This window comes from Pseudarthrobacter sp. NIBRBAC000502770 (assembly GCF_006517815.1).
GTDB classification, from domain to species: Bacteria; Actinomycetota; Actinomycetes; order Actinomycetales; family Micrococcaceae; genus Arthrobacter; species Arthrobacter niigatensis.
Genome location: NZ_CP041198.1, coordinates 2,899,621 through 2,954,099, shown reverse-complemented (window position 1 = coordinate 2,954,099; position 54,479 = coordinate 2,899,621). Strand labels below are relative to the sequence as shown.

Below are 54,479 nucleotides of genomic sequence, written 5' to 3'. Positions count from 1 at the left end.
GAAGTAGGACGTGTAGCCCAGCCGGATGACGGGGGATTCATAGTCCGAGCCGCCCACGCCGGCGGTGTAAAGCTCCTCATCGAAAGCCGGTTCCACGGGCTCCTGCTGGGCGGGCGTGCCCAGGCCGGCCAGTCCCATCACCTGCACCCGCTCGATGGTGTCCTTGCGGATGGACACCACCAGGTGCGTGGCGGTGACGCCGGCGCCGTTGACGCGCACGTCGTCGGAATGCCCGACGACGGTCTGCCAGGTCTGTTCGGCCAGCGGCTTTTCCAGCTCGGCCGGGTCCGCCAGCGAGACCATGGAGTTGATGGCACCGCGGTTGTGCGTGAGCAGTATGCGTTCCTGCCCGTCGAGCAGGAAGGGTTCGGCCTCATACAGGACGCGCTCGTTGCGGGAAATGACCGTGGTGATGGCGCCGGCGGGATCGTCGAAGCGCAGCAGCCTGGTTTCGCTGTACTCCGAGCATCCGATCCCCAGTACCAGATGGCGCCGGTCCGCGGAGAGTTCGAAGCCCAGCCACATGGCCGCGTCGTCCTCCTGGTACACCACCAGGTCCTCCGACACGGGGGTGCCAAGGACGTGCGCCTTCACCTGGTAGGGGCGCCAGGACTCGTCCACCACGGTGTAGAAGAGACGGGTGCCGTCCGGGGAGAATGCCACCCCGTAGAAGATGTTTTCAATGACGTCCGGCAGCAGTTCGCCTGTGCGCAGGTCCTTGATCCGCAGCGTGAAGCGTTCGTCGCCGGCATTGTCCACCGCGTAGGCGTACAGGTTGCCATCCACGGTGACCGCTGTACCGCCCACGGAGAAGAACGGCTTGCCTTCGGCCTCCACATTGCCGTCCAGCAGGATCTCCTCGCCCGGGATCTCCACCCCGGCCTCTACAGCCGGAGGCGTCCAGTCGGCCACCTTGTCTCCGGAGTCCTGTGCCTTTACCCGGCAGTGGATGCCGTACTCCTTGCCCTCCGCGGAGCGGCTGAAGTACCACCAGCCGTCCTTGCGGTGCGGGACGGACAGGTCGGTTTCCTGGGTGCGGCCTTTGATCTCCTGGAAAATGGCCTCCCGGAGCGGTTCCTGGTGCGCCGTGACGGCTTCCTGGTAGGCGTTTTCGGCCCGCAGGTGCTCCACCACCTCCGCCGACTCCTTGTCCCGCAGCCACTCGTAGTTGTCCACGAAGGTCTCCCCGTGGTGGGTGCGCTCGGTGGGGATCTTTTTGGCGGCCGGGGGAGCCGGGACCGCAGTACCGGCGGAATCCTGCAGGGAAGTGGAGGTCATGGATTCAATATATCCACCACCCCCGCGGGCCAGGGGGCCGTTCGCTGTCGGGGGAGACGCCCTTGGCGGGAAGAGGGCGAAAGACTCTGGCAGCCTGCCCGGTCCGGGACTAACGGATCCGCACGTTGGCAACCCCCCCCGCCGTCGTGATGCTCCATCACCTATAGCTCCTAAAACCGGCGTTTAGGGACCAAAACTGATGGAGCAACCGGGGAGAAGAGGGTGGTTGCAGGCGGACCGCAAGCGTAGGCTGGGCAGTCCAAGGCACATCCGCCCAGCGTGAGAAGGGAAGTTCATGACCATCCCGCCAGTGCACGAACCTGAGCCGTTCCCGCCGGAACCGGGCCCGGAGCCCACCTCCCCGGACCCCACCCAGCCGCACCCTCCCGGCCCGCCATCCCCGAATCCGTTCCCCGCACCGGCGCCTCCGGGACCGCTTCCCGTCCCGGATCCCGGCCCGGCGCCGCTCCGCCCGGACCCCACCCGGGACTGACCGCCAACCTCAAAGGGCCCTTCCACTGCCTGCTCCGTGCACGGCTGGGAGGGCCCTTTTCCATGCCCGCGGTGGCCCTAAAATTCTCCGGAATCCGCTGCTGGAAACCCTTGCGGACTTGGTTCTCCAGTGCTAAAAAATCTATATCAGCCACCATAGATCGGCTGATACGGGAATGATGTTGGACCATCTCTTACGAGGAGGGAAGCCATGTTGATGCGAACCGATCCGTTCCGCGAGCTGGACAGGCTGGCCCAGCAGGTCCTCGGCACGGCTGCACGCCCGGCGGCGATGCCGATGGATGCATGGCGAGAGGACCAGGAATTCGTCGTGGCCTTTGATTTGCCCGGTGTCTCGGTGGACTCGGTGGACCTGGATGTTGAACGGAATGTCCTGACGGTGCGGGCCGAACGCCCGGACCCCGTGGGCAAGGACACCGAATTGGTCGCCTCTGAACGGCCGCGCGGCGTCTTCAGCCGCCAACTGATCCTCGGCGACACGCTGGACACTGACCACATCAAGGCCAGCTATGACGCCGGCGTCCTGACGCTGCGGATCCCGGTTGCCGAAAAGGCCAAGCCGCGCAAGATCGAGATCGAAACGAAGGGGGCAAAGCAGGAAATCGCCGCTTAGTTTCACCACAGGACCGGGAGGCGGGCACATCTGTTGACTGCCTTTTTGGGGCGAATCGCCATTCTGTGCACGCCACAGCGCCAGACAGCGCATCGGCAGCGTAAGCCTTACCCTCCCGCCACGGTGGCCCCCGGTTTCGGCCGGGGGCCATCCATGTCCCAGGACTCCCGCTGCGGGCGTGCTGCGGCTAGGCGTTCAGACGCTGAGTTCCAGCATCAGCGCGGGCAGTTCATCCGCCAGCTCGCGGGCCAGGAATCCCAAGGGACCCATCCTGCTGGCCAGCCGGTCCGCCGCGGCTGCGTGCAGGTGCGTACCCCAGCAGGCTGCCTGTGCGCAGGTCGTGCCTCGCGCCCGGAGCCCGGCAATCGCCCCCGCCAGCACGTCGCCGCTGCCGGACGTTCCCAAACCGCCGTACCCGGTGGTGATCTTCCACAGGCCGGAGCCGTCCGCATCGGGCCCCGTTGGCTTGCTGACCAGCCCCTGGCAGCTGACCACGGCACCAAACCGTTCAGAGATCCCGGCGACGTCCCGCTCGAGGTCCGCCACATCCCGTCCCAGCAGGATGGCCGCTTCCGTGGGATTGGGTGTGAGAATCAACCGGCCGCGCCAAGGGTCAAGCTGGTCCTCCAGATGCACCAAGGCGGCCAGTGCGTAGGCATCGAGGACGACGGCGGGGCCTCCTTGGCTGCCGTCGGAAGCGCCGGACCTGCCGTCCCCGCCACGGCCTGCCTCGCGGCTCAGCAGGGCCTGCAGCAGTTCGCCGGCAAGGTCAGGGTCGTCCAGGCCGGGCCCGACCAGCACGGTGTCTGCCCGGTCAAGGTAGGAGGAGATGCCGTCGAGTTCGGCCTTGACCGAGCCGCCGGACGTTTCCGGCATGGCAATGGCCCCGCATTCCGGTACCGCCACCCCAAGTTGCACGGCCACCGACCCCGCCACTGCCAGCGTAAGTTTTCCCGCTCCCGCACGCAGCGCTGAAACGCCCGCCAGCAGGGCCGCGCCAGGGGTGGAGCGGGCGCCGCCCACCACCAGCACCGAGCCGCGGGAATACTTGTCAGCTCCCGGTGCCGGCAACCGCCAGTCCCGCAGGAGCGAGGGCGTAACGGGGACGGGAGAGGAGTCACTGCGGCCGGACACTGGTGTCTCCTGCATGCTCGGTAACCGCGATGCCCTGCTCGGCCAGGTGGTCCGCGACATTAAAGCTCTCCAGTGTCCACGGGCCGGCGCCGGACGGGCGGACGAACCGGGTCACGGACGCATTGAGGATGGCCTCCCTGGCGGCCAGGTCCAGCAGCTCCTTTTCACTGAGCCCCTCCAGCACGTACCGGAACAGCATGATGACGGCGTCGTGGCACACCAGCATCACCCGGTGTCCGGTGCCCAGGTTGTTCAACTCCGCCAGGACGGACCGGAGCCGCAGCGCCACGTCGGCCCAGGATTCCCCTCCGGGCGGCCGGTAGTACAGCTTGCCGAGCCAGTCCCGGCGCTCGGATTCCTCCGGGTAGCGGCTCTCCACGCCCAGCCGGGTGAGCCGGTCCAGGATGCCCAGCTCACGGTCCCGCAGCCGCTCGTCCGTGCGCACCTGCACCGGCCAGCCTGCGGTTTCCACCGCGATCTCCGCCGTCTGCCGGGCCCGAGCGTAGGGGGAGGACACCACAGCGTCCGGCCGAAACTCCGCCGCGGTCCGGCCCAGGGCGGTACCCAGGGCTTTGGCCTGGTCCCGTCCCGTCCCGGACAGGTTCACGTCCGCATCGCGGGCGGGAACCTCGATGACTTCCACCCCGGCTTCCCGCGCCTCGGTGGCCGCAACGTTGCCTTCGCTCTCCCCATGCCGGATCAACAGCAGCTCCACAGCCCCGGCCTCCTGGACCGCCTGGGTCAGGCCGTCGTCGTCCGCCGCAGCACCCGCCACCCGCTCATCCTTCACAACACCACCCCGTCCGCTCGCCGTGCCAAATGCAGGAACATTACCCACGGCGTACCCACGGGGCGGCGGAAAATAACGGAAGGCCTACCGCTCGGGGGTCAGGACTTTCGAGAATACGGTGGCTCCGTTGGCGTTGCGGAGGCTGACGGTGAAGCTGTTGTCCTCGCCCAGCTGGACGTGCCCGAAGAACTGGTTTTCGCCGTCGCGCGGGGACTCACCGGCGAAGCGTCCCGTCTTGGAGAACACCACTTCGGGACCAAAGGTGCCGTCCATCGCGTTCGGACCGAAGGATCCCGCAGCGATGGGCCCGGCCACGAACTCCCAGAACGGATCGAAGTCGGTGAAGGCCGCCCGCTCGGGGGAGTAGTGGTGGGCGGCGCAGTAGTGGACGTCGGCGGTGAGCCAGACGGTGTTCTTGACGCCGTTGCGTTTGAACGCGCTGAGCACCCCGGCGATTTCCAGCTCACGGCCCAAGGGGGCGCCGGCGTCGCGATTGGACACGCTCTCCTCATTCACCGGGCCGTCCGGCACCACCACCCCCAGCGGCAGGTCGTTGGCGATCACCTTCCAGGTGGCCTTGGACTTGCTGACCTCGCTGACCAGCCAGTCCACCTGCTCCTGGCCCAAAATGGCGGTGGCGTAGGGTTCCTTGCCGTCCGTGTTGGGGGACTTATAGGTGCGCATGTCCAGGCAGAAGATCTCCAGCTGCGGGCCACGGGAAATCTTCCGGTAGATTCGCGCCGGCTGGTAAGTGCCGGCGTCGTCGAATGTTCCCGGGCGCCAAATGGCCGAACTGTCCGCGATGGGCATGTTCTCCTGCCAGGCCTGCCGGCCGCGGGCGGCGAGGGTGTTGACGTCCCGCACGGTGTAGCGGGAGTCGTCAAGGATCTGGCCGGGGTACCAGTTGTTGTGCGTCTCGTGGTCGTCCCACTGGGCGATCACCGGGACGTCCGCGAACAGGGCCCGCATGTTGGCGTCCATGGAGTTGTAGCGGTGCCGGCCGCGGAATTCGGTGAGGGTCTCGGCCACCTTGGACACCTCTTCGGTGACCAGGTTCTTCCACACCTGCCCGTCCTTTTCGGTGACGGTCTCCGAAATGGGGCCATCGGCGTAGATGGTGTCGCCTGAGTGGATAAAGAAGTCCGGCCGGGTCTGGTGCATGGCCCGGTAGCCGCGCATCCCGCCGATCTCCTCGTTGATGCCCCACCCCTGGCCGGCCGTGTCGCCCGTCCACACAAAGCTTTGCGCGGACGACGCCGGGACGTCGCCTCCGTTGCCCGTCCCACCGGTGCGGCCCTTGCCGTTGACCGTCCCCGTGTCCGGAGCCGTGCGGAAGCCGCCGCGGAGCGTCTCGCCCGCCGCGCCGCCGTCGTCCTCGAAACTGATCTCCAGCGAGAACCGGGTGTTGGAGGGCAGGTTCCCCGCGTGGATCTTGGCAGTAAAGTCGGACGCCTGGGTGGCGCGGGGTCCGCGGAGGACCCGCTCGAAAGCGCCGCGCCCGCTGAGCACCTGGCCGGCGTCGTCCACGGCGCGCAGTACGGCCGTCATGCGCCCGGCGCCCGAGGCACGCGACCAGAGGACGGCTGAATCCGAGGTGACGTCGCCGGTGGCGATGCCGCTGGGCAGGGTCAGCCTGTTGCGGACCAGTGCTACGCCGCCGGGAGACTGGGTGGCGGCCGTTGCGTTCGCGGCGGGGACGGAGGCCAGCGCGGCGGCGAGGACGGAACTCTTGACGATGGTGCGGCGGGAAACCCCGGCCTGGGAAGTCTCAGTCATGTCCTCAGGGTTTCCCGGGCGGGCACACGGATTCTGGCGATGGGGTGAACCCGGGGTGTACGACGCGCAAATTCACCTGGGACGCGCAGGTTCCCTGGAGCCCCCGGGATGTGGGCCGCGGAAAGGAATATCAGCCGCGGCAACGTGTATGCGCGTCGCTGCGTGGCCATGCCGCAGCGCGCCGCCCGGACTATGGCTTTGCGAAGTCGCCGATCCGGCCCTCCCGCAAGGCCGCACCCACCGCCGCAATGCCGGCGTAATCGGGAAACAGCACGGACTGCCCGGCCACAAAGCCGGAGCCCAACGTGGGAAGGGTCATGGTTCCGATGGCGTTCACGTCCAGGTTGCGCAGGCTGTACGCCAGGATCGCAGCCTGGACGGGGTCAAAGGCCCTGTCCACCGTGAGGCAGCAGGAGGCGAAATCGACCAGCGACCGCACCGCTGTCACGTCGTTCAGGGCACCTCCCCCTGTGAGCCGGGCCAGGATTGCCCGGAGCATGATCTGCTGGTCGCGGACCCGCTGGAAGTCCCCGTCGGAGAAGGCATAGCGCTCGCGGGAGAATTCCAGGGCGGCCTGGCCATCGAGGTGGTTCACGCCCGCGCTGAAGACGTGCTGGGTTTCGATGCTGGACTGGAAGGCCATGGGCACGTTGACGTCGATGCCGCCCAGGCCGTCCACCAGGAGTTTGAAACCGCCAAAGTCAAGCATCAGGGTGTGGTCGATGGTGATGCCCAGCAGTTGCTGCACGGCGGCGGTCTGCATGTCGATGCCCCCATACTGCAGCCCGGCATTGATCTTGGCGCTGCCGAATCCGGGGATGTCCACCCAGTTGTCCCGGTTGATCGAGATGAGGTAGAGGTTCCGCCGGTCGGCAGGGACGTGGACCACCATGAGGGTATCGGCCCGCTGGTCCTGGGGTTCGCCGGTGGCGGCGGTGTGGGCCGCAGCGTCGCGGGCGGGGGTGTCACGGATGTCGCTGCCGATGACGAGGATGTTCATTGGGGCCGCAGGCAGGTCCGGAATGGGCGCAGGTGGCGGCGGTGGGGCAGGGGCCGGCGGAGGAGTTTCAGAGGGCGTGGGCGTGGGCGTCGGGCTGGGTGACTGGGTCTGGGTGGCTGCCGGCTGCGCTTCCTGGCCTGCCCGGTTCAGGCTGAAGACCGCGACGCCGGCGGCCACCACCAGCACCAACGCCACCAGCGCGGCGATCCAGCGGCGCCGCCCCAGGGCAAGCATCCAGGCAGGCCGGGGGAACTGCTTGGGCCCGGTTGCCGGGAGCCTGGATTTCCGGCGCCGGATGGATCAGGACCGCCTGGAACGCTCATGACGCCTCCACCTCATTGTGACTGGTGGGATCAGTGTCCGTCCCGAAGGGCCCTATTGGCTACAGGAGTATCCAAACTGTCACCTGGCAGGCCTGCCCCTCCCGTGAACTGCGGCAACGCACTTCAGCTACGGGGCAGCGTCCCCATGGACCGGAGAGTTGAGCCGTGCGTGGCGCAGGATGGAGACGATCGCAGGGGCCAGCTGGTCCTCCATCTCCCGGTAAACCTCCGGAGCGCGGCGGTAGGGGTCCACGATGTCGTTGTCCGCGGAATCGGCCGGCAGCGAGAGGTGCCGTACTCCGGCGGCCCGCGCCGGCAGCCCCCGCCACAAGGCGGCGTTGGCAGCGAGGCCGCCTTCGACGTCGGAACCGGCGTCCTGCGAAGGTACGACGGCGGAGGGCTGGCTGTCCGCGCCGGCCCTCCGCTGGCGGTCCTCCCGTTGATCGAGGACATCGAGCATGCGGGCGAACTCGCGGATGGTGAACGTCCGCTTGAGCAGGGAAGCGTCAAGCTGGAGGACCTCTCCGCGGTGGCCGGAAGTCATGGTGAGCACCAGGTCCACGCCGCGCAGGATCTTCGGCGTCAGCTGCCGCGCCGCGAACCCTTCCGGGTCCCCGCCGAAGGTCCGTACGATCTCTGCGGAGAGAGGCTGCATCGGCTCGCCCACCAGGGCCCGGGTGCCGGCGCTGGACACCTGGAAGCCGCCCGGCACCGCCTGGTCCAATCCTGCCTGCAGCAGCCGTTCGGCCACCGGCGACCGGCAGATGTTCCCGGTGCAGACGGTCAGGATCCGTACTGGTGTGGAAGTGTCCAAGGAGATGTTCTCTTTTCCCAGCTGGTGCCGGACCCGCTCAGGCCCGTGCCTTTCAACTTAACACGCGGCTGCCCGGCGGCGGCCTCCCGAACCGGGGTGCCGCCGCCGCGCCGCGCGCATTCGCGGGTCCGCCTGCTACAGTGCGGCCAGCAGCTGCTTCATCTGGGTGATTTCCGCCTGCTGGGCAGCCACGATGTCATGGCCCAGCTTGACCGCGTCCGGGAATTTGCCGGCGCTGATTTCCTGCTGGGCCATGTCGATGGCGCCCTCGTGATGGCCGATCATCTGCTGGAGGAACAGCCGGGCAGCCTCGGTACCCGAAGCGGACTTGAGCTTGTTGATCCCGTCGTCGTCCACCACGCCTGCCATGCCGTGCCCGGAATGGTCACTCATCATGGTGGGCACGTTCCAGCCGGTGAGCCACCCGGTCATCTGCTTGATCTCCGGTGCCTGGGCCGCCTTGATCTTGGTGGCAAGCGCGGTGACGTCGGCCGGCATGCCTGCTTTGGCCAGGATGATGTCGCTCATTTCCACGGCCTGGGAGTGGTGCGGAATCATCATCTGGGCAAACATGATGTCCGCCTGGTTGTGGTCGGCGCCGGCGTTGGGCGTGCTGCCCGCGCTCGGCATGGTGCTGGACATGGCGCCGGAGCTGCCGTGGTCCATGGGCATGCTGCTACCCGCACCGGCATTGGCGGCACACCCGGCGAGGCCGAGCGAGGCGGCCAGGGCGGCAGCGATGGAAAGGGTCTTGAAAGTGGGGTTCATGGTTGTCCTTCAGCGAGTAATGGAACTGGGCCGTGATGGGTGGCGCAGTCCGGTTTACGTCCGGCTGATGGACAGCTCGCAGGGCGTGGGGCCCGGCGGCAGGTAGCCGTAGGTGGGCCCGGGATTGCCATAGGCCGGCTGCAGCGGCAGGACGGCCAGGGTTGCCTGCGGCGGGGAAATGGTAAGGGGACCGCTGGGAGCGGAGGGGACGCAGGGCGCCCCCGATTCCTTTACCCCCGGGCAGGAGCCGCCATAGGCGGCCCATGCCAGGTCCGGTGTGTCCACGGCAGCTGCGGCCGGCGCGTGGGCAGGCTGCGGAGCAGCGCTGGGCGAAGCAGCTGCGTTGGGCAATTTGCCATGCGAAGGAGTGCTGGGCGAAGCAGTGCTGTGCGAAGCACCGCCCTGGGACATGGCCCCGGGCGAAGCGTGCCCGGAGGTCAGCACATGCATGCCCAGCAGTCCCGCGATGACGGCCAGGGCAGCGGCGAACAGCCATGCCCTGCGAAGGAGGGCCGGCACGGCGCGGGTGGTCATGGCGGTCCCTCCTTCCGTTCGGTGTGCAGTGATCAACGTACCTCTGACGGGTTCAGTTTCAGGCGCCGGAGGAGCTGGGCGTTCAGTGCCACCACCACGGTGGACGCGGACATCAGCACGGCACCCGCCGCGGGGGAGAGGACCACCCCGGCGAAGGCCAGGACGCCGGCGGCCAGCGGCACGGACAGGATGTTGTAGCCGGTGGCCCACACCAGGTTCTGCCACATTTTCCGGTAGCTGGCGCGGGACAGGTCCACCATGGACAGGACTGCCCGGGGATCGTTCCCGGCCAGCACCACGCCGGCGGACTCCACGGCGACGTCGGTTCCCGCGCCGATGGCGATGCCCACCTCGGCCCGTGCCAGGGCAGGGGAGTCGTTGACGCCGTCGCCTACCATGGCCACCTTCATCCCGCGGCCCTGCAGCTCGGCGACTTTCTTGTCCTTGTCTGCCGGCAGGACCTCGGCGAAGACCTCGTCGATGCCCAGGTCGGCCGCCACCGCCTGCGCCACCTGGTGGGCGTCGCCGGTAACCATGGCCACCTTGACGCCGCGCCGCTGCAGGGCCTGCACGGCCTGCCGCGACTCCGGCCGCACGGCATCCTCCATGCTGACGGCACCCAGGACCCTGCCGTCGTCGACCACGTGCAGCACGGCGGCGCCCCGGTCCATCCACGTGCGCGTACTGGCCGCCAAAGAGTCAGGCTCGACGACGCCGAGTTCGCGCAGCAGCGCCGGCCCGCCCACGTGCACCGTACGTCCGTCCACGCCGGCCCTTACGCCGCGGCCCGTCAGTGCGGTGAAGCCGGTGGCAGCCGGGAGCGTTAGATTCCGTTCCCTGGCGGCCCGCACGATGGCGCGCGCCACCGGATGTTCGCTGTCTGACTCCACCGCGGCGGCCAGTGCCAGCACTGCGTCGGGATCCGCGCCGTCCGCAACGGCAACGTCCTTCAGTTCCGGTTCGCCGGTGGTCAGGGTGCCGGTTTTGTCGAACAGGACAACGTCGATGGTGCGCATACGCTCCAGTGCCATCCGGTTCTTGATCAGTACACCGGCGCGGGCGGCCTGTTCGGTGGAGATGGCAATCACCAGCGGGATGGCCAGCCCCAGGGCGTGCGGGCAGGCGATGACCAATACGGTGACGGTTCGCGTGACAGCGTCCGGGACGCTGCCGAGCAATGTCCACGCGATGAAGGTCAGGAGGCCGGCGCCGGCGGCGAAGTAGAAGAGGAACGCCGCGGTGCGGTCCGCCAGCGCCTGCGCGCGGGATGATGAGGCCTGCGCTTCCTCCACCAGCCGCTGGATCCCGGCCAGTGCGGTCTGGTCCCCAACGGCCGTTACCCGGACCCGGACGCTGCTGTCGGTGGCCACGGTTCCGGCTACCACCGCGTCCCCGGCGCCGCGGGCCACGGTCCTGGACTCCCCGGTGATCATGGACTCGTCGAACTCGGCCTGCCCGTCCACCACGCTGCCGTCAGCCGGCATGCGGGCGCCGGGCCGGACCAGGACCAAGTCCCCGGGGCTTAGCTCAGACACCGGGACAGTCTCGGTGCCGGCGTCCGTAATGCGTTCGGCCTCGTCCGGCAGCAGGGCCGCCAAGGCATCCAGCGCGCCCTGCGCGGACCCGAGGGCGCGCATCTCGATCCAGTGGCCCAGCAGCATGATGGCCACCAGTAACGCCAGCTCCCACCAGAAGTCGAGCTCGAACCCGCCGATCCCCAGGCTGGTGACCCAGGACGCGGCGAAGGCTACGGAAATGGCCATGCCAATCAGCAGCATCATCCCCGGCGAACGGTCTTTGAGCTCCTGCAGGCCGCCCTTGAGGAACGGCTGGCCACCATAGAGGAAGATTACCGTCCCCAGCACCGGCGGGATCCAGGCGGCGCCTGGGAATTCCGGCGGCATGTAGCCCAGGAGATGGCCCATCATGGGGCTGAAAAAGACCACGGGGACGGCGAGGGCCAGGGTCAGCCAGAACCTGTTCTTGAACATGGCGGTGCTGTGCCCGGCGTGCTGGCCGTGGGTGTGGACGGTGTGGTCGTCGTCGCCGTGGGCAGCTTGGCCATTATGGTGTGCGTGCCCTGCGCCGTGTGCCGGTGCCTGGGTAAGCGTCCCGCTGGGTGGCTGGTGGTGCTCCGGGGAACTGCCTTGATGGTGCATGTGGTGATTGTCCTGCATTCTTCCTCCTGGGAGGCAGTCGCCGCCCGGACCTGGTCCGGGGCTGCGGAATCTTGGGCGTGTCTGTGATGCTGCGCGGCTCAGAAGTCGCGCTGCGGTGCCGCATCGGCGTCGGACGGTACGACGGCGGCGGGAGAGGCGTGCGCGGAAGGTTCAGGGAGGGCGGCGCCCGGCCGGGCGGCCTGGGCAGGGCCGCAGCAGCTGCAGGCGGCGGAAGCGAGGGGGAGTTGGGGGCGGTTCCCGGTGTTCATGTCAGTTCCAATCCGTTGAGGGAATCAAGGGGTGCTGGGGTTGAACGGCTGTGAAGGCCGGTGGGCACCAGCCGGGACATACCACTTCACTGACAACACCGCCACCATACCCCCTGGGGGTATGGTGGTCAAGTGTGCTAGGGCATTTTCCGGAGGACGTCCATAGGGCCTCCCGCACTACCTTCCCTCCGCCGGGGCGGCCATACTGGAAAGAGCGAGGACAGAACCGGCCCGCTGGGGGCCGGCGCACGCCGGGAGGTGGACCTGTGACGGAGCTCAGCGGCCTGTACACATACTCGAGTGCCCTCGGGGACAGCGAAAGCGATGCTGGAACCTTCAGGGTGGACATCGAGCCGGCAGGTCCAACCTTCCACTGGTCCGACGGTACCTACCGGCTGCACGGATACCGCCGCGGCGAAGTTGTCCCCACCATGGAGCTGGTCTTCGCCCACAAGCATCCCGATGACCGCGACCGGTGCGAGGAGATCGTGGCGCAGGTCTGCAACACCGGCGGCTTCTTCTGCCTGTACCACCGGCTGGTCGATGCCCAGGGCAGGACCCGGCGGGTGCTGACAGCAGGCGAGGCTATCCTCGGCCCGGACGGTGCAGTCACGGCACTCGAGGGCGTGATGGTGGATCTGAGCCGGACGCTGCAGCGTGAAACCGAGCAAACCGCCCGCGAGGCCGTGGCCGGCGCTACGGCAACCCGCACCGTAATTGACCAGGCGCGGGGGATCCTCATGGGCCAGCTCAAGATTGGCTCTGATGACGCCTTCCAACTGCTGGTGACCACCAGCAGCCACCGGAACGTCAAACTCGTGGCGGTGGCTGCGGAACTTGTGCAGCTGGCCAATTCACCGGAGGCGCGGACCTACCTGGACCGGGCCGTGCGGGCCATCGAGCTGCATGGCCGTCCGGACTCCGCCGGGGGCCGCCGCGCGGGCTGAAGCCTGTTGCCCGTAGGATTGGAGCAGGTGCGCCGGGAAGTCTGGTCGGCATGGATTTGTCGAACCCGGATTTAAGGACGCCCCATGAACTCCACGCCGCCCACCCCGCGCCGGAACACCTTTCCCGGTTCCACCGTCTTTTCCCGCGGCAGTTACTCCGAGGCGCTGCGGATCGGCGAGATCCTCCGCAAGGAGACAGTGGGCGGGGCCCTCCTGGTCGCAGCCGCCGTCATCGCGCTGATCTGGGCCAACTCGCCGGCGTCGGAGAGCTACTTTGCCCTCCGCGACTTCAAGGTGGGCTACGAACCGTGGCACCTTGACCTCAGCCTGGGGGCCTGGGCGGCGGACGGCCTGCTGGCCATCTTCTTCTTCCTGGTGGGCCTGGAACTCAAGCGGGAATTCGTGGCCGGTGACCTGCGCCAGCTCAACAAGTCGATCGTGCCCGTGGCGGCCGCCGTGGGAGGGGTGGCTGTCCCGGCGGTGATTTACGCCGTCGTCAATTTTTCCAGCCCTGGCACGCTCCGCGGCTGGGCCATCCCCACAGCCACGGACATTGCGTTCGCCGTTGCCGTGCTGGCGATCATCGGCTCACACCTGCCCAGCGCCCTGCGGATCTTCCTGCTCACGCTGGCCGTGGTGGACGACCTGATCGCCATCACCATCATCGCGTTCTTCTACTCCAGCGACATCCAGGTGGCCCCGCTGCTGCTGGCGCTCATCCCGCTGGCCATCTATGCCTTCCTCGCGCAGGCATACCGTCGTTTCTTCGGCCGCCATGCGGCCGCCGCCTGGCTGATCCTGCTGCCACTGGGTGCCGCCACCTGGGCCCTGGTGCACGCGTCCGGCATCCACGCCACCGTGGCCGGCGTGCTCCTGGGCTTCGCGATCCCCGTGATCCGCTCGCAGGCGTCCGGCGGGCCCGAGGCCGGCCCAGGGCTCGCGGAAATCTTCGAGCACCGGTTCCGGCCCATTTCCGCCGGCGTTGCCGTCCCCATTTTTGCGTTCTTTTCCGCGGGCGTGGCCGTTGGCGGCTGGGCTGGCCTGGGGTCAGCCCTGGCAGACCCCGTGGCCCTGGGCATCATCCTGGGCCTGGTCCTGGGCAAGCCGATCGGCATCCTGGCCACCACGTGGATCCTGACCAAGGCCACCCGGGCAAGCCTGGACAGCTCGTTCAAGTGGATCGACGTGTTCGGTGTGGCCCTGCTGGCGGGGATCGGTTTCACCGTCTCGCTGCTGGTGGCAGAGCTGAGCTTTGGGCACGGCAGCCTGCACGATGACCACGCCAAGGTGGGAATCCTGGCTGCGTCACTGATCGCCGCGCTGCTGGCCACCGCCGTGCTGCGCACCCGCAACCGCCAGTACCGGCTGGCCGAAGAGCTCGAAAAAGTCGACTCTGACAACGACGGCGTCCCGGACGTCTACCAGCAGCGCACTTAGGGCACGGGTCCTGGGGCCGTCCCCCGGCTCAGGCCGTCGCGAGCGGCTTCGCCTGGGTGGGTGGAACGGCCGGTGCCGGTTCGACGTGGCGGATCTCCAGGGCCTCGGGGTCCAGCAGCTTGCGCGCGCCGGTCCGGGCGTCCAGGATCCAGAAGAGTTCGAGGGCAGGGACGACGTCGGTCACCCGGCCTTTGTGGAAGAGCCTGCCCCGGTGCCACGCCTCGATCTGGTCGCCGATGCGGAGCTGGGCGGTGCGTATTCCTTGTGCCTCCATTGGGCTGCCTCCTGCTGTTGTATCCCCGTAAGCTCAGCTTGCCGTGGACAGGTTGCCGGAGTGTTTCGGCCCGGTGTTTTTTCTGTGTCTTGTGTGGCTGGAGGGGCTATTCCTCCATCGGGAAAGCCACGGCCTCGCCCACAACCCGCAGGCAGAGCTCCATTCCGGGGCGGGCAATCGAGGCGTTCCAGTGCCGGATGGTGATCACTTCGCCGCCGCCCGGGTAGCGGTGGTCGGCGTGCTCGGCCACTTCCTTGGGCACATTGAGCTTCAGCCGCACGGTGGTTTCGGGGCCAAAGTAGTCGGTGTCCACCACCACGCCGCGGATGGGACCGTCCTCGGCAATGCGGATCTGTTCCGGCCGCAGCATCAGCTGGACGCGGCCCTGAGCCGGCGGCCTGCGTACCGGGATCCCGCCCAGTGAGCAGGTGGCCAGGGTCCCTTCCAGCCAGGCGTCCAGGATGACCGCGTCGCCCAGGAACTCGGCGGTGGCCCGGTCCGCGGGCCGGGTGTACACCACGAAGGGGTTGCCGATCTGCGCCAGCTTGCCGCCGCGCATCACGGCCACCTGGTCCGCGAAGGACAATGCCTCGGCCTGGTCATGGGTGACCAGGATGGTGGTGACGCCGGCCTCGGCCAGGACCTTGGCCACGGCGCGGCGGGTGGCCACGCGCAGGCCCGCGTCCAAGGCTGAGAACGGCTCGTCCAGGAGCATCAGCTCAGGTTCGCGCGCAAGGGCCCGGGCCAGGGCAACGCGCTGCTGCTGTCCACCGGAAAGCTGGTGTGGCCGGCGCTTGGCCATGGAGGGGTCCAGGGACACCATTTCCAGCAGCTCCGCCACGCGGGCGTTCACGGCGCGGCGTCCGCCCTCAAGCCTGGCCGGATTCAGGCCAAAGGCAATGTTCTGTCCAACGTTCAGGTGCGGGAAGAGGGCACCATCCTGCGCCACATACCCGATCTGCCGCTTATGCGCCGGAAGCCATGCGCCGTCGCCGGCCACGGTGGTGCCGTTAAGCGAGATGGTGCCGGTGTCCGGGTGCTCGAACCCGGCGATCAGGCGCAGGAGGGTGGTCTTGCCCGAACCGGATGGACCCACGATCGCGGTGGTCCCGCCCTTGGCCACAGACAGGTTGACGCCCCTGAGGACCGCCTGGGATCCGAAGTTCTTGGTGACGTCCGTGATCTGCAGGTGGCTGTTGGTGGTGGCTGCCACTGAAGGTGCCACCCGCGGCTCGGGCAGCCTGCGGGTTGATGGTGCTGTCACTGTCCGGCTACTTTCTTGGACTGTTGGAAGAGGAGATAGGTCATGGGCGCGGAAAGCAGGATCATCAGCAGGGCATAGGGCGCCGCGCCGGCGTAATCGATCTCGCTGCTCTTGCTCCAGAACTCGGTGGCCAGTGTCTTGGTGCCGTTCGGGGAGAGGAGCAAGGTGGCCGTGAGTTCGTTGGCAATGGCCAGGAACACCAGGGCCGCGCCGCCGGCCGCGGCCGGGGCCGTGAGCCGCAGGGTGACGCGGATGAACGCAAGCAGCGGGGGCTTGCCCAGCGCCTGGGCTGCCTCATCGAGTTCCTTGGGGGCCTGCGCCAGTCCGGCCCGAAGGTTCACCAGGGCACGTGGGAGGAACAGGAGCACGTAGGCTGCCACCAGCACGCCGGCCGTTTGGTAGATCCCGGGCACAAGGCGGATGCTGACGGTGACGAAGGCCAGGGCCACCACGATGCCGGGCATGGAGCTGGTGACGTAGTTGGACAGTTCCAGTGACTTGCTGAACCAGCCGGGCTTCCGGACCGCCAGGTATGCCATGGGGAACGCGACCACGATGGTGGCCGCGGCACCGGCGAGCCCGTACCCGAAGGTGGCAAAAAGCGCGGGAAGGAATTCGGTGGCGGTCCACACCTCGGCGCCGCCGGCCACAATCCACTTGAGCACGTAATACAGGGGGAGGCCGAACGCCAGCGCCGTCAGCGCCAGCAGGAAGACCTGGCCCGGGACCTGGTAGGCGTGCAACGGGAGACGCAGCGCCCTGGCCTGCACTCCCGAGCCGATCCTGGCGTACCGGGCGGTGCCACGGCTGCGGACCTCCGCCAGCAGCAGGAGCAGGCAGAAGAACACCAGGACGCTTGCCAGCATGTTCCCGGCGGCCCCGTTGAACGTGGACCGGTACTGGGTCATGATCGCGGTGGTGAAGGTGTCAAAGCGGATCATGGCGAATGCGCCGTATTCGGCGAGCAGGTGCAGTCCCACCAGCAGCGCGCCGCCCGTCAGGGCGATCCGCAGCTGGGGGAGCACCACCCGGAAGAAGGCCCGCCAGGCGCCCAGCCCCAGCGCGGCCGCGGACTGTTCAATGGCCGGGTCCAACCGGCTGAGGGTGGCGGCCGCCGGGATGTACACCAGCGGGAAGTAGGACAGGGTGGAGATCAGGATCCCCGAGCCCAGGCCGCCCAGCGACGGGATGGCCGATACCCACGCGTAGCTGTTCACGAACGCCGGGACGGCCAGCGGCGCGGCCAGCAGGACCGCCCAGATCCGGCGGCCGCGGAGGTTGGTCCGTTCCACCAGCCACGCCCCCGCCACGCCAAGCAGCAGGCACAGCGGGATGGTGGCGGCCATGAGGAGCAGCGTGTTCATGAGCAGTTCGCCCACGCGGGGCCGCAGGATGAGGCCGACGGCGGTATCCCACCCGGTTGCCACCGTCATGTAGACCACGTACCCCAGCGGGACGAGGGAGAAGAGGGCGATCAGCACCGCCAGGACAGATACCGCGGAAACGCCCAAAGGCGGGCGGGGGCTGCTGCCCCTGCCCGCCGTCGTCGCGCCCGCCCTTGGCGGAGCCGATAGATCGGAGGTCACGGAATTAGAGTAGTCCGGCCTGCGTCATCAGATCGCTGACCTTCTGCGAGTTGAGCTTTGCGGCGTCAACCTTGGGGGCCTGCAGGTCCTTGATGGGAACCAGCTTGTCGTTGGCGGGCACGTCGGAGCCGATGGCGTACTCGAAGGACGTACCGTTCTTCAGGACTTCCTGCCCCTTCTTGCCCGTGATGAACTTCAGGAACGCCTGCGCAGCGGCAGCATTCTTGGAGGACTTGAGCACGCCGCCGCCGGACACGGACAGGAACGCACCCGGGTCCTGGTTCTTGAAGTAGTACGGCGTGACGTTGTTGGAGTTCTCGCCGGTCTTGGCCTGGTCGCCGTAGTAGTAGTAGTGGTAGATGAGGGCCGCATCCACTTCACCGGCGTTGACAGCCTTCATGGCCGTGCTGTTGCCCTTGTAGGCCTTGGAGTTGTCCTTCATGGCCTTCAGCCAGTCCTCCGTAGCGGAGTCGCCCTTGAGTTCCAGCAGGGCCGAGACGATCGCCTGGAAGTCGGCGCCGGTGGGCGAGGCAGCCCAGCGGCCCTTCCACTCCGGCTTGGCCAGGTCCAGCATGGACTTGGGCAACTGGTCCTCGGTGAGCTTGGTCTTGTTGTACACCAGCACGGTGGAGCGGGCCGCAATGCCCGTCCACTTCCCGGTGGACGGAGAGAACTCGGCGGGGACCTGGTCCAGGGTGTCCTTGTTGACATCCGCGAACAGGCCGGCGTTCTCAACCTGCGTCATGGCGGGGGAGTTCTCGGTCAGGAACACGTCAGCGGGGGAGGCCTGGCCTTCCTGGATGATCTGGTTGGACATTTCCGTGTCATCGCCCTGGCGGAGGGTCACCTTGATGCCGGTTTCCGCAGTGAAGGCGTCAACCCATTCCTGGGTGAGGCTTTCGTGCTGGGCGTTGTAGACGGTGATTTCGCCGGAGGCTGGGCCGCCGGAGGCGGAGGAGCCGTTGCCTGCGGGGGTGCCGCCGCCGCAGGCGGTCAGGCCGAGAGCTGCGGTGGCGGCGAGTGCGATGCCTGCCAGCGCGCTGTTGCGGATCTTCATTGAGGCTGCTTTCGGTGGGGAAAAAAGTCTGCTTGAACCGGGGTCCTATTGCGCAACACTAATGTTGCCTATGTCTGAAAACTGTAGGGTAGGCAAACCTAAGCTCCAAGCCGAAAACCGCTTTAAGTGACGAGGTTCACATCAATTACGAAACTATGGCGTGACGTAATTACCGGGACGCGGGTGAGCGACTCGGAAAGTGCGGGGTGCGCCGGGAGCCAGGCCGGGTTACTTGTCCGGGTTGGGGTCGCGGACGTCCTGCTCCCCGATATCCGCGGCCCCCAGGACGCTTTCCGCCGGCGCGTCCTCCGAAGGATGGAGCCGGATACTCAGCTCGGGATGGTGCAGGTCAAGGGCGGGACGCTCGGACCGGATGCGCGGCAGCGAAGTGAAGTTGTGCCGCGGCGGCGGGCAGGAGGTGGCCCATTCCAGCGAAGCCCCGAAGCCCCAGGGATCGTCAACGGTGACCTTCTTCGCGGAACGCGACGTGATGTAGACGTTCCAGAAGAACGGGATCAGGGATGCGCCCAGCAGGTAGGACCCGACGGTGGAGAACTGGTTCATGAAGGTGAAGTTGTCCTCCGGCATGTAGTCCGCATACCGGCGCGGCATGCCCAGGACGCCCAGCCAGTGCTGGATCAGGAACGTGGCATGGAAGCCCACGAACAGCATCCAGAAGTGGATCTTGCCGAGCCGCTCGTTGAGCATCCTGCCGGTGAATTTGGGCCACCAGAAATAGAAGCCGGCGAACATGGCAAATACCACGGTGCCGAAGACCACGTAGTGGAAGTGCGCCACCACGAAGTAGGTGTCCGAGACATGGAAGTCCATGGGCGGTGAAGCCAGGATGATTCCGGTTAGGCCGCCAAACAGGAACGTGGCAAGGAAGCCCATGCTCCACAGCATGGGAGTTTCGAAGGTCAGCGATCCGCCCCACATGGTGCCGATCCAGTTGAAGAACTTCACGCCGGTGGGCACCGCGATGAGCATGGTCATGAAGGCGAAGAACGGCAGGAAAATCGCCCCGGTGACGTACATGTGGTGGGCCCACACGGTGACCGAGAGGGCTGCGATGGCAATGGTGGCGTACACGATGCCCTTGTAGCCGAACAGGGGCTTGCGGCTGAACACCGGGAAGATCTCCGAGACGATGCCGAAGAACGGCAGCGCGATGATGTACACCTCGGGGTGGCCGAAGAACCAGAACAGGTGCTGCCACAGGATGGCGCCGCCGTTGGCGGGATCGAAAATGTGGGCACCGAACTTCCGGTCCGCGCCCAGGGCGAACAGTGCCGCAGCCAGCGGCGGGAACGCCATGAGCACCAGGATGCCCGTCACCAGCGTGTTCCACGTGAAGATGGGCATCCGCCACATGGTGAGCCCGGGAGCGCGCATGCAGATGATGGTGGTAATGAAGTTGACCGAGCCCAGGATGGTGCCGAAGCCGGACAGCGCCAGGCCAAAGACCCAGAGGTCACCGCCGATGCCCGGCGTAAATGTGGTGTTGGACAGGGGCGCGTAAGCGAACCAGCCAAAGGATGCCGCGCCCTGCGGGGTGATGAAGCCGGACACGGCGATGGTGGAGCCGAACAGGAAGAACCAAAAGGCCAGCGCGTTCAGGCGCGGGAACGCCACATCCGGGGCGCCGATCTGCAGCGGCATGATCACGTTGGCGAACCCCGCGAACAGCGGGGTGGCGAACATCAGCAGCATGATGGTGCCGTGCATGGTGAACAGCTGGTTGTACTGTTCCTTGGTCTGCAGGATCTGCATTCCCGGCTCGAAGAGTTCGGCGCGGATCAGCAGCGCCATCACCCCGCCTGCGCAGAAAAACACGAAGGACGAGATCAGGTACATGTACCCGATGGTCTTGTGGTCCGTGGAGGTGATCCAGTTGACCACGAGGCGCCCCTTGGACTTGGGTACCACGGGTGCCGGCAGGACTCCGGCGCCCGGAGCGCCGCCCATTCGTTGGCCTGTGGTGGTCATATCCATGCCCTCACTACTCTGTCGCTTCCGCTGGCTGCGGCGCAGGGGCCGATTGCGGGACCCTGTCATAGTCGGCGCCCAGGTTGCCGGTGTTGCCCTTCGCCTTCAGGTCGGCGATGTGGCTGTCGTACTCCTGCTGGGTCACCACCCTGACTTTGAAAAGCATCTCGGAGTGGTACTCGCCGCAGAGCTCGGCGCACTTGCCCATGTACTCGCCGGTGCGGTTGGGGGTGATGCTGATGTACGGGTTGTATTGTTCGTGGCCCGGGTAGAGGTCGCGCTTTTGCAGGAAGTCCACCACCCAGAACGAATGCTGGACGTCGCGGGACTGGAGGTGCAGTTCCACCGTCTTCCCTACGGGGAGGTAGAGCGTGGGCAGCCTGTCCGGTGCGCCGTAGGACCCGTTAAGGTGGGCCTGCTGTCCGGCGTCCTCGTGGACCTGCTCCTTGACGTAGTTGAAGTCCCAGGACCACTGCTTGCCGAAGACATCGATCACCACGTCCGGGTTGGGGTAGCGCGCATCGATGGCACGCTGTTCCCGGTCCGTAAAGACGAACAGGACGCCGATGACAATCAGCGGAATGGCCAGGTAGAAGACTTCGAGGGGGAGGTTGTAGCTCAGCTGCGGCGGGAACCCCACGGTGTTCTTCCGGCGCCGGTACGCAACGATCACCCAGATCATCAGCCCCCAGGTGATGACGCCAACCACCAGCGCGGCGATCCAGGAGTTGACCCACAGGTCCGTGATCAGCTGGGTGTTGTTGGTGGTGTCACGGGCTCCGGGGAGGAAGCCGCGGGAGACTTCCGCGGAGCAGGAGGCCAGCGCCGGCAGGGCCAGAATCCCTGCGGCCAGCGCTGCGAAGTGCCGCATACTGTGGTTTCGGAACGGTTTCTTTCCCACCTGTGGTCCCTCCGGCATGCTCCAGAAGCCCGACTGTATGAGCCCGCCGCCGGCCCCGGGACCGGCAGTTGTGAGCCCCACCCTACGCGCGGAGCATGGCGATGTGAAGGGCTTTTAGCGCGCCCGGAAAGAGCATGTACCGGTCCCCGAAACGGGCCGGTTCGCCGCGCTGGCTCCGCTAGCGGGTCGCGGCCCAGACTGACGCTGCTCCCGAATGGCCGGTGGCGATGCTCTGGTACACCAGGAACAGGCCCGCGAGGACGCCCAGGACGGACGTGGCAGGAAGGACCCAGCGGGATTCGAGGAGTATGGCCAGGCCGCGGAAGGCGGGCAGGCGGCCAAGGAGCGAGGGGAATGCGGCGGCGATCTGCACTGCTGCCACCACCAGGAACAGCGCCGCAACATAGCGGAGGAAGCTTCCCTGGTGGGCGTGGTCCTGGATGAGTTGTGACGCCGGCCGGGCCTTCTCCAGCTGCTCCCCGGCCTCCGCGGTAACCACCGTCAATGGAACCATCAGCAGCGCCAGGATGCCCAGCGGCCATGCCAGGTAGCGCCTGCTGCGACGAAGGAGTGCGAACACCACCGCCAGGACCCCGGCCAGCGGGGCCAGGACCACCACGCCGTGAATCAGCAGGATGTGGGCGGGAAGGCCGGCAATTTCGAGCACGTGGACGCTCCTGGGCGGTAGGTGGCGGGCTGGGCGGGAGGCTGCTATGCGATGCCGGTGGTGCCCAGCAGGCTTCCCACCGCGAACGTGAAGGCCATGGCCAACGCGCCGCCCACCACCAGCCGGATGGTTGCCTTGCGCTTGGAGCTTCCGCCGATTTTGGCGCTGATGGTGCCGGTCAGGGCCAGCGCCAGGATGACGGCAACGAAGGTTACCGGGATGCGGGCCGCTTCCGGCGGGAAGATGATGGCCAGCATGGGCAGGATGGCGCCGACGGTGAAGGCGATGGCGGAAGCGAACGCGGCGTGCCAGGGGCTGACCACTTCTTCCTCGTCGATGTTCAGTTCGGCGGAAAGGTGCGCCTTCAGTGCGTCCTTGGCGGTCAGTTCCTCGGCGACGGTCCGGGCGGTGGCTTCGCTGAGTCCCTTGGCCTGGTAGATATGGGCCAGTTCGTCCAGTTCGCCCTCGGGATCGTCCCGGAGCTCCTGGCGTTCCTTTTCGATCAGCGCGCGCTGGCTGTCACTTTGGCTGCTCACGGAGACGTATTCGCCCAGTGCCATGGATACCGCTCCACCTACTACGGCGGCGGTACCTGCCACCAGGATGGGCGCGAGGTCGTTGGTCACTCCCGCGACGCCCACCACGGTAGCCGCGACGGAGACGATGCCGTCGTTGGCACCAAGAACGCCGGCGCGCAGCCAGTTCAGGCGCGCGGCCACGCTGCTGTCATGGGGTTCGTTGTGGCTGAGCTTGAGGGTTTCGGACATGTTGGCAGTAAAGCACCATGCGCGCCGGGGCGCCATGAAGGTTTGCATCCCCTAACCCTGCGGGCCCCAGGCGGGGCAGCTCTTCCCACCTATTGATAAGGGTGCTTATCATAATGTTCCCTTCCAACGGCGCCTGGAGACAGGGTGCTGATGGGTGCACCCACTGCTGGAAGGATCTTGCAACGGCGCAGGGGACAGGGGACGACGGCGATGGACACCTATGGCAATGAGGGCACCGGCGGGGCGGGTGCAGGCAGCCGGACGTTCGGCATCGAGGAGGAGCTGCTCCTGGTGGACCCCGGAACAGGGGAAGCCGTACCCCTGGCAGGTGCCCTCCTGGACCTCTACGTCCGCCCGCTGGAGGCGGCGTCCGGACCCGTCCTGACAGCGGAGTTCCAGCAGGAAATGATCGAGGTGGTCAGCCCCCCGCATGCCACCCTGGCACGGCTCGGGCAGGACGTCGTGGCCGGCCGGGCCATCGCCCGCCAGGCGGCGGAGGACGTGGGCGTCAGGGTGGCGGCACTGGGAACCTCGCCCCTGCCTGCCGATCCCCATCCCGTCCAGCTCCGGCGGTTCCGCGCGATGATGGAGGAGTACGGGCTGACCGCCAGGGAACAGCTCACCTGCGGCTGCCACATCCACGTCTCGGTCGAGTCCCAGGAGGAGGCCGTGGCCGTGCTGGACCGCATGCGCAACTGGCTGCCGGTGCTTGTCGCGCTGAGCGCCAATTCGCCGTTCTGGCACGGCGAGGACACCGGCTACGCCAGCTACCGCTCGCAGGTGTGGAACCGCTGGCCGTCCGCCGGGCCGCTGGAACTCCTGGGCTCCCCGGACGCCTACCACCAGCTGGTGCATGACATGGTGAGCACCGGCGTCGCCATGGACGAGGGCATGGTGTACTTCGACGCCCGCTTGTCGCGGCACTACCCCACAGTGGAAATCCGCGTGGCCGACGTCTGCCTTCGCCCGGAGAACACCGTGCTGCTGGCGGGAATTGCCCGCGGACTGGTGGAAACCGCCGCCAGGGAGTGGCGGGAAGGGATCGAACCTGTGGCTGTCCCGTCGGCGCTGCTCAGGCTGGCCGGCTGGAAGGCAAGCCGGTGGGGCCTCCGGGGTGAGCTGCTCGATCCCCTAACGCACCGCCCGGCGCCCGCGCTCGCCGTCGTGAACTCGCTGCTGCACCATGTCCGCGGGGCGCTGGAGGACATGGGCGACCTGCACCGGGTGGAGGACCTGTTGGACGGGCTGCTGGCGGACGGTACCGGTGCGGTGCGGCAGATGGAGGTGCTGCACCGTACCGGTGACCTGGAGCGGGTGGTGGAGGATGCGGCGGACTGCACGGTTGCCACGCCGTAGCCCCCTCCCGGCGTGAACGCACCCGCGGACGGCGCAGGAGCGCTCTTGACCCCTTCCAGGCCTGGGCGTATACCGAAAGCATCATCATGCTGGCCCCCGCTGGGCCTTGGATGGAGCCGGCTGCCCCTGGTCTCCGACGCAAAAATGGAGTTGTAATGGGTAGCGATCGTTTCGACGTGCTCCGCGAACAGGTCCGCGGGCAGGTCATGCAGGAAGGCGACGCCGAGTACGAGGCCGCGCGCCTTGTGTACAACGGGATGATCGACCGTCGTCCCGCAGCCGTCCTTCGGGTGTCGCAGGTGGCGGATGTTCTGGCGGCCGTCCGGTTCGCCCGTGGGATGGGGATCGAGGTTGCCCTGCGCGGTGGCGGGCACAGCGCACCAGGATTCGGAACGGTCGACGGCGGCCTGGTCCTTGACTTCTCGGCCCGCCGGGGTGTGCGCGTGGACCCTGCGGCACGGCTGGCCCGGGTGGAGCCCGGGGCAACGTGGGCCGACTTCAATCACGCCACCCATGCGTTCGGGCTGGCAAGCACAGGCGGCATCATCGGCTCAACCGGCGTCGCCGGCCTCACCCTCGGTGGCGGTATCGGGTACTTGTCCCGCAAGTATGGGTTGTCCTGCGACAACCTCGTTTCTGCCGATGTTGTTCTCGCTGACGGAACCTTCGTCATTGCCAGTGAAGCGGAAAACGGCGACCTGTTCTGGGCGCTCCGCGGCGGCAGCGGCAACTTCGGTGTGGTCACGTCGATGGAATTCCGCCTGCACCCCGTGGACATGGTCCATGTGGGGATCATGTTCTTCGATGCCGCGATGGGAGCTGAGGTGGGGGCGGCCTACCGCGAGTGGATTGCTGCCGAACCAGAAGAAATGGGCGCCTTCCTGGGCTTCCACCAGGGTCCTCCGGTTCCGTTCCTTCCCGAGGAATGGCATGGGAAGCCCGTGGCGGTGATCGCGGGAATGTGGACCGGTGACCTTGACGCCGGCCCCGCTCATTGGCAGGCAATGCTCGACGCCGGGCAGGTACTGGGAAGCTTCTTTGCGCCGATGCCGTACCCGGCACTGAACATCATGTTCGACGGCCTCAGCGGCGTCCCCGGTCTGCAGGGCTATTGGAAGGCAGATTTCCTCCGCACCCTCAGCGATGACGCACTCCGCACCGCCGTCGCCTACGCACCGGGCATTCCCAGCGTCCACTCCGCCAACCACTTCTATCCGATCGACGGGGCGGTCCAGCGGGTGGCGCCTGGGGCGACCGCCTTCGCCTACCGTGACGTGGACTTTGCGCCTGTTATCGCGGCGCAGTGGCCCGATCCGTCCGAGAATGACAGGAACATCGCCTGGGTCCGGGAGTACTGGACCGCACTCCACGAATTCTCGGAGCCCGGCGGCTACCTTAACTTCCAGGACTCGGATGACCAGGCCAGGATCGAGGACACCCTCGGGTCGAACTACGCGCGGCTTGCCGAACTCAAGGCCAAGTACGACCCCGACAACTTCTTCCACGTCAACCAGAACATCAAGCCCGCCCCCGCCGGCACCGCAGCCGCTGCGATTCCGGCAGAAGGTCCGGCCGTACTCCAGGCTGAAGCGGCGCCGAAGGAAACGAGCCAACCTGGCAATGCGCCGCGTTCGGCAAACCCTGCAGAGGGGGCTGCCACATAACCTGGCCGTCGCCGGGCGGAGGGCCCGGCGTCAGTAGGTTGTCGCGTCGGAGATGAGGTGGGGCGGCCGGGGTGCCTGGTTGAAGTCGAAGTCGTTGGCCAGGTCACCCAGCTGGGGGTTGTTCTCCCGGACGCCGGGACGGTTGTCCGGCCGGCCGTCGGTGGCGGGGTCGATCCGCTCGCCGCCCAGGAAATCGTCCTCGATGAATTTGAAGTAGGCGTCCTGGCTGAGGACCTGGTGGTCGATGTACCCCTTCTTGGCGTAGGGGCTGATGACCAGGGCGGGGACGCGCATGCCGTAGCCATTGTTGTCCACCGCCGGCGGGGCTTCGTGGTCATAGAAGCCGCCCCAGTCGTCCCAGTTGAGGAAAATGGCGGTGCTGTCCCAGTCCGGGCCGCTCATGATGGCGTTGACCAACCCTGCAACATACTGCTGGCCGGTGCTGATCTTCGCCGGGGGATGTTCGCTGACATCGTCGGTGGGCGCCACCCACGTGACCGCGGGAAGGTTGCCCGTCCTTGCGTCGTCGTACAAGCCGCTGAGCGGCTTGATGTTGCCTTGCTCCCCGTCCTGTTTGACGGTGTCGAAATAGGGCAGCGGGTTCCACCGTCCAGGTGTCTCTGCGTCCTGTTTCACGGGCGCGCAGGTGGCGGCGTCGTTGCGGCAGTCCGGCTCGGTGCCGCTGAAGACGTAATAGGCCCAGGAGACAGCATGCTTGTGCAGCAGGTAGGTCAGGTCCGTCCAGGCATAGTCCGGGCGCCCGATGGTCAGTGCTGCTGAAGCGAGTTTCGCCTTGAGCGCATCCGGGATGTCCGCTGCCTGGACGGCGGCCTTGCAGGCGCTGAGGGTATCGGTGCGTTTGCAGCTAGCAGCCGCAACCTGCTGGGTCTGGCCGGCCAGGGCCGGACTGAGGCCAGCGGCCTGCAGGGCAGCCTGGCACGGTTGCAGATCCGCGGCCGACTGGCAGGTACCGATCAGGCTTTTATCGAAGTCCTTCTTTTCAGGCTCGGTATCGAGGTTTTGCAGGGAGCTGACGCACGACGACGGGTCCCCGGCCTTGGTGCACTTGGCGGACCATTCCGAAACCATGTAGAGGTGGGCCTGCAGGCTGCCGGCCGCCGCGGAAGAAAACATGTGGTCCTGCAGGACGAAGTTGTCAGCGTAGTCCCAGTAGGTGGGAAGCTGCTTTCGGTCGTGGTAGCCCATGACATCGGTGGCCTTCGGCTTGTACTTGCAGTCAGTGGCCGTAGGCTCGCAATGGGCGAGGTCTTTTTCTGCCTGTGCCACGAAGCCGTCCATGGCCCCGCCGTTGATGTCGGCGGTGGCGTCGTCCGGGCTGTGGGGGCCGCCGGCGTTGACGTCGGCGGTGCTGTAGAACGGCGCCACGCAGCCGCCCTTGGCCGGATCGGGAATGCAGGCGGTGGGTTTTCCGTCCTGCATGGGAATCCCGTCGGCGCCCGGATACGTGCCGAAGTAGCTGTCGAATGACCTGTTTTCCTGGGTGATGATCACTACGTGCTTGATTTTGGATAGTCCAGCATCAGGCCCGGACGGCGCTCCGGACCGCATGGCAGGGGGGACGGCGAGGGCGAGGATCACCAGCACCAGGGCCGCCGCGCCCGCCAGGACTGCCCGCCGCCGTCCTGCCCGATGAAGCTTCGCCCGGGAGAGCTTCACCTAGGATGCCTGCCTCAGGACGTCGCTGTTGAAGGTCTTTACGCCGGGGTCACCGGCCATTCCCAGCCGGGGCAGGTGGAAGAGGTCCTCGATGGTGGCCAGCAGGCTGTAGTGGTTGTACGGCTGGTCAGAGGACGCGCCCGCCGTGCTGAACGGGGAGAGGACCAACGCTCCCACCCTTCCGCCGGCAGCACCGCCGGCAGGGCTGCCGGCGTCTCCGGAGGAGGGGCCAACCGAGCTGACCTCGGCCTCGTCGAAGGTGATCACCAGCATGCCGTCCAGTTGGTACGCCGGGGAGGAGAGGATGGCCGGGACCTGGTCCTTTAGCCAGTTGTCCACCGTCCCCATGCCGCCCCCGGTGCCGTCGGCGCAGGATTCGTCATGCCCGTCGTGGCACAGGTTGGGCGTGATGTAGGCAAGGTTCGGCGTGGTGTCCACGTTTTTCAGGTCGTCCGCGAGCGCGGAGTAGTTGACCACGTTGTTGGCGCAGTCCGGGGACGAGAGGATGGAATGGAAGTAGACGAACGGATTGTGGTGGGTGGAGTACATCTCCTCCCGGGTGGCCCTGATGTGGTTATCGGCCTCCCCGATGTTGGGGTGCTCACACGGTTGTTGCATGTCCTCCATGTAGCCCTTCCACGTTTTGCCTTGCGCGCTCAGCTGCCCGGCCAAAGTTTGGGTGTCCTTAGGATAGACGCAACCGTTGCCCTGCAGCGTGCCGTCCGGCCCATTGCCGGTGGCATGGAACTCGGTGTAGGTCCGGCAGTCCTGCTTGGTGGTGTCGTTGGGTGGCTGTCCGGAGATTTGGGCCAGGTAGTTGGGCAGCGAGTTATGGGATATCCCATAATAGTTGGTCAGCAGCACGCCCTGGCTCCGGAGCGTTTCCGCAAGGTACGGTGCGGGAGAGTTGCCACCCCAGACAGTGTCGTAGTTCTTGTTTTCGAGGTTGATGACAAATACGTGCCCGGGGGTTCCCTGGGCTGGAGGACCCCCGGGATTCGTGACGGGGGAGGGCGCCGGGCTTGCCGGGGCCGCCGTCTTTGTTGGACTTTGGGCCGGCGCCGCTTTGGGGCTGCCCGTCGGGGCAGGTGCGGGGCCGGCGGGCTGGCACCCAACCAGGACTGATGCCAACAGTGCCGGGGCCAGGAGCAGGACCGCGGCCCGCCACCCCCGCGGCCTTTTTTGCGGAGCTGAACCTGGTTCCATGCCTGGCCTCCTTGGGCTGTCTAGGGTGACCTGCCGGCCGGGATGTTGGACAGCCCGGCCGGCAGGTATTTGCTCCCCAGCGATGCCGACACTCTCGCACACCGAAACCGCGTTTCATCCGGGCACAACCTGTGAGTTGTCAGGGAATCCTGTGCCGGCGCTCCGCTATGCCTGCCCGGACTCAGCCGGTCTTTCGGCGGTAGACCAACGCCGCGGCCGCGCTGGCTGCGAAGAGTATCCCGGCAAGCCAGGCCAGGGCGGTCCAGATGCCGCTTCCCACCGCTTCCTGGGTAAACAGGGCACGGAGGGTGTCCACGATGGAGGTCACCGGCTGGTTCTCCGCGAACCAGGCCACCGGGCCCGGCATCGACCCGGTGGGAACGAACGCCGAACTGATGAACGGCAGGAAGATCAACGGGTAGCTGAAGCCGCTGGCGCCGTCCACCGTCTTTGCGAGCAGCCCCGCAATCACGGCGATCCAGGTCAGGGCCAGGGTGAACAGCGCAAGGATTCCGACGACGGCCAGCCAGGCGGCCACGGACGCTCCAGTGCGGAAGCCCATCAGCAGGGCGACGCCCACCACGATCGACAGTGCGCCGAAGTTGGCGGCCAGCGACGTGAGTACGTGCGCCCACAACACGCTGGACCGGGCCACCGGCATTGACCTGAACCGCTCAAAGATGCCGCCCTGGAGGTCCAGGAACAGCCGGTATGCGGTGTAGGCCACGCCGGACGAAATGGTGATGAGCAGGATGCCGGGCAGCAGGTAATTGACGTAAGGCCCGCCGGTGCCGGTGTTGATGGCGCCGCCAAAGACGTAGACGAACAGCAGCATCATGGCCACCGGTGTGACAGCCGTGGTGATGATGGTGTCAGGGCTGCGAAGGATATGGCGGAGTGAGCGCCCAGTCAGGATGCGGGTGTCGCTGAGGGCATGGGAATGCATCACAATTCATCTCCTACAAGTGCCAGGAAGACGTCTTCCAGCGAGGGCTGCTTCTCGACATATTCCACCGTGGCTGCCGGCAGGAGCCGCTTGAGCTCGGCCAGGGTCCCGTTCTGGATGATGGTGCCATGGTGCAGGATGGCGATCCGGTCGGCGAGGTGTTCGGCCTCGTCGAGGTACTGGGTGGTGAGCAACACCGTGGTGCCTTGGCCGGCAAGTTGCCGGATGGTGTCCCAGACCTCGAGCCGTGCCTGCGGGTCCAGGCCGGTAGTGGGTTCATCGAGGAAGATGACTGGAGGGTTTCCGATCAGGCTCATGGCGATGTCCAGCCGGCGCCGCATGCCTCCTGAGTAGGTGGAGGCCCTCCTGCCGGCGGCCTCAGCCAGCGAGAACCTGCTGAGGAGCCGGTCCGCGATGGCGCCGGCATCCGGCAGGTGCCGGAGCCTGGCCACCAGGACCAGGTTCTCCCGGCCTGTCAGGACTTCGTCCACCGCGGCGAACTGGCCCGTGAGGCTGATGGAGCCGCGCACCTCCGCCGGCTCTGCGCCGACGTCGTACCCGCCTACGGAGGCGGTGCCTGCATCCGCCCTCAACAGCGTTGAGAGGATCCGGATGAGGGTGGTTTTGCCGGCGCCGTTGGAGCCGAGGAGCGCAAAGATGCTGCCCCGCGCGACGTCAAAGTCCACGCCCCGCAGCACGTGCACGTCCTTGAACGACTTCTCGATGCCCTGCACCTGGACGGCGGGTTGCAGGGCCTGGTCAGTGGCCATGGCTGGTCCTTTCGACGTTTGGCGGGATCAGGCGTCGCCTGCGGCGGCCTGGTTGATGGAGTCCGTCAGGCGCTGCCGCTCCTTCTGGATCCACTGGCCGCCGGAATAGTTGCGGATGAAAGTTTCGGCGAATTCCACGGGGTCGTCCCCCACGACGTCGCGGACGGGGGTGCTGTTGGCGGCGGCCTGTTCGATCAGGTCAGCAAGGTCCTCCAGCATCTGCATGAGGACATCGCCCTTGACGATTGCGCCGGCATACGTGAAGTAGCGTTCGAGGGCGTCGATGGCAGTGCGGTAGCTGCCGGGCAGTTGCTCCTTGCGCGCTTTGTATTGGCGCCAGCGCTTCTTGTCCTCGAGCGGGCCGGTGACTTTTTCGAGCCATCCCTGGGCCATGGTCATTCTCCTTGTTCCGTTGGTTGGTTGTTGTTGTGGTGGAGGTGTTCGATCCGTTCGGCAAGGAAGCTCCAGGTGCTCCAGAATTCGTCCAGGTAGGTGCTGCCTGCCGCATTGAGGGTGTACACCTTGCGGGGCGGCCCCTTTTCGGAGGGGACCTTTTCCACGTCCACCAGGCCACGCTGCTCGATCCGGACCAGCAGCGCGTACACCGTGCCCTCGGCGATGTCGGAAAAGCCCTGTTCCCGCAGCCGCGCCGTGATGTCATACCCGTACGCGGGCTGCAGGGCGAGGAGGGCAAGGACCACGCCTTCCAGCGTGCCCTTGAGCATCTCGGTCATCTGTTTGCCCATGAGGTGTTCCTTAGTACCTAGTAACGCTGACTACTAGTAAATAGTAACACTGAGTACCGGGAGTGCAAGGGCCGGGTAGGTCTTTCTGCCCTACAAGCCGGACAGCGGCAGGCGTTGACTTAAAACGCGGGATGCTGGGGACCGCGGGCCGGAAACGCACAACGCGTCCCGCCCCGAACAGAAAGGAAAGTCAGTGAAAAAGTGGTATCGGTGGCAGGACTATGTAGCAGTCGCCGCCGGACTCTTCACCGCGGTGGCGGTCCTGTTCACGCGGCAGCAAAACATGTCCACCACCTTGATGCTCGCCTTCGGCGGCCTGCTGGTGGTCAGCGGAATCATCAACCTGGCAATGCCGGGAACTCCGGCCATGGAATACGTGCAGGCCGTCCTCGCAGCAGGACTGGTCCTCTCGCCATGGCTCGGGACATACACGGGCGCAACGGGTGCGGCCTGGACGTCATGGATCGCAGGGGCAGTGGCACTGGTGGTAACAGCGGTGGCCATTAAGCCCAGCACCGACCTCCGCCACACCTACCGCGTCTCGCATTAGCAGGAGGAGTCCGCCATGGCTGAGGTGCTGCGCTGCGGAGTGGGATCCGTGGCCGTTCCCGCAGCACCGGAGGCCATGGCGGACTCCGCCCGCGCGCAACTTTGGACAGACCAAACCACACACGACGGGTGACGGCGATGGTGTCATTCCATGACAGGTCCGACGCCGGGCGGCGGCTGGGAAAGCGGCTCGCCGGCCTGCGGGGACCGGATGTGGTGGTGCTGGGCCTGCCCAGGGGCGGCGTCCCTGTTGCGTTTGAGGTAGCCAAAGCCCTGGAGGCGCCGCTGGACGTGATTGTGGTGCGGAAACTGGGGGTTCCCTTCCAGCCGGAGGTGGCCATGGGCGCCATCGGGGAGGGCAACGTCCGCGTCCTGGACCCGCGCACCATCTCCATGGCCCGCGTCTCCCAGGAGGACCTGCAGCAGGTGGAGCGCCGTGAGCGCGCCCTGCTGGAAAGCAGGGTGGCGCGCTTCCGCCAGGGGCGCAGCCGCCTCGACCTCGCCGGCCGTACGGCGGTCATCGTCGACGACGGAATCGCCACCGGTTCAACCGCCAGGGCGGCCTGCCAGGTGGCACGGCAACTCGGTGCCGCAAAAGTCATCCTCGCTGTTCCGGTTGCCCCCGCCCGCGCCATCGTGGAGCTCAAGGAACCGGACGACGTCGTCTGCCTGGTCTCGCCCCAGGACTTCCAGGCCGTGGGGTACTACTACCGTGACTTTTCGCCCACCGAGGACGGCGAGGTGGTTCAGCTCCTGGACGCCGCTGCTGCTCCGGAGCATCCCAATGGCGCGTATGGGGGAGATGGCAGCCTGGAGGACGACGTCGAAATCCCCGACGGAATGGTGGTGCTGCGCGGCAGCCTCTACCTGCCGGCCCGCTGCGAAGGCACGGTCCTGTTCGCGCACGGCAGCGGCAGCAGCAGGCACAGCCCGCGCAACCGCTTCGTCGCCTCCGTGCTGCACGCCGCCGGCCTGGGGACACTGCTCCTGGACCTGCTGACCCCTGAGGAGGAGGTCAACCGGGCCAACGTGTTCGACATCAGCCTGCTGGCACGCCGTCTTTCCGCCGCCACGCATTGGCTGGAGGCGCGGCATGACGGATCCGCCGGCCGGATCGGCTACTTCGGGGCCAGCACCGGCGCGGGTGCTGCCCTGTGGGCTGCCGCCGAGCCCGGCGCCCAGGTTGCCGCCGTGGTGTCCCGGGGCGGCCGGCCGGACCTGGCAGGTCCGCGGCTTGCGGCGGTCAAAGCCCCCACGCTGTTGATCGTCGGCGGCGCCGATACCCAGGTGCTGGCCCTCAACCGGCAGGCCATGGCGGCCATGCAGGCCCCCACCCGGCTGGAGATCGTCCCCGGCGCCTCGCACCTCTTCGAGGAACCCGGCACCCTCGCCATGGCAGCCACACTGGCGGCGGACTGGTTCCGGCATTACCTCCTGCCCTCGCCTGTGGGCCGGTCCGTGCCGGAGGCCAGGGAATGAACGTTTCCGCCGGCAGACCGGCCATCGCCGCCATCGCCAAGGATGTGGCCGCCCTCAGGGTCCAGCCCAACATGCCGGATTACGACGCCGCCCGGCGGGACTTCAACTGGGAGCAGGCGCGGCAGGCGCTGGCCGGGCTGCCCGGCGGCCGCGGCGTCAACATCGCCTACGAGGCCGTGGACCGGCACGTGGCGGAGGGCCGCGGCGCCAAGGAGGCGCTGCGGTTCGTGATGGCCGACGGTGGCACCCGGTCCCTGAGCTACGGGGACCTTGCGGACGGATCCGCCAGGTTCGCCGCAGTCCTCAGGGACCTGGACGTGGGGCGCGGTGAGCGGGTTTTTTCGCTGCTGGGACGCAGCCCGGGCCTGTACACGGCGGTACTGGGCACGTTCAAGAACGGCAGCGTCTTCTGCCCGCTCTTTTCCGCCTTCGGTCCCGAACCGGTCCGGCAGCGGCTGCACCTGGGGGCCGGGCGCGTGCTGGTGACCACCAAGGCGCTGTACCGCAAAAAGGTGGCACCGGTGCGGGACACCCTGCCGGAGCTCCGGCACGTGCTGCTGGTGGACGCCGGCGGCAGTCCCGAACCCGGGACCCTGGACCTGGCAGCACTCCTGGCCCTGGCTGACCCCAGCGGAGAGATCGCAGCCACGCAGCCGGAGGACATGGCCCTGCTGCACTTCACCAGCGGCACCACAGGCACACCGAAGGGTGCCATCCACGTCCATGACGCGGTGGCAGCCCACTACGCCACCGGCCGCTTCGCGCTGGACCTGCACCCGGACGACATCTATTGGTGTACCGCCGATCCGGGCTGGGTGACCGGCATGTCCTACGGCATCATCGCGCCACTGGTGCACGGGGTCACCGCCATCGTGGACCAGGAGGAACTGGACGCAGACCGCTGGTACAGGATCCTCGCGGAGCAGCGCGTGACGGTCTGGTACACGGCCCCCACCGCCCTGCGGATGCTCATGAAAGCCGGTGCGCAGCGTGCGTCCGGCCATGACCTGTCCGCGCTGCGCTTCATCGCCAGCGTGGGGGAACCGCTGAACCCGGAGGCGGTGGTGTGGGGGCGGGACGTACTCGGCCTGCCGGTGCACGATAACTGGTGGCAGACCGAAACCGGCGGAATCATGATCGCCAACTACGCCGCCATGGACATCCGCCCCGGCTCGATGGGCCGCCCGCTGCCCGGCATCGAGGCCACCCTGGTGGCCCGCGACGCCGACGGCAAGGCGATCGTCAAGGACGGCGAGGCGGTCCTGGTCACCGAGCCGGACGCCCTGGGCGAGCTGGCGCTCCGCCCCGGTTGGCCCTCGATGTTCCGCGGCTACCTCAACGAGGATGAACGCTACCGGCGCTGCTTCGCCGGCGGCTGGTACCTCACGGGCGACCTGGCAAAGCGCGACGGCGACGGCTACTTCTGGTTCGTGGGCCGCGGTGACGACGTCATCAAGTCCTCCGGCCACCTGATCGGCCCATTCGAGGTGGAAAGCTGCCTGATGGAGCACCCGGCCGTGGCAGAAGCCGGCGTGATCGGCGTACCGGACCCGGTGGCCGGCGAGGTGGTCAAGGCCTTTGTGGAACTCAAAACCGGCAACCGGCCCACCGAGGAGCTCCAGCTGGAGATCATCGGGTTCGCACGGAAACGCCTGGGCGCCGCCGTGGCACCCAGGTTGCTGGACTTCACCACTTCCCTGCCCAAGACGCGCAGCGGCAAGATCCTCCGCAGGCTCCTGAAATCCCGCGAACTCGGCTTGCCGGAAGGCGATACGTCAACGCTCGAATCGCCGGCGGGCCCCGCCGTCCTGCAGAAGGACCAGCCATGACCAGCCTCAAAAAACAGGGCGTCGCGGACGCGGAGCATGCACTGCACCTGCTGCGGCAGATGCTGCGGGTACGCCGGCTCGAGGAGAAATGCATTGAGCTGTACAGTGCCGCCAAGATCCGCGGCTTCCTGCACGTCTACATCGGCGAGGAGGCCGTGGCCGCAGGAGTGATGGAAACCCTGGCGCCTGGGGACGCAGTGGTGGCCACCTACCGCGAACACGGGCACGCCCTCCTCCGCGGTGTCTCGGCCGGTGCCATCCTCGCCGAAATGTACGGCCACGCCGAAGGATGCTGCCGGGGCCGCGGCGGGTCCATGCACCTCTTCGATGCCGCCACCCGCTTCTATGGCGGAAACGCGATCGTGGCCGGCGGGCTGCCCCTCGCCGTCGGCCTGGCCCTTGCGGACCGGATGGCCGGCCGCCAGCGGGTGACCGTCTGCTTCTTCGGCGAGGGGGCCGTGGCTGAAGGAGAGTTCCACGAAAGCATGAACCTGGCCGCCCTGTGGCAGCTGCCGGTGCTGTTCTGCTGCGAAAACAACCTTTACGCCATGGGAACCGCGCTGGGCCGCTCCGAATCCCAGACCGACATCGCGCTCAAGGCCGCCGGGTACGAGATCCCCGCCTGGGCAGTGGACGGCATGGACGTGCTGGCCGTGGAGGAAGCCGCCCGGCGTGCGGTGGAGGCGGTGAGGTCCGGCGGCGGTCCGCACTTCCTCGAGCTGCGCACCTACCGGTTCCGCGCCCACTCGATGTTCGATCCGGAGCTGTACCGGGAGAAATCCGAGGTGGCCCAGTGGATGGAACGGGACCCCATCAGCCTGCTGCAGGGTTCCATGCAGGCGGCGGGACAGCTGGCGGAGAAGGACTGGACCGACTTGCAGGCGGACGTGGCCGCAGAGATCAGTACCGCCGTCGGATTCGCCGAGAACGGGACGCTGGAGCCGGTCTCCGAGCTCGGCCGGTTTGTCTACAGCGACCGGCCGGATGACGGCAGTGCGGGCAGCGGCGGGGGTCCGGGCCATGGGGAGACGACTGGGAAAGGCGGGGCTGCACGATGAAAACCACATACCGGGAAGCCATGCGCGCGGCCCTCCGCGACGCCATGCAGCGCGATGACCGGGTGTTCCTCATGGGCGAGGACGTGGGCCGGTACGGCGGCAGCTTCGCCGTGAGCCTGGGCCTCCTGGAGGAATTCGGGCCGGAGCGGATCCGCGACACGCCGCTGTCCGAGTCCGGGTTCGTCGGCGCGGGCATCGGCTCCGCGCTGGGCGGGATGCGTCCCGTCGTCGAAATCATGACCGTCAACTTCAGCCTGCTGGCGCTGGACCAGATCATCAACAACGCCGCCACGCTGCTGCACATGTCCGGCGGCCAGTTCAACGTGCCCATCGTGATCCGGATGACCACCGGCGCCGGCCGCCAGCTCGGTGCCCAGCACTCCCACAGCCTGGAGGGCTGGTACGCCCATATTCCCGGGCTCCGGATCCTGGCCCCGGCCACCCTGGCGGACGCCCGCGGGATGCTGTGGACCGCGTTGCAGGACCCGGACCCGGTGCTGATCTTCGAGCACGGCTCGCTGTACAACGTTGCGGGGGAGCTCGACGACGACGCCGGCGCCGTGGACATCGACAAGGCAGCAGTCCTCCGGCATGGGGACGGCCTGACCCTCGTCACCTACGGTGGCACGCTGCCCATGGTGCTGGAGGCCGCGAACCGGCTTGCCGGGGAGGACATCGACGCGGACGTCATCGACCTCCGCACCCTCCGCCCGCTCGATGCCCACACCGTCGTGGACAGCGTGGCCAGGACGCACCGGGCCGTGGTGGTGGATGAAGGCTGGCGCAGCGGCAGCATCTCCGCGGAGATCGCGGCCCGGATCTGTGAGCAGGCCTTCTTCGACCTCGACGCGCCCGTGGAACGGGTGTGCAGCCTGGAGGTGCCGGTCCCGTACGCCAAGCACCTTGAGCAGGCAGCGCTGCCGTCCGTGGAGCGGGTCATGGCCGCCGCGCGAAGGGCCGTGGGGGCCAATGGCTGAGTTCCGGATGCCGTCCCTGGGCGCGGACATGGAGCACGGCAAGGTGGTGGAGTGGCTGGTCAAACCCGGGGACTACGTCCACAAGGGCGATATCGTGGCGGCCGTGGACACGGACAAAACAGTCATGGATATCGAATCGTTCGAGGAAGGCGTAGTGGCCGAGTTCCTGGTGGACCTCGGCGACACCGTGGACGTTGGCACCCCCATTGCCCGGATCACGGCCACTCCCGCTGAACTTCCGCCCGCCCCAACCCCGCCCGTCCCGCAAGCGGACGCCCCGTCCCCGAAGGCCGCGCCGCCGGTGCGGCACCTGGCGCACACGCTGGGGGTCGACGTCGGACGCATCAGCGGCAGCGGCACGGACGGCGAGGTGACCAGGGCCGACGTCGAACGCGCCGCCGCGGCAGCACCCGGCACCAGCGCCGGTCCTGCCCCCGCCGTGGCCCCGGAAGCGCCGGCGGGGCCAGCGGAGGACACGGCCCACCGGGTCCGGTCGTCGCCGCTGGCCCGGCGGCTGGCGCTGGAACTCGGGGTCGACCTGGCGGGCATCCCAGGAACGGGCCCCGGGGGTGCCGTGACCGAGGAGGACGTGCTGGCCGCCGTCCCGCCCAGGGAACGGGCACCCCAGGGCACCCGCGCGGACAAGCCGGCGGCAGCACCGCCGTCGGCCGTTCCAGCGACGGAACCGGCCACGCCGGATCTGAAGGCCCCGGCGCCACCCGCGCCCCAGCCGCAGCTGGCGTCCCACCCCGGCAGGAAGGACGCCGGCGGCAAGGCCGAAAGCCTGCGCCAGGCGATCGGTGCCCTGATGTCCCGCTCCAAGAAGGAAATCCCGCACTACTACCTCTCCACCACCCTGGACCTGGCGGCGGCCATGGCGTGGATGCAGGCGGCGAACCAGCAGCGCCCGGTTTCGTCCCGGCTGGTGCCGTCGGCCCTGCTGCTGAAAGCCACCGCGCTCGCGGCCAGGGAGGTGCCGGACATGAACGGGTTCTTCACCAGGGGCGCCTTCCAGGCCAGCAGCAGCGTGCACCTGGGCGTGGCAGTCGCCTTGCGGCCCGGCGGGCTGGTGGCCCCGGCCCTACACGACGCCGACACATTGACGCTCGATCAGCTCATGGACCAGCTGCGCGACCTGGTGGGCCGGGCCAGGGCCGGCCGGCTGCAGCGCGCGGAGATGGCCGACCCCACCATTACCGTGACCAACCTGGGGGACCTCGGCGTCGAGAGCGTGTACGGCGTGATCTATCCGCCGCAGGTGGCCATGGTGGGGTTCGGCAAGGTGCTGGAGCAGCCGTGGGCGCACCACGGGATGCTGGGTATCCGGCACGCGGCCATTGCCACGTTGTCAGCGGACCACCGGGTGAGCGACGGCCTGCGCGGCGGGCGGTTCCTGGCCCGCATTGACGAGCTGCTGCAGAAGCCCGGGGACCTGTGAATCCGTAATCGAGGAGGAACCGTGAACGAACAGGACGCACGCCAGGCGGTGGAGGCCGCGATCGGCAAGGTCGCCCCCGACGTCGAGCCTGGAGACCTGGACAGCGGTGCACGCCTGCGCCAGGACCTGGAGCTGGACTCACTGGATTTCCTCCGCCTGGTGGAAGTCATTGCGGAATCCACGGGCGTGGATATCCCGGAGGCGGACTACCCGGACGTGGCCACGGTGGGCGGCCTGGTCCTGTATTTGGCCGGGCACGGATAGAGCTGCCATGAAGCCCCGGAGGCCGCGGCGCTGGCTTCGCCGCCTGGGCATCCCGGCACTAGTTGTCCTGGTGCTGCTGATGGCCTCTGCGTTGGCCAATGTGGCCCTGGAATCGCGGGAGAAGGCGACCATCCCTTCCTACGGGGAGCGGATAGCGGTGGCCGGGGGGTGGTTGAACGTGGTCCGGAACGGGAGCGGGGCCGGGCGCCAGGGTCCGCCCATCGTCCTGCTCAGCGGCCTGGGAACTGCCGCCCCGGGCCTCGACTTTGCCCCGCTGATGCGCGAACTGCACGACTTCGACGTCTTGGTGGTGGAAGGCTTCGGTTATGGCTACAGCGACCTGGAGGCCAAGGCCCGGACCAACGAGAACATCAGCAACGAACTCCACGAGGCCTTGTCAAAGCTCCAGCTCCGCCAGCCTTACGTCCTGGCGGGCCACTCGATCGCCGGGTTTTACCTGCTGGACTACGCCAACCGGTACCGCCCGGAGGTGGCCGCGGTGGTGGGCATTGACGCCACCATCCCCAAGCCCGGAGACCACCCGGTGGCGGAACCGGAGCCCGGCATCAACTGGGTGAAGCTCCTGGCCTCCACGGGGCTGGTCCGCGTGGCTGCCGCGGTGGCTCCGGGGATCTTCGATCCGGACAGCCACGCCTATTCGGATGAAGAGCTGCAACGGATGCGCACCATGATGCTGTGGAACCTCGGCAATCCGGCGGTGGCGGATGAAACCGGGCGAATCGGCAACAACGCGGCGGCGCTCCGGGGAGCCACCTACCCGGAGGACCTGCCCGTGCTGGCCTTCATCGCCGATGAAGGGGACGGCAGGGCGGCCGCGAAAACGGCTGCAGCGGAGGAACTCCTCAAGAACGTCACACTGCACCAGGTGCTGCCCCTGCCGGGCGGCCATTACCTGCACTGGACGCAGGCAGGGCGGATGGCGGAAGAGATCCGGCGGTTCCTGGCCCCGGCCGACCTGTACTACCCCATGACGTGGTCGTTCCCGCGCATCCGGACGGCCACCACGACGCCGGAGGCGGCGGTGAGCACCGCGACGGCGGCGATGGCTGCGGGGATGCCGTAAAGGTCTGCAAGGACGCCTGACAGGAGGGCGCCCACGGCGAAGCCACCGTCGCGCCACAACCGGTAGACGCCCACGGAGCGGGCCCGCCAGGCCGGGTGGGCGACGTCCCCGATGGCGGCAAGCAGCGTGGGGTAGACCAGGGCGGTGCCCAGGCCAAGGACGACGGCGGCGGCGAGCCAGGGCCCGAAGCTGTGGGCGGACGCGGTGATGCCCAGGGCCACGGCCTGGACCAGCATGCCGGCCGTGATGAACCATTTGCGGCCCCAACGGTCCGACGCGGCGCCGGTGGCCAGTTGCGCGGCACCCCAGGCGGCAGGGTAGGCGGCGGCGAGGATGCCGATCTGGCCAAGGTCCAGCCCGGCACCGGCGAACAGGACGGGGAAGAGGCCCCAGGCCAGGCCGTCGTTGAGGTTGTTGACCAGGCCCGCCTGGCTTGCTGCCGAGAGGGAGCGGTCTTTGAAACTGGTAAGGGTGAACACCTGGCCGGTGGTGAGGCCGGCATGGGCGCTGCCGGAGGCGGCAGCGTGCTGGACGGCCTCGGTCTTGGCGTGGTGGTGGGTTTCCCTGACGGCCAGGACGGTCAGTCCCAGGCCGAGGGCGATATAGGCCGCGCCGAGCAGGAACGGGGCGGGGCGGAGGCCATAGGCGGTGGCCAGGTAGCCGGTGGCCAGCGCGGTTGCGGCGACCCCCAGGTAGCCGGCGGCCTCGTTGAACCCCATGGCCAATCCGCGTTGCCGGGGGCCCACCAGGTCCATCTTCATGATCACCGCGGTGGACCAGGTCAGTCCCTGGCTGACGCCCAGCAGGACGTTGGCCGCCACGATCCAGGCCCAGGACGGGCCGACGATCAGCATGAGCGGCACCGGAACCGCTGCCAGCCAGCCGGCGACAAGGACCGGCTTGCGGCCGTACCGGTCCGAGAGGGTGCCGGCGAAGTAGTTCATGGCGGCCTTGGACAGGCCGAAGGCCAGGATGTACGTCAGTGCCCCTGTGTAGAGGTCCAGGTGGAACTCCTGGGTGGCCAGCAGGGGCAGGACGGTGCGTTCCTGGCCCAGGGTGCCGCCCACCAGTGCGTTTACGGCCACGAGCAGCATGAACTGGGCCAGGTTCTGCCGCAGGCCAAGTACAGGCCCGGCCGAACCGGTTGCGGGAAGTGTCCTGCCTTGCATTAGCTGTTCCATTCCATGCGGGGTCATTGGTGGGGACATGAAAGTGGCCCGGGCGTGTGGGGGGAACGCCCGGGCCGGGCCCGGATACGCGGGGGACGCACCGGACCGGAGCCCGGGCAGGAGGTGGGTCCTGCCCGGGCGGTCTGTGGGTGTCCTGGTCAGACGGCGGGGACGCTGTTCTGCCAGGCGTTCCAGGCGGCGTAGCTGCCATCGAGTTCGACCATGTCGTACCCGGCGCGGCGCAGGGCGCTGGCGGCTACGGAGTTCCGGACGCCGGACTGGCAGTAGGAGACGATGGTGCCGCCGGCCGGCAGCTCGTCGAGGTGCCACATGAGGCGGCCGCCGCTGAGCTGGTAGGAACCCGGGACGTGCCCGGCCTTGTGCTCGGTCTTGTTGCGTACGTCCAGGACCATGGCGGCGTCGAAACCTTCGAGTTCCTCCGGCTGGATCAGCTTGGGGGTGAAGGTGGGCAGGCCCTCGATGCTGGTGAGGTAGCCGGCCACGTTGTCGATGCCCACGCGGACCAGGTGGTCCCACATGTCCTGGGCCTGGTCCTGGCCGTTGGCCAGGAGCACCAGCGGGTTCTTGTCGGTCTCCGGGTTGACCACCCACGCACCGTAGCTGGCCACGGACTTGCCGGCCGGTACGTTCAGGGACCGGACCACGGTGCCCTGGTGGACTTCGCCGTTGGAGCGGGTGTCGATGAAGGTCAGGGTGTCCTCTGCCAGGCCTGCGGCAACGATCTCCGTGGACAGCTCGGGCAGGGGAGTGCGCTCGCCCATGACGGCCGGGCCTTCCCGGTTTTCGCGCTTCATGCGGGCGAAGTAGGCGTGTGCATCGGGCTGGCCGTCGAGGAGCTCGTTGATGAAGCCCTGCTCGTCGTTGGCGGCCAGGTAGGGGCCCCACCAGGCGTAGAGGCGCTCGTAGCCCACCGTCGAGGAGGGGATGGCGCCCAGGGCCTTGCCGCAGGCGCTGCCGGCGCCGTGGGCGGGGTGGACCTGGACGTAGTCCGGGAGGGTGAGGAACTTGTCGCGGAGGCTGGCGAAGAGCTGCTTGGCGCCTTCGAAGCGGGTGTCCACGCCGCCGGCTGCCTCGTCCAGCAGGTCCGGCCGGCCCAGGTCGCCGGAGAACACGAAGTCGCCGGAGAGCAGGTAGCCGGGCTTGTCGCTGAACGCGCCGTCGGTCACCAGGAAGGACAGGTGCTCCGGGGTGTGCCCGGGGGTGTGGACCGCCTTGATGCTGATGTTGCCGAGGGTGATGGTGTCGCCGTCGTAAAGCCGTTCGCCGTCGAATTCGTACTGCCAGTCGGGGCCGCCCTCGCCGGAAACGTAGATCTTGGCGCCGGTGGCCGCGGCCAGTTCGCGGGTGCCGGAGAGGTAGTCGGCGTGGATGTGGGTCTCGGTGACGGCCACGATCTTCATGCCGTTCTTCGCAGCCAGGTCCTGGTACACGGCGATGTCGCGGCGGCCGTCCACCACGATCGCTTCGCCCTTGGCCTGGCAGCCGATCAGGTAGCTGGCCTGGGCGAGGTCTTCGTCGTAAATGCGCTCGATAAGCATATGGTGCTCTCCTTCAGGTGAAAGGGGATTGGGAGTTGTTCTGAATTCAGTATAGATACCCCCGGGGGTATCCCGCAAGTGCACTGCGGCCTAGGCGGAGGTCCTGCGGGAGAGCCTTGGCAGCAGGCGTTTGAGGCTTGGTGCTGCGTGCCTTTGTGCGGGTGGGGGAGGGTCTGTGGGGGTGTGGTTGTAGATGACGGGGTGGCCTGCCCGGTACCACTCGGTGATCCCGCCGGCCACGTTGACCGCGGTGTGTCCGCGGTCCGTGAGGAGGCGTGCAGCCTGGCTGCTGCGTTTCCCGGAGCCGCACATCAGGTGGAGCGTGGCCTGGGGCCACACCAGTGCAAGCTGGTCCGCCGTGACGGTGCGGAACGCCCAAGGGGCCGTCATGGTTCTCAGGCGTGCTGGTGGCCGGCCTCGGCGCGGAGCTTGTCCATGTCCAGGTTCTTCACGGCCTGGATGACTTCCTCCAGGCCGGTGGCGTTGAGCGCTCCGGGCTGGGAGAAGACCAGCGTCTTGTCCTTGAAGGCCATCAGGGTGGGGATCGAGGTGATGTTCGCTGCCGCGGCGAGCGCCTGTTCGGCCTCGGTGTCCACCTTGGCGAAAGTGATGTCCGGGTGCCGTTCGGCGGCGGCGCCGTACGTGGGGGCGAACATGCGGCAGGGGCCGCACCAGGCTGCCCAGAAGTCAACGAAGACGATGTCCTTGTCCTCCAGGGTCTGGGCGAAGGATTGCTCGGTGATGTCGATGGTTGCCATGATCTGTCGTGTCCTTTCGGGCGGAGTTTGCTGGTTAGGTGGTGGGGAGTCCGGCGCGGGTCCAGGCGGTCATGCCGCCGGCCATGGTGTCGGCTTTGTATCCGGCGCCGTTGAGGGCATCGGCGACGGCGGCACTTCGGTTGCCGCTGCGGCAGACGGCGATCACGGGGACGGCCGGGTCGAGCTCGCCCAGGCGGGCCTGCAGCTGGCCCATGGGGATGTGGAGGGCGCCGGGGATCACGCCCTCGGCGACCTCGAAGTCCTCGCGGACGTCGAGGATCCGCGCGGTGGAGCGGCGCTGATCGGTTTCGTTGATGGTGATTTCAGCCATGGTGGTTCTCCTTCGAAGTGGTGTGTGGCTGGAGCTGGTGGGGGTGTTGCTAGCGGACGGGTTCGCCGGCCTGGCGCCAGGCGGCCATGCCGCCGCGCACCGAGTAGGCGTCGTATCCCTTTTCGGCGAGGAGCCGGGCCGCGGAGGCGGAGCGGACGCCGGAGGCGCAGACGGCAATGACGGGCCGGGCCCTCTGGATCCCGGCAGTGCTGGCCTGCAGCCGGTCCAGGGGGACGTGCTTGGCCTGCGGCGCACGGCCGGTCCGCCATTCCTGGGCGGACCTGACGTCGATGAGCGTGGCCCCGGAACCGAGGAGTTCCTTGGCCTGCGCTACGGAAATCGTCTTGTAGGGCTTGCTGAAGGCCTTCTTGAGGGAATCGATGAGTCCCATGATGTTTCTCCTCTATGGATGGGTCAGGCGGTGACCGTGCCGGCGGTGACCCACGCCGCGACGGCGAAGATGAGGACCGCGAAAGAGATGCGGATGTGCTTGTCATGCAGGTGGCGGGCAAACCGGGCCGCAACCACCGATCCCACGATCGCGGGGATGGCGAACGCCAGGGTGGTGGCCCAGTCGATGGTGTAGCCGGCGGCGTGTGCGCCAAAGCCTGCGGCCGAGTTGACCACGATGATGGCCAGGGACGTTCCCACGGCCTGCTTCATGCGCAGTCCCAGGAAGATGGTCAGCGCGGGGGTGATGAGGAAGCCGCCGCCCACGCCGAGGAGTCCGGTGAGGAACCCGACCAGCAGGCCCACTCCCACGGCTTTGGGGGCGCAGGACCGGAAGGCCCGGTTCGGCCCGGTGCTGCAGGACCCCTCGCTTTCGCGGGGCTTGCTGAGCATCCGGATGCCCGCGGCCACCATGATCCCGGCGAAGGCCAGCATCAGGATGTTCGGGTCCAGCAGCTTGCCCACGGCCGCACCGGCCCAGGCTGCCGGGATGCCGGCACCTCCCACCAGTGCGATCACGGGCCAGTTCAGGCCTTCCCGCAACCGGGGGAGCAGGGCTGCCAGCGAGGAGATTCCCACCACCAGGAGGGAGGTGGGAATGGCCTGGGCGGGGCTCATGCCCACGCCGTACACCAGGGCCGGAACGGCAATGATGGACCCGCCGCCGCCAACTACGCCCAGTACGACGCCGACGACGAGCCCCAGACCCAGGGCCGGGATCATGCCGCTGCGCCCTCGTCAGCCGGCTGCGCGGGGAACTGCAGGATGGCGCTTTCGCGGGTGGGCTCCTTGGCCGCCTTGTTCCAGGGCATGGCCGAGAGGGCCTTGCCCATGGCGCAGGTGTTGGTCGCGGCCGAGAACGTTAGCCCGGTGCCGATGGCACCGGCCAGCATGCGGACCTTCGGGGAGACGAACTTGCCGCCGGCCAGGCCCAGCATCACCAGGGAGCCGGCGGCCAGGCGGACCTGGCGCTCCAGGTCCCAGCGGTCCTTGCCCTTGACCACATCGCCGCCCGCGGCCGCGAATCCGGGAACCCCGCCGGTGAGGACGTAGGCCGTGTAAAGGCCAACAGTGGCCATGCGCTGGCGGGCCTGTTCGGCGCGGACGCCGGACTGGCAGACCAGGACTACGCGGCTGCCCAGCCGGGCGGCGAGTTCGTCGGTGTGCTCGGAGAGCAGCGGAAGCGGCACGTTGTAGGAGCCGCGGATGTGCATGGATTCGAATTCAGCGGCGGAGCGCACGTCGATCACCACGAGGTCCTGGTGCTCCTTGATCCAGGACTGCAGGGCCTCAGGGGCGAGTGCGGTAACGGCTGTTGCTTTGGAAGGGGACGTCATGGATGGCCTCTCGGAAGGGGTCGGGTGGATACCCCACCGAGTATTGCAGATACCCCCGGGGGTAGTCAAAACACCCATGGGGGTATATAGTTGGACGCAAGCCCACCACCTATGGAGACCCCTTTATGGAACTGAACCCAACAGAACTCACGCCCGTGATCAACCGCCTTAAGCGGGCACAGGGCCAGCTTGCCGCCGTCACCCGGATGCTCGAGGGAGGCCGCGACTGCAAGGACGTCGTCACCCAGCTGGCGGCCGTCTCCAAAGCCCTCGACCGTGCCGGCTTCGCCATCATCGCCACGGGTCTTGAGCAGTGCATCGTCCAGAAGGACGAAACCATGGACCGGAAGGACCTGGAGAAGCTCTTCCTCTCCCTCGCCTGAACAGCCCCGCACCACAACTGACCGCCCGGCAATTCCAAGGAGCATCATGACCTACACCCTGGCCACCACTGTTTCCCTTCCCTGGGCGGAGGCGCTGGAGCGCACCCGCGAAGCCCTCGCTGCCCAGGGGTTCGGGATCCTGACCGAAATCAATATCCGTTCCACCTTCGAAGCCAAGCTTGGCTCCGAGGCCGCGGACGCCGTCGGCGATTACGTCATCCTTGGCGCCTGCAATCCTTCCCTTGCCAGCCGCGCCCTGGCCGCCGAGCCGCAGATGGGCGCCCTGCTGCCCTGCAACGTGGTGGTGCGCCGGAACAACGCGGCGGATGTAACCACGGTGGAGGCCATCGATCCCCAAGCCATGGTGCAGCTCAGCAGCGCGCCTGCCGTCAAGGACGTGGCGGACGACGCCGGCACGCGCCTTCGGAAGGCCCTGGCCAGCCTGGGCAAGGCGGACGGGTAGCAAAGGGGAGACCATGCCGGAACCGCTTGTCATCGTCTTTGACGTCAACGAGACACTCTCGGACATGGGACCGCTCGCGGACGCCTTTGAGCAGGCCGGTGCGCGGCGGGAACTGGCCAGGCTCTGGTTCGCAACGCTGCTGCGGGACGGTTTCGCCCTCGCCGCCAGCGGCGACAACCGGGCCTTCGCCGCCATTGGCGCCGACGCCCTCCGCGCCCTGCTGGAAGCCGAACGGGTTTCCGGGGACCTGGACGCCGCCGTCGAACGCGTCATGGCCGCAATGCAGGACCTCTCCCTCCACCCGGATATCCCCGACGGTGTACGCGCCCTGGCCGCGGCCGGGCACCGGCTGGTAACCCTGACCAACGGCGCGGCCGCCAACACGGACAAGCTGCTCGTGGCCGCGGATATCCGGGACAGCTTCGAGCTGCTGCTCTCCGTGGCGGACGCAGCCGCGTGGAAGCCCGCCAAGGCCGCTTACCACTATGCGGCAGCTTCCGCCGGAGCGGACCCTTCCGGGATGCTGCTGGTCGCCGTCCACCCCTGGGACATCCACGGGGCAGCCCGGGCCGGACTGCGGACCGCCTGGATCAACCGGACGGGCTCCCGGTACCCCTCCTACTTCCAGGAGCCGGACATCGTCGTCGCGGCCCTGACCGAACTGCCGGACGCCCTCGCCGCTGCCCTGTAAGACCCGGCCGCACGTGGTGGCGGGCGGTGCGGAAGAACCTGTAGTCTCTGTTCACGGTGATGGATCCCGCCGGAAGGCCCGCGCAGGTGCGCGGTCTTCGAACCGCCGCCTGGCTGATGGTTCCTGCCTTTGCTGATCCGAAGGTAGGTGGCCCGTGCCCGCAGCCGGCCCAGTCTTCCTGCCCCGGCCCGACCAGGAGAGCCCATGACTGAGCCCGAGAAACCACAAGGCCCCGCCGGTGCCGTGCCCTACGTCCCCCGGAAGATCAGCGGTCCGGTGCTCATGGGCGTGGTGCCGGGCCAGCCGCTCGCGGTCGCCCACCGTGCCGCCGAACTGGCGTTCAGCCTGGGCGTGAAACTTGTCTGCGCCTACGTGGACGTCACCACGTACCTGGCGGAAGAGCCCGACGGCAGTGTGGAAGCCCGCCCCATCGACCCCGACGGGATCGACGACGACATCGAAGGGATCAGCGCCTCCATCGCCGGGGACCTCCGCGAAGCTTTGGGCGCCAGCGGGATCGACTGGTCCTTCGTGACCCTGGCGGGGGACCCGGCCCGGGCACTCGGACGGCTGGCCGAATCCACTGATGCCTCCGTCATCGTGGTGGGCACCCGGGAACGCGGGCTCGGCGCGCGGTTCGAGGAACTGCTGGTGGGATCCGTTGCCGTGCACCTGACCCACCGCCAGCACCGGCCCGTCCTGGTGGTCCCGCTGGCCCCGCATTCCAGGCGCCAGCCGAAGGCGGGACGCTGATGGAGCAGCCCGTCCCCAGGACCGAAGCGCAGGACGCAGCAGACCTGGGAACCCTGGGCGGGGCGCGCGTCCACCGGCCGGTCCACCTGCACCCCGGGTTTGTCCTGGTGGTCATCATCGGCGGAATCTTCGGCGCGCTGGCCCGCTACGGGGTAAGCGGCGTCCTGCCCGCACCGGGCGGCTGGCCGCTTCCCACCCTGGCCATCAACCTGGCCGGTGCGTTCCTGCTCGGCGCCTTGCTGGAGGCACTGGTCCGCCGGGGGCCCGACGCCGGCCGGCTGAGGCTGGTCCGGCTGCTGGTGGGCACCGGGTTCATGGGCGCCTTCACCACCTACAGCACCCTGGCCGTGGAAGCCACCACCCTGGTCAATACCGGCCGCAGTGCCGATGCCGTCCTCTACGTCGGCGCCTCCGTGGTGGCCGGCGCGGTGGCAACCGTCGCGGGCATCCGCCTCGCAGCAGCCCAGCACGGCCGCACCACCCGCCGGCCGGGGCCGGCCGCCGCGAAGGAAGGACGCCGGTGAGCCCCCTGGCCATCATCCTGCTGGGACTCGCGGGCGGCCTCGGAGCCGCCACCCGCTTCGTGGTGGACGGGCTGGTGCGCACCAAAATCAGGACCGCGCTGCCGGTTGGCACTATCGCCATCAACGTCACGGGATCGTTCCTGCTGGGCCTCCTCGCCGGCGCCGTGATCGTGCACGCGGCCCCACCCGAGCTGCAGGCCATCGCCGGCACGGGGTTCCTGGGCGGCTACACCACCTTCAGCACGGCCAGCTTCGAAACAGTCCGCCTGGTCCAGTCCCGCCGCACCGGGCTGGCACTCCTCAACGCCGTGGGCACCGCGGTGGCCGCGGTGGGCGCCGCGGCCGGCGGCTTCGCCCTCGCGGGCCTGCTCTGACGGCACCGGATGCAGCGGCCCCAGGCCGGCTAGGAAATTCCGGCGGGAACTTCCCGCAGCCCGGCACGGTGCAGGCGCTCCAGCTGGACCACGTCGCGGGTAAAGGACACGGCGAGCAAACCGAGGGCCAGCGCGGGAACCAGGCCCGCGGCCAGGACAGGGACGCCCGGGAGCAGGGCAATGAGCAGCGCAAACGGCTGGAACGCCCCGATGGCCTTGCGGGACACGCTGGCCGGCAGCACCGCGCGAAGCTGCGGCCGGAGCAAGCCCGCGGCCACGAAGGCGTAATACATGGCCCCGATGGCCAGCGTCCACGGGCCGGCCACGGGAGCGGCTCCGACGGACAGCACCAGCACCAGGGCGGCGTCGGTGGCGGAATCGAACCGCGCTCCGGCGGCCGAGGAGGTTCCGGTGCGCCGCGCCACCACGCCGTCCAGCCCGTCCAGGAGGAACGCCGCGGCACCCAGGAGGGGCAGGAGCAGGTCGGTGCGGCGGCCCGTGAACAACTGCGGAACCGCCAGCACCGCGCACAGGGCCACCAGGATGGCGCGCAGCAGGGTCACCCGGTCCGCCGGCGTCGAGAAGCGTGGAATCCGCCGCAGCACCGAGCCGACGGCGGCCCCCGTCACCACTGCTCCCGCGCACAGGCCGGCCAGTTGGAGGAGCAGTCCGGACGGGGACACGGACGTCAGCACCAGGGCCGAGAACACGTACCCCGAAACGGCCCCGAAGGCGTCCGGCACCGCCCGCTCAGCCCCGCTCATCGCCCACCTCCCCTCGCATGCTAACAACGGCCGGGGTGGTGGTCACCGCCGGAAGCGCCGGGACCGGACTCCTGCGCCGGCGTCGGACGTTCCCCTGCGGCGGCCGCGGACCAGGCCGGCAAGCGCCAGGAGGGCCCCGGCTCCCTCGGCAACGGCGCTGAGGGATTTGGAGAAGAACCAGACGGGGTCGTACATGGCCGGGATCGGTCCGATGGCAGGGATGTCAACGTACCGGTACAGCACGACGGCGGCGAACGCGCTGAGGGCCACCACCAGGGCCACGGCATAGGCAGCCCTGCTGCCGCGGACCAGGACGTAAACGCCTGCCACCAGCGCGGCCGCCGCTTCGAGCAGGAACAAGGTGCCCTGGCTGACGGTGCCCGGCTGCGTGTTCTGGTAGCCCGGGGCCAGGAACAGGTGCACGCCGGCATCGATGAACAGCGCCAGGGCGGTCAGTAATCGTAGAGCCACGCTTATGTATACGCCCGAAGTTCCCTTCCGGTTCATTCGGCCCTGTTCTCGTTGTGGGATTTAGGGGGAATATTAGGGGCATCCGCAGTCTTGCGCCCTTTAGCGGGCAGCCGAGCCTGCGGCCCTACGAGCAAGGAGAATGACAATGACCCTTCCCAAGGACATCACGCCGGGAACCTGGACCCTGGACATGTCGCACAGCGAGATCGGCTTCAGCGTCCGCCATGCCGGGATCAGCAAGGTCCGCGGCCGCTTCACTGAAGCCCAGGCCGAGGCACGCGTGGGCGAGTCGCTGGCTGACTCGTCGGTGCACGCCACGGTCTCCACCGCAAGCTTCGACTCCGGTGACGCCAACCGCGACGCACACGTGCGCGGCGCGGACTTCTTCGATGTCGAGAAGTATCCCGAGATGACGTTCCGCGGCACCTCCATCGAAGGGGACGGGGAGGATTACACCCTGACCGGGGACCTGACCATCAAGGGCGTGACCAAGCCTGTGGAGCTGGAGGTCGAATTCACCGGCGTGGCCGTTGACCCGTTCGGGGCCACCCGGGCCGGCTTCTCCGCCGAGACCGAGATCAGCCGCAAGGAATTCGGGCTCACCTGGAACGCGGCGCTGGAAGCCGGCGGCCTGCTGGTCAGCGACAAGGTGAAGATCAACCTCGAAGCGGCCCTGGTCAAGCAGGCCTAATCCCGCAGGTTCCCGCCGCGCCCGTTACTTCTCGACGCGCGAAAACGCCGGGGCTACCGGAATATCCGTAGCGCCGGCGTTTTGGCGCCGCGGGAATGCCTTTGCGCAGCGGAAATGGATTTGCGCCGGGCCACGCGGTGGCCTACAGCGGGTCGGGGCGGACCTTGACGTTGCCCAGTGAACGGATCAGGGCCACGGCGGTAATGGACCCGGCTGCCATGATCGAGGCGAGCACCACCACCTGGAACCGGCCTGCCTCGAACGGGGAGGCGCCGCCGAAGATCGCCCCGACGAAGGCTCCCGGGAGGGTCACCAGGCCGGTGGTCTTGGTCTGGTCCGTGGAGGGAATCAGCGCCGAGTGCACCGCCTGCCGGGCCTGGACCAGGGTTGCCTGCCGCGGCGTGGCACCCAGCGCGAGCCACCCCTCCACCTGGTCCCACTGCTCCACCACCGCCTCGAAGAACCGCCTTCCGGCCAGGGTGGCGATGGTCATGGAGTTGCCAATCACGATCCCGCCCACCGCCAGCGCGTACCGGGGCGAGAACTCAATGGCGCCGGTTCCAAACACGACGGCGACCGTCACCAGGATCCCGGCGGCCATGGTTCCGGCCACCAGCCCAAAGCGCCGCCAGGACCAGGTGAGGCGCCGCGTCGCGGTCACGGACGCCACGCTGAACATCACCAGCAGGGCCGCCCCCACCCACAGCGGGTTGCTGATCACGCCGCCCAGCACCAGGCTGATCACGGCCAGCTGCGCCGCGCCGCGCAGGATGGCCAGGGCAGGGGAGAGGTACGACGGCGTCCGCGAGCCCCACAGGATGCCCACCGTGAGTGCCGCCAGGATGGCAATGGCCGCCAGGGTGGGCAGCGGGGCGGCAAAAAAGGACATCCTGCCAGCTTACTGAGCGCCCGCCGTCGTCCCTTCCCAGACGCCCCATCACTTTTGGCACGTTTTCCTGTGACGCCCCATCACTTTTGGCAGGTTTTCCTGCGACGCCCCATCACTACCACCGCTCCCGCAGGCCGGAAGTTGGCCCAGGCGACCGGACAGGATAAGACTGTGGGTATGTCACGCGGAACCCTTCGGATCTTTCTGGGCGCGGCGCCCGGCGCGGGCACCACATACGCCGCGCTGCGGGAAGCGCACCGGCTGCTGGCCGGGGGCAGGGACGTCGTGGTCGGCATCGCAGCGGACCACGGCCGGGAGGAGACGCGGCAGCTCGCAGAAGGGCTCGACGCCGTTGCGCCGCGCCTTTCGGGCGGTACGACGGGAGCAGGGGTGCCGGCCCTGGACGTGGACGCCGTGCTGGAACGGAAGCCGGATGTGGCCGTAGTGGACGAGTACGCACACGTCAACGCCCCAGGCAGCAGGAACCAGCAGAGATGGCAGGATATCGAGGAGCTGCTGGTGGCGGGCATCGACGTGCTGTCCACCCTTTGCGTGCAGCAGCTGGGGTCCCTCAGGGACGTGGTTGCCGCGATCATCGACGATCCGCCGGACGCAACGGTGCCGGATGGGATTGTGCGGCGGGCGGACCACATTGAGCTTGTGGACATCCCACCTGCGCTCCTGCGCCAGAGGGTGGCGGACGGCAGGATCTTCCCGGCGGACAGGATCGATGCCGCCCTGGCCAACGAGTACCGGCCCGGCACCCTGCTGGCCCTGCGCGGAATGGCCCTGATCTGGCTCGCGGACCGGGTGGAGGAAGGCCTGGCGGCGTACCGGGAAAGCCAGGGCATCACCGCCGCGTGGCCCACCCGCGAACGGGTGGTGGTAGGGCTTGCCGGCTCCCCCGGGGACGAGGTGCTCATTCGGCGGGCAGCCCGGATCCTGTCCCGCGTCAACGGCAGCGAACTCCTGGCCGTCCACGTGCGAGGCACCACCGCACGGCGGGAGGCGTCGGAACAAACCGTGGAGGCGCAGCGGCAGCTCATCACTGACCTCGGCGGCACCTTCCACACGGTGTCCGGGGATGACCCGGCGCAGTCTCTGCTGGAATTCGCCCGGAGCGCCAACGCAACCCAGATTGTCCTCGGGGCAGCACCGGGAAGCTTCTGGAGCCGCGTCCTGGGCAGGGGCGTGGCGTCAAGGGTGGTGCGGGAATCCGGCGACATCGACGTGCATCTGGTCTCCCATCCGCCCGCGGCCCGCGGACTCCCGCGGCATACCCCCGCAGCCCTCAGCCGCACGCGCACCACGGTTGGCTATATCCTCGCGGTGCTCCTCCCCGTGCTGGCCTCCACCCTCCTGTCCTTCAGCCGCGACCTGAACCTCGCCACCCACGCCCTGGTGCACCTGACCGGGGTGATGGCGGTGGCGTTCATCGGCGGGCTGTGGCCGGCCGTGTTCGCAGCCGTCCTGGCGTCGCTGCTGCTGAACTACTTCGAAACGGACCCGGTGGGCACGTTCAACATCAGTGACCCGCAGAACGTCTTTGCCCTGCTGGTCTTCCTCGGGGCCGCGGTGGCCGTGTCCCTGGTGGTGGGCCTGTCTGAACGCCGGGCGCGGGAAGCTGTCCGCGCCCGTGCCGAGGCCACCACCCTCGCCGACCTCGCCAGGGATGCACTCCTTGCGGACGATACCGTTGCCGGTTTCCTGGACAAGGCCCGCGAAACCTTCCAGGTCCGGGCCGCGGGCCTCTTCACCCGTACCGGGGACAGGCAGGACACGTGGGAACTGCAGGCGTTTTCCGGGGACGCGCCGCCACCGTCCCCGGAGGCGGCAACCGCGCTCACTGACAACGTGGAACTGGCCGATCCCCGGACCGCCCTGGTCCTGTCCGGCCGCACCCTGACGGCAGGGGACCGGCTCCTGCTGGCCGCCCACGGAGCCCACCTCCTGCTGCTCCGGCAACACCACGCCCTGCAGCGCACCCTGAAAAGCACCACGAAACTGGCGGAGGGCAACAGCGTCCGCACCGCAATCCTGAGCGCGGTCAGCCACGACCTTCGCACGCCGCTGGCAGGGATCAAGCTGGCGGTCACCGCGCTCCGCCGCCAGAACAGCAGGCTCCCGGCGGAGGTGCAAGAGGAGATGCTGGCCACCATTGATTCCTACACCGAGCGCCTGGACGCCCTCATCTCCAATCTCCTGGACATGTCCCGGATCTCCAGCGGATCGGCTGCACCGCACACCGCCCCGGTCACGTGGCGCGATGCCATCGAGGACGCCCTGCGCGGCATCCCCACGGAGCGCATCCGGATCGACCTCGCACCCAACATGCCGGCCGTGGACGCAGACCTGGGCATGCTGGAGCGGGTCATCGCCAACATCGTGGAAAACGCGCTCAAGTACGCGCCCGGCTCGGACGTGGTGATCGTGGGCGTGTCGGGAGCCGCCAACGCAGCGGACGACGGCGGCACGCCGTTTGGCGAGCTGCGCATCGTCGATCACGGGCAGGGTGTGCCCGCTGCCGCGGTAGTGGAGATGTTCCGGCCGTTCCAGCGGCTTGACGATGCGCCGGAAGGTCTGGGCATCGGGCTGGGCCTGGCCGTGGCGAAGGGCTTTACCGAGGCGATGGGCGGCCAGCTGGTGCCCGAGCCGACTCCGGGCGGAGGGCTGACCATGGTGGTCCGGCTGCCGCTGTCCACCGGGCCCTACAGCCCCAACATCCGCCGGGAAGCAGGCACCGCAACAGTATGAGGACAGTCCTGATCGTTGACGATGAACCGCAGCTGCTGCGCGCCCTGCAGGTGAACCTGCAGGCGGAGGGGTACCGGGTGCTTACGGCCCTGGACGGGGCGGCCGCGCTCAGGCATGCGGAAGGCGGGCACCCGGATGTCATGGTGCTGGACCTGGGCCTGCCGGACATCAACGGCGTGGACGTGATCACCCGCGTCCGCCGCACCAGCAGCATG

Annotated in this window: 58 protein-coding genes and 1 riboswitch (2 of these 59 only partly in view); of the genes, 23 read left to right on the top strand and 35 right to left on the bottom strand. The window is 68.0% G+C overall.

The window, feature by feature from the left end; all coding sequences use genetic code 11:
- A protein-coding gene (locus NIBR502770_RS14225; RefSeq protein ID WP_141182358.1) for a S9 family peptidase crosses the window boundary here: on the bottom strand, positions 1–1,278 show its 5' portion. It extends 945 nt beyond the left edge of the window; the window shows 1,278 of its 2,223 coding nt (coding positions 1–1,278); it begins with the start codon at positions 1,276–1,278; its stop codon lies beyond the left edge, outside the window.
- A gap of 295 nt (positions 1,279–1,573) precedes the next feature.
- On the opposite strand from NIBR502770_RS14225, the gene NIBR502770_RS14220 reads away from it, so the two are divergent.
- Entirely contained in the window at positions 1,574–1,771 is a 198-nt protein-coding gene (locus NIBR502770_RS14220; protein ID WP_141159479.1) for a hypothetical protein, read from the top strand.
- Positions 1,772–1,981: 210 nt separating this feature from the next.
- Positions 1,982–2,404, top strand: coding sequence for an Hsp20/alpha crystallin family protein (locus tag NIBR502770_RS14215; RefSeq protein ID WP_141159480.1), 423 nt, complete (start codon positions 1,982–1,984; stop codon positions 2,402–2,404).
- A 195-nt stretch (positions 2,405–2,599) separates the two neighbouring features.
- Here the strand turns inward: NIBR502770_RS14215 and NIBR502770_RS14210 are convergent, their stop codons facing one another.
- From NIBR502770_RS14210 to NIBR502770_RS21235, 9 genes are all read right to left on the bottom strand, one after another.
- The gene (locus tag NIBR502770_RS14210) at positions 2,600–3,553 is read right to left on the bottom strand and encodes an NAD(P)H-hydrate dehydratase (protein WP_141182357.1); all 954 of its coding nucleotides are present in this window, start codon (positions 3,551–3,553) and stop codon (positions 2,600–2,602) included.
- Complete coding sequence (locus NIBR502770_RS14205) at positions 3,522–4,328, bottom strand: histidine phosphatase family protein (RefSeq protein ID WP_371416465.1); 807 nt, start codon at positions 4,326–4,328, stop codon at positions 3,522–3,524. The genes NIBR502770_RS14210 and NIBR502770_RS14205 overlap by 32 nt, the downstream gene beginning before the upstream one ends.
- An 84-nt stretch (positions 4,329–4,412) precedes the next feature.
- Entirely contained in the window at positions 4,413–6,104 is a 1,692-nt protein-coding gene (locus NIBR502770_RS14200; RefSeq protein ID WP_141182356.1) for an alkaline phosphatase, read from the bottom strand.
- A 190-nt stretch (positions 6,105–6,294) separates the two neighbouring features.
- Positions 6,295–7,338: an LCP family protein gene (locus NIBR502770_RS14195; RefSeq protein ID WP_246857289.1), complete on the bottom strand. Its 1,044-nt coding sequence runs from the start codon at positions 7,336–7,338 to the stop codon at positions 6,295–6,297.
- A gap of 216 nt (positions 7,339–7,554) precedes the next feature.
- Positions 7,555–8,241 (bottom strand): low molecular weight phosphatase family protein, encoded by a 687-nt coding sequence (locus NIBR502770_RS14190; protein WP_141182355.1) that lies wholly within the window; start codon positions 8,239–8,241, stop codon positions 7,555–7,557.
- A 135-nt stretch (positions 8,242–8,376) separates the two neighbouring features.
- A complete protein-coding gene (locus tag NIBR502770_RS14185) occupies positions 8,377–9,009 on the bottom strand; it encodes a DUF305 domain-containing protein (RefSeq protein ID WP_141182354.1) in 633 nt (210 codons plus the stop codon).
- 54 nt (positions 9,010–9,063) lie between these two features.
- Entirely contained in the window at positions 9,064–9,543 is a 480-nt protein-coding gene (locus NIBR502770_RS14180; protein ID WP_141159487.1) for a hypothetical protein, read from the bottom strand.
- 32 nt (positions 9,544–9,575) lie between these two features.
- Positions 9,576–11,702 carry a heavy metal translocating P-type ATPase gene (locus tag NIBR502770_RS14175; RefSeq protein ID WP_371416464.1) on the bottom strand — a complete coding sequence of 709 codons (2,127 nt, stop codon included), beginning with the start codon at positions 11,700–11,702 and terminating at the stop codon, positions 9,576–9,578.
- Between the two features lie 98 nt (positions 11,703–11,800).
- Positions 11,801–11,971, bottom strand: coding sequence for a hypothetical protein (locus NIBR502770_RS21235; RefSeq protein WP_168223178.1), 171 nt, complete (start codon positions 11,969–11,971; stop codon positions 11,801–11,803).
- Between the two features lie 266 nt (positions 11,972–12,237).
- Between NIBR502770_RS21235 and NIBR502770_RS14170 the strand changes: the two genes are divergently transcribed.
- Positions 12,238–12,918 (top strand): PAS and ANTAR domain-containing protein, encoded by a 681-nt coding sequence (locus NIBR502770_RS14170; RefSeq protein WP_141182352.1) that lies wholly within the window; start codon positions 12,238–12,240, stop codon positions 12,916–12,918.
- A gap of 84 nt (positions 12,919–13,002) precedes the next feature.
- Positions 13,003–14,355 (top strand): Na+/H+ antiporter NhaA, encoded by a 1,353-nt coding sequence (gene nhaA / locus NIBR502770_RS14165; RefSeq protein ID WP_141182351.1) that lies wholly within the window; start codon positions 13,003–13,005, stop codon positions 14,353–14,355.
- 28 nt (positions 14,356–14,383) lie between these two features.
- Here nhaA and NIBR502770_RS14160 read toward each other — a convergent pair whose 3' ends face one another.
- The 8 genes from NIBR502770_RS14160 to NIBR502770_RS14125 form a co-directional block, all read right to left on the bottom strand.
- The gene (locus NIBR502770_RS14160; protein ID WP_141182350.1) at positions 14,384–14,629 is read right to left on the bottom strand and encodes a hypothetical protein; all 246 of its coding nucleotides are present in this window, start codon (positions 14,627–14,629) and stop codon (positions 14,384–14,386) included.
- Positions 14,630–14,735: 106 nt separating this feature from the next.
- Positions 14,736–15,893: an ABC transporter ATP-binding protein gene (locus NIBR502770_RS14155; RefSeq protein WP_210418873.1), complete on the bottom strand. Its 1,158-nt coding sequence runs from the start codon at positions 15,891–15,893 to the stop codon at positions 14,736–14,738.
- A complete protein-coding gene (locus tag NIBR502770_RS14150) occupies positions 15,890–17,479 on the bottom strand; it encodes an iron ABC transporter permease (RefSeq protein WP_210418872.1) in 1,590 nt (529 codons plus the stop codon). The genes NIBR502770_RS14155 and NIBR502770_RS14150 overlap by 4 nt, the downstream gene beginning before the upstream one ends.
- A 4-nt stretch (positions 17,480–17,483) precedes the next feature.
- Entirely contained in the window at positions 17,484–18,536 is a 1,053-nt protein-coding gene (locus NIBR502770_RS14145; protein ID WP_141182349.1) for an iron ABC transporter substrate-binding protein, read from the bottom strand.
- 228 nt (positions 18,537–18,764) lie between these two features.
- Positions 18,765–20,525 carry a cytochrome c oxidase subunit I gene (gene ctaD / locus NIBR502770_RS14140; protein WP_210418871.1) on the bottom strand — a complete coding sequence of 587 codons (1,761 nt, stop codon included), beginning with the start codon at positions 20,523–20,525 and terminating at the stop codon, positions 18,765–18,767.
- 13 nt (positions 20,526–20,538) lie between these two features.
- Positions 20,539–21,396, bottom strand: a complete 858-nt coding sequence (locus NIBR502770_RS14135; protein WP_141159493.1) for a cytochrome c oxidase subunit II — start codon at positions 21,394–21,396, stop codon at positions 20,539–20,541.
- 208 nt (positions 21,397–21,604) lie between these two features.
- Positions 21,605–22,093, bottom strand: coding sequence for a hypothetical protein (locus NIBR502770_RS14130; protein WP_141182348.1), 489 nt, complete (start codon positions 22,091–22,093; stop codon positions 21,605–21,607).
- A 44-nt stretch (positions 22,094–22,137) separates the two neighbouring features.
- A complete protein-coding gene (locus NIBR502770_RS14125; RefSeq protein ID WP_141159495.1) occupies positions 22,138–22,860 on the bottom strand; it encodes a VIT family protein in 723 nt (240 codons plus the stop codon).
- A gap of 177 nt (positions 22,861–23,037) precedes the next feature.
- Here NIBR502770_RS14125 and NIBR502770_RS14120 point away from each other — a divergent pair, with 177 nt between their 5' ends.
- Positions 23,038–24,216: a glutamate--cysteine ligase gene (locus NIBR502770_RS14120; RefSeq protein ID WP_246857288.1), complete on the top strand. Its 1,179-nt coding sequence runs from the start codon at positions 23,038–23,040 to the stop codon at positions 24,214–24,216.
- A 155-nt stretch (positions 24,217–24,371) separates the two neighbouring features.
- Positions 24,372–25,880, top strand: coding sequence for an FAD-binding oxidoreductase (locus NIBR502770_RS14115; protein WP_141182347.1), 1,509 nt, complete (start codon positions 24,372–24,374; stop codon positions 25,878–25,880).
- Positions 25,881–25,910: 30 nt separating this feature from the next.
- Here the strand turns inward: NIBR502770_RS14115 and NIBR502770_RS14110 are convergent, their stop codons facing one another.
- The 6 genes from NIBR502770_RS14110 to NIBR502770_RS14085 all read right to left on the bottom strand — a co-directional run bounded on the left by NIBR502770_RS14110 (position 25,911) and on the right by NIBR502770_RS14085 (position 31,225).
- The gene (locus tag NIBR502770_RS14110; RefSeq protein WP_246857287.1) at positions 25,911–27,557 is read right to left on the bottom strand and encodes an alkaline phosphatase family protein; all 1,647 of its coding nucleotides are present in this window, start codon (positions 27,555–27,557) and stop codon (positions 25,911–25,913) included.
- A complete protein-coding gene (locus NIBR502770_RS14105) occupies positions 27,558–28,763 on the bottom strand; it encodes an alkaline phosphatase family protein (RefSeq protein ID WP_141182346.1) in 1,206 nt (401 codons plus the stop codon).
- A 181-nt stretch (positions 28,764–28,944) separates the two neighbouring features.
- Positions 28,945–29,709, bottom strand: a complete 765-nt coding sequence (locus tag NIBR502770_RS14100) for an ABC transporter permease (protein ID WP_141182345.1) — start codon at positions 29,707–29,709, stop codon at positions 28,945–28,947.
- Entirely contained in the window at positions 29,709–30,479 is a 771-nt protein-coding gene (locus NIBR502770_RS14095; RefSeq protein ID WP_141182344.1) for an ABC transporter ATP-binding protein, read from the bottom strand. Before NIBR502770_RS14095 ends, NIBR502770_RS14100 begins: the two co-directional genes overlap by 1 nt.
- Before the next feature lie 27 nt (positions 30,480–30,506).
- On the bottom strand, positions 30,507–30,872 hold the full coding sequence (locus tag NIBR502770_RS14090) for a DUF1048 domain-containing protein (RefSeq protein WP_141182343.1): 366 nt from the start codon (positions 30,870–30,872) through the stop codon (positions 30,507–30,509).
- A 2-nt stretch (positions 30,873–30,874) separates the two neighbouring features.
- On the bottom strand, positions 30,875–31,225 hold the full coding sequence (locus NIBR502770_RS14085; protein WP_141159501.1) for a PadR family transcriptional regulator: 351 nt from the start codon (positions 31,223–31,225) through the stop codon (positions 30,875–30,877).
- Between the two features lie 193 nt (positions 31,226–31,418).
- On the opposite strand from NIBR502770_RS14085, the gene NIBR502770_RS14080 reads away from it, so the two are divergent.
- From NIBR502770_RS14080 to NIBR502770_RS14045, 8 genes are all read left to right on the top strand, one after another.
- Positions 31,419–31,775, top strand: a complete 357-nt coding sequence (locus NIBR502770_RS14080) for an SPW repeat protein (protein WP_141182342.1) — start codon at positions 31,419–31,421, stop codon at positions 31,773–31,775.
- 137 nt (positions 31,776–31,912) lie between these two features.
- Positions 31,913–33,253, top strand: a complete 1,341-nt coding sequence (locus NIBR502770_RS14075) for a phosphoribosyltransferase family protein (protein ID WP_141183439.1) — start codon at positions 31,913–31,915, stop codon at positions 33,251–33,253.
- The gene (acsA, locus tag NIBR502770_RS14070; RefSeq protein WP_141182341.1) at positions 33,250–35,082 is read left to right on the top strand and encodes an acetate--CoA ligase; all 1,833 of its coding nucleotides are present in this window, start codon (positions 33,250–33,252) and stop codon (positions 35,080–35,082) included. The genes NIBR502770_RS14075 and acsA overlap by 4 nt, the downstream gene beginning before the upstream one ends.
- Positions 35,079–36,140 (top strand): pyruvate dehydrogenase (acetyl-transferring) E1 component subunit alpha, encoded by a 1,062-nt coding sequence (gene pdhA, locus NIBR502770_RS14065; protein WP_141182340.1) that lies wholly within the window; start codon positions 35,079–35,081, stop codon positions 36,138–36,140. The genes acsA and pdhA overlap by 4 nt, the downstream gene beginning before the upstream one ends.
- Positions 36,137–37,117 (top strand): alpha-ketoacid dehydrogenase subunit beta, encoded by a 981-nt coding sequence (locus NIBR502770_RS14060; RefSeq protein WP_141182339.1) that lies wholly within the window; start codon positions 36,137–36,139, stop codon positions 37,115–37,117. Before pdhA ends, NIBR502770_RS14060 begins: the two co-directional genes overlap by 4 nt.
- On the top strand, positions 37,110–38,555 hold the full coding sequence (locus NIBR502770_RS14055; protein ID WP_141182338.1) for a dihydrolipoamide acetyltransferase family protein: 1,446 nt from the start codon (positions 37,110–37,112) through the stop codon (positions 38,553–38,555). Before NIBR502770_RS14060 ends, NIBR502770_RS14055 begins: the two co-directional genes overlap by 8 nt.
- 21 nt (positions 38,556–38,576) lie before the next feature.
- Positions 38,577–38,819, top strand: coding sequence for an acyl carrier protein (locus NIBR502770_RS14050; RefSeq protein ID WP_141182337.1), 243 nt, complete (start codon positions 38,577–38,579; stop codon positions 38,817–38,819).
- Between the two features lie 7 nt (positions 38,820–38,826).
- The gene (locus NIBR502770_RS14045) at positions 38,827–39,903 is read left to right on the top strand and encodes an alpha/beta fold hydrolase (protein WP_141182336.1); all 1,077 of its coding nucleotides are present in this window, start codon (positions 38,827–38,829) and stop codon (positions 39,901–39,903) included.
- Here NIBR502770_RS14045 and NIBR502770_RS14040 read toward each other — a convergent pair.
- From NIBR502770_RS14040 to NIBR502770_RS14005, 8 genes are all read right to left on the bottom strand, one after another.
- Positions 39,801–41,072, bottom strand: a complete 1,272-nt coding sequence (locus tag NIBR502770_RS14040) for an MFS transporter (protein WP_141182335.1) — start codon at positions 41,070–41,072, stop codon at positions 39,801–39,803. The genes NIBR502770_RS14045 and NIBR502770_RS14040 overlap by 103 nt on opposite strands.
- Before the next feature lie 158 nt (positions 41,073–41,230).
- Positions 41,231–42,631 (bottom strand): rhodanese-like domain-containing protein, encoded by a 1,401-nt coding sequence (locus NIBR502770_RS14035; protein ID WP_141182334.1) that lies wholly within the window; start codon positions 42,629–42,631, stop codon positions 41,231–41,233.
- A 90-nt stretch (positions 42,632–42,721) separates the two neighbouring features.
- Positions 42,722–43,021: a rhodanese-like domain-containing protein gene (locus tag NIBR502770_RS14030; RefSeq protein ID WP_210418870.1), complete on the bottom strand. Its 300-nt coding sequence runs from the start codon at positions 43,019–43,021 to the stop codon at positions 42,722–42,724.
- Positions 43,022–43,026: 5 nt separating this feature from the next.
- Positions 43,027–43,389, bottom strand: coding sequence for a thioredoxin (gene trxA / locus NIBR502770_RS14025; RefSeq protein WP_141159510.1), 363 nt, complete (start codon positions 43,387–43,389; stop codon positions 43,027–43,029).
- Between the two features lie 34 nt (positions 43,390–43,423).
- A complete protein-coding gene (locus NIBR502770_RS14020; RefSeq protein ID WP_141182333.1) occupies positions 43,424–43,720 on the bottom strand; it encodes a rhodanese-like domain-containing protein in 297 nt (98 codons plus the stop codon).
- A gap of 49 nt (positions 43,721–43,769) precedes the next feature.
- Positions 43,770–44,111: a rhodanese-like domain-containing protein gene (locus NIBR502770_RS14015; RefSeq protein ID WP_141159512.1), complete on the bottom strand. Its 342-nt coding sequence runs from the start codon at positions 44,109–44,111 to the stop codon at positions 43,770–43,772.
- 23 nt (positions 44,112–44,134) lie between these two features.
- Positions 44,135–44,893 carry a sulfite exporter TauE/SafE family protein gene (locus NIBR502770_RS14010; RefSeq protein WP_141182332.1) on the bottom strand — a complete coding sequence of 253 codons (759 nt, stop codon included), beginning with the start codon at positions 44,891–44,893 and terminating at the stop codon, positions 44,135–44,137.
- Complete coding sequence (locus NIBR502770_RS14005; RefSeq protein ID WP_141182331.1) at positions 44,890–45,507, bottom strand: rhodanese-like domain-containing protein; 618 nt, start codon at positions 45,505–45,507, stop codon at positions 44,890–44,892. The genes NIBR502770_RS14010 and NIBR502770_RS14005 overlap by 4 nt, the downstream gene beginning before the upstream one ends.
- Before the next feature lie 125 nt (positions 45,508–45,632).
- Between NIBR502770_RS14005 and NIBR502770_RS14000 the strand changes: the two genes are divergently transcribed.
- The 6 genes from NIBR502770_RS14000 (at position 45,633) to crcB (ending at position 48,695) form a co-directional block, all read left to right on the top strand.
- Positions 45,633–45,890, top strand: coding sequence for a metal-sensitive transcriptional regulator (locus NIBR502770_RS14000; protein ID WP_141182330.1), 258 nt, complete (start codon positions 45,633–45,635; stop codon positions 45,888–45,890).
- Between the two features lie 46 nt (positions 45,891–45,936).
- Entirely contained in the window at positions 45,937–46,353 is a 417-nt protein-coding gene (locus NIBR502770_RS13995) for a DUF302 domain-containing protein (RefSeq protein WP_141159515.1), read from the top strand.
- A 13-nt stretch (positions 46,354–46,366) separates the two neighbouring features.
- Entirely contained in the window at positions 46,367–47,044 is a 678-nt protein-coding gene (locus tag NIBR502770_RS13990) for a haloacid dehalogenase type II (RefSeq protein ID WP_141182329.1), read from the top strand.
- Positions 47,045–47,090: 46 nt separating this feature from the next.
- A riboswitch (Fluoride riboswitch) is annotated at positions 47,091–47,177 on the top strand.
- Between the two features lie 71 nt (positions 47,178–47,248).
- Positions 47,249–47,797: a universal stress protein gene (locus tag NIBR502770_RS13985; protein WP_141182328.1), complete on the top strand. Its 549-nt coding sequence runs from the start codon at positions 47,249–47,251 to the stop codon at positions 47,795–47,797.
- Complete coding sequence (locus NIBR502770_RS13980; RefSeq protein WP_141182327.1) at positions 47,797–48,321, top strand: CrcB family protein; 525 nt, start codon at positions 47,797–47,799, stop codon at positions 48,319–48,321. The genes NIBR502770_RS13985 and NIBR502770_RS13980 overlap by 1 nt, the downstream gene beginning before the upstream one ends.
- Complete coding sequence (crcB, locus tag NIBR502770_RS13975) at positions 48,318–48,695, top strand: fluoride efflux transporter CrcB (protein ID WP_210418869.1); 378 nt, start codon at positions 48,318–48,320, stop codon at positions 48,693–48,695. Before NIBR502770_RS13980 ends, crcB begins: the two co-directional genes overlap by 4 nt.
- Before the next feature lie 29 nt (positions 48,696–48,724).
- Here crcB and NIBR502770_RS13970 read toward each other — a convergent pair whose 3' ends face one another.
- Together NIBR502770_RS13970 and NIBR502770_RS13965 are read right to left on the bottom strand one after the other, a co-directional pair.
- Positions 48,725–49,459: a CDP-alcohol phosphatidyltransferase family protein gene (locus tag NIBR502770_RS13970; protein WP_141182326.1), complete on the bottom strand. Its 735-nt coding sequence runs from the start codon at positions 49,457–49,459 to the stop codon at positions 48,725–48,727.
- 42 nt (positions 49,460–49,501) lie between these two features.
- Complete coding sequence (locus tag NIBR502770_RS13965; protein ID WP_246857286.1) at positions 49,502–49,930, bottom strand: hypothetical protein; 429 nt, start codon at positions 49,928–49,930, stop codon at positions 49,502–49,504.
- Positions 49,931–50,075: 145 nt separating this feature from the next.
- Between NIBR502770_RS13965 and NIBR502770_RS13960 the strand changes: the two genes are divergently transcribed.
- Positions 50,076–50,621 carry a YceI family protein gene (locus NIBR502770_RS13960; protein ID WP_141182325.1) on the top strand — a complete coding sequence of 182 codons (546 nt, stop codon included), beginning with the start codon at positions 50,076–50,078 and terminating at the stop codon, positions 50,619–50,621.
- A 142-nt stretch (positions 50,622–50,763) separates the two neighbouring features.
- On the opposite strand, the gene NIBR502770_RS13955 is transcribed toward NIBR502770_RS13960, so the two are convergent.
- Positions 50,764–51,510 (bottom strand): ABC transporter permease, encoded by a 747-nt coding sequence (locus NIBR502770_RS13955; protein WP_141182324.1) that lies wholly within the window; start codon positions 51,508–51,510, stop codon positions 50,764–50,766.
- A gap of 177 nt (positions 51,511–51,687) precedes the next feature.
- Here NIBR502770_RS13955 and NIBR502770_RS13950 point away from each other — a divergent pair, with 177 nt between their 5' ends.
- Positions 51,688–54,264 carry a DUF4118 domain-containing protein gene (locus tag NIBR502770_RS13950; RefSeq protein WP_141182323.1) on the top strand — a complete coding sequence of 859 codons (2,577 nt, stop codon included), beginning with the start codon at positions 51,688–51,690 and terminating at the stop codon, positions 54,262–54,264.
- A protein-coding gene (locus tag NIBR502770_RS13945; protein ID WP_141182322.1) for a response regulator crosses the window boundary here: on the top strand, positions 54,261–54,479 show its 5' end (the start). Its footprint extends 465 nt past the window's final position; 219 of the gene's 684 nt are visible here — the first part of the coding sequence; its start codon is at positions 54,261–54,263; its stop codon lies off the right edge, out of view. The genes NIBR502770_RS13950 and NIBR502770_RS13945 overlap by 4 nt, the downstream gene beginning before the upstream one ends.

Coding starts and splice junctions, on each gene's coding strand:
- NIBR502770_RS14220 (WP_141159479.1), top strand. CDS start 1,574: ATGACCATCCCGCCAGTGCACGAACCTGAGCCGTTCCCGCCGGAACCG.
- NIBR502770_RS14215 (WP_141159480.1), top strand. CDS start 1,982: ATGTTGATGCGAACCGATCCGTTCCGCGAGCTGGACAGGCTGGCCCAG.
- NIBR502770_RS14210 (WP_141182357.1), bottom strand. CDS start 3,553: ATGCAGGAGACACCAGTGTCCGGCCGCAGTGACTCCTCTCCCGTCCCC.
- NIBR502770_RS14200 (WP_141182356.1), bottom strand. CDS start 6,104: ATGACTGAGACTTCCCAGGCCGGGGTTTCCCGCCGCACCATCGTCAAG.
- NIBR502770_RS14195 (WP_246857289.1), bottom strand. CDS start 7,338: ATGCTTGCCCTGGGGCGGCGCCGCTGGATCGCCGCGCTGGTGGCGTTG.
- NIBR502770_RS14185 (WP_141182354.1), bottom strand. CDS start 9,009: ATGAACCCCACTTTCAAGACCCTTTCCATCGCTGCCGCCCTGGCCGCC.
- NIBR502770_RS14180 (WP_141159487.1), bottom strand. CDS start 9,543: ATGACCACCCGCGCCGTGCCGGCCCTCCTTCGCAGGGCATGGCTGTTC.
- NIBR502770_RS14175 (WP_371416464.1), bottom strand. CDS start 11,702: ATGCACCATCAAGGCAGTTCCCCGGAGCACCACCAGCCACCCAGCGGG.
- NIBR502770_RS21235 (WP_168223178.1), bottom strand. CDS start 11,971: ATGAACACCGGGAACCGCCCCCAACTCCCCCTCGCTTCCGCCGCCTGC.
- nhaA (WP_141182351.1), top strand. CDS start 13,003: ATGAACTCCACGCCGCCCACCCCGCGCCGGAACACCTTTCCCGGTTCC.
- NIBR502770_RS14160 (WP_141182350.1), bottom strand. CDS start 14,629: ATGGAGGCACAAGGAATACGCACCGCCCAGCTCCGCATCGGCGACCAG.
- NIBR502770_RS14145 (WP_141182349.1), bottom strand. CDS start 18,536: ATGAAGATCCGCAACAGCGCGCTGGCAGGCATCGCACTCGCCGCCACC.
- ctaD (WP_210418871.1), bottom strand. CDS start 20,525: ATGACCACCACAGGCCAACGAATGGGCGGCGCTCCGGGCGCCGGAGTC.
- NIBR502770_RS14135 (WP_141159493.1), bottom strand. CDS start 21,396: ATGCGGCACTTCGCAGCGCTGGCCGCAGGGATTCTGGCCCTGCCGGCG.
- NIBR502770_RS14125 (WP_141159495.1), bottom strand. CDS start 22,860: ATGTCCGAAACCCTCAAGCTCAGCCACAACGAACCCCATGACAGCAGC.
- NIBR502770_RS14115 (WP_141182347.1), top strand. CDS start 24,372: ATGGGTAGCGATCGTTTCGACGTGCTCCGCGAACAGGTCCGCGGGCAG.
- NIBR502770_RS14105 (WP_141182346.1), bottom strand. CDS start 28,763: ATGGAACCAGGTTCAGCTCCGCAAAAAAGGCCGCGGGGGTGGCGGGCC.
- NIBR502770_RS14100 (WP_141182345.1), bottom strand. CDS start 29,709: ATGCATTCCCATGCCCTCAGCGACACCCGCATCCTGACTGGGCGCTCA.
- NIBR502770_RS14095 (WP_141182344.1), bottom strand. CDS start 30,479: ATGGCCACTGACCAGGCCCTGCAACCCGCCGTCCAGGTGCAGGGCATC.
- NIBR502770_RS14090 (WP_141182343.1), bottom strand. CDS start 30,872: ATGGCCCAGGGATGGCTCGAAAAAGTCACCGGCCCGCTCGAGGACAAG.
- NIBR502770_RS14085 (WP_141159501.1), bottom strand. CDS start 31,225: ATGGGCAAACAGATGACCGAGATGCTCAAGGGCACGCTGGAAGGCGTG.
- NIBR502770_RS14075 (WP_141183439.1), top strand. CDS start 31,913: ATGGTGTCATTCCATGACAGGTCCGACGCCGGGCGGCGGCTGGGAAAG.
- acsA (WP_141182341.1), top strand. CDS start 33,250: ATGAACGTTTCCGCCGGCAGACCGGCCATCGCCGCCATCGCCAAGGAT.
- pdhA (WP_141182340.1), top strand. CDS start 35,079: ATGACCAGCCTCAAAAAACAGGGCGTCGCGGACGCGGAGCATGCACTG.
- NIBR502770_RS14060 (WP_141182339.1), top strand. CDS start 36,137: ATGAAAACCACATACCGGGAAGCCATGCGCGCGGCCCTCCGCGACGCC.
- NIBR502770_RS14055 (WP_141182338.1), top strand. CDS start 37,110: ATGGCTGAGTTCCGGATGCCGTCCCTGGGCGCGGACATGGAGCACGGC.
- NIBR502770_RS14045 (WP_141182336.1), top strand. CDS start 38,827: ATGAAGCCCCGGAGGCCGCGGCGCTGGCTTCGCCGCCTGGGCATCCCG.
- NIBR502770_RS14040 (WP_141182335.1), bottom strand. CDS start 41,072: ATGCAAGGCAGGACACTTCCCGCAACCGGTTCGGCCGGGCCTGTACTT.
- NIBR502770_RS14035 (WP_141182334.1), bottom strand. CDS start 42,631: ATGCTTATCGAGCGCATTTACGACGAAGACCTCGCCCAGGCCAGCTAC.
- NIBR502770_RS14030 (WP_210418870.1), bottom strand. CDS start 43,021: ATGACGGCCCCTTGGGCGTTCCGCACCGTCACGGCGGACCAGCTTGCA.
- trxA (WP_141159510.1), bottom strand. CDS start 43,389: ATGGCAACCATCGACATCACCGAGCAATCCTTCGCCCAGACCCTGGAG.
- NIBR502770_RS14020 (WP_141182333.1), bottom strand. CDS start 43,720: ATGGCTGAAATCACCATCAACGAAACCGATCAGCGCCGCTCCACCGCG.
- NIBR502770_RS14015 (WP_141159512.1), bottom strand. CDS start 44,111: ATGGGACTCATCGATTCCCTCAAGAAGGCCTTCAGCAAGCCCTACAAG.
- NIBR502770_RS14010 (WP_141182332.1), bottom strand. CDS start 44,893: ATGATCCCGGCCCTGGGTCTGGGGCTCGTCGTCGGCGTCGTACTGGGC.
- NIBR502770_RS14005 (WP_141182331.1), bottom strand. CDS start 45,507: ATGACGTCCCCTTCCAAAGCAACAGCCGTTACCGCACTCGCCCCTGAG.
- NIBR502770_RS14000 (WP_141182330.1), top strand. CDS start 45,633: ATGGAACTGAACCCAACAGAACTCACGCCCGTGATCAACCGCCTTAAG.
- NIBR502770_RS13995 (WP_141159515.1), top strand. CDS start 45,937: ATGACCTACACCCTGGCCACCACTGTTTCCCTTCCCTGGGCGGAGGCG.
- NIBR502770_RS13990 (WP_141182329.1), top strand. CDS start 46,367: ATGCCGGAACCGCTTGTCATCGTCTTTGACGTCAACGAGACACTCTCG.
- NIBR502770_RS13985 (WP_141182328.1), top strand. CDS start 47,249: ATGACTGAGCCCGAGAAACCACAAGGCCCCGCCGGTGCCGTGCCCTAC.
- NIBR502770_RS13980 (WP_141182327.1), top strand. CDS start 47,797: ATGGAGCAGCCCGTCCCCAGGACCGAAGCGCAGGACGCAGCAGACCTG.
- NIBR502770_RS13970 (WP_141182326.1), bottom strand. CDS start 49,459: ATGAGCGGGGCTGAGCGGGCGGTGCCGGACGCCTTCGGGGCCGTTTCG.
- NIBR502770_RS13960 (WP_141182325.1), top strand. CDS start 50,076: ATGACCCTTCCCAAGGACATCACGCCGGGAACCTGGACCCTGGACATG.
- NIBR502770_RS13955 (WP_141182324.1), bottom strand. CDS start 51,510: ATGTCCTTTTTTGCCGCCCCGCTGCCCACCCTGGCGGCCATTGCCATC.
- NIBR502770_RS13950 (WP_141182323.1), top strand. CDS start 51,688: ATGTCACGCGGAACCCTTCGGATCTTTCTGGGCGCGGCGCCCGGCGCG.